Annotated in this window: 33 protein-coding genes, 2 pseudogenes and 1 riboswitch; of the genes and pseudogenes, 25 read left to right on the top strand and 10 right to left on the bottom strand. The window is 52.2% G+C overall.

The window, feature by feature from the left end; translation table 11 throughout:
• Nucleotides 1-457 precede the first annotated feature (457 nt).
• The 8 genes and pseudogenes from ALO_RS11105 to ALO_RS11075 form a co-directional block, all read right to left on the bottom strand.
• Complete coding sequence (locus tag ALO_RS11105; RefSeq protein ID WP_004095780.1) at nt 458-1,489, bottom strand: glycoside hydrolase family 18 protein; 1,032 nt, start codon at nt 1,487-1,489, stop codon at nt 458-460.
• Nucleotides 1,490-1,515: 26 nt separating this feature from the next.
• Nucleotides 1,516-3,387 (bottom strand): polysaccharide deacetylase family protein, encoded by a 1,872-nt coding sequence (locus ALO_RS11100; protein WP_004095778.1) that lies wholly within the window; start codon nt 3,385-3,387, stop codon nt 1,516-1,518.
• Between the two features lie 4 nt (nt 3,388-3,391).
• Nucleotides 3,392-5,047 (bottom strand): glycosyltransferase family 2 protein, encoded by a 1,656-nt coding sequence (locus ALO_RS11095; protein ID WP_004095776.1) that lies wholly within the window; start codon nt 5,045-5,047, stop codon nt 3,392-3,394.
• A 283-nt stretch (nt 5,048-5,330) separates the two neighbouring features.
• Nucleotides 5,331-5,945, bottom strand: coding sequence for a polysaccharide deacetylase family protein (locus ALO_RS23150; protein ID WP_238528259.1), 615 nt, complete (start codon nt 5,943-5,945; stop codon nt 5,331-5,333).
• Nucleotides 5,946-6,613: 668 nt separating this feature from the next.
• Nucleotides 6,614-6,853: pseudogene (locus ALO_RS23145) on the bottom strand (polysaccharide deacetylase family protein); the annotation flags it as partial.
• Nucleotides 6,854-7,106: 253 nt separating this feature from the next.
• Nucleotides 7,107-8,429: a nucleotide sugar dehydrogenase gene (locus tag ALO_RS11085; protein ID WP_004095763.1), complete on the bottom strand. Its 1,323-nt coding sequence runs from the start codon at nt 8,427-8,429 to the stop codon at nt 7,107-7,109.
• Nucleotides 8,430-8,456: 27 nt separating this feature from the next.
• A complete protein-coding gene (locus ALO_RS11080) occupies nt 8,457-9,494 on the bottom strand; it encodes a hypothetical protein (protein ID WP_004095761.1) in 1,038 nt (345 codons plus the stop codon).
• Entirely contained in the window at nt 9,469-9,954 is a 486-nt protein-coding gene (locus tag ALO_RS11075; RefSeq protein WP_004095758.1) for a hypothetical protein, read from the bottom strand. The genes ALO_RS11080 and ALO_RS11075 overlap by 26 nt, the downstream gene beginning before the upstream one ends.
• Before the next feature lie 97 nt (nt 9,955-10,051).
• Nucleotides 10,052-10,137, bottom strand: a riboswitch (cyclic di-GMP riboswitch).
• Nucleotides 10,138-10,654: 517 nt separating this feature from the next.
• Here ALO_RS11075 and ALO_RS11070 point away from each other — a divergent pair.
• From ALO_RS11070 to ALO_RS11040, 7 genes and pseudogenes are all read left to right on the top strand, one after another.
• Entirely contained in the window at nt 10,655-13,030 is a 2,376-nt protein-coding gene (locus tag ALO_RS11070) for a DMSO/selenate family reductase complex A subunit (RefSeq protein WP_004095753.1), read from the top strand.
• Nucleotides 13,031-13,051: 21 nt separating this feature from the next.
• Nucleotides 13,052-13,634 (top strand): annotated as a pseudogene (locus ALO_RS11065) (DMSO/selenate family reductase complex B subunit).
• A 12-nt stretch (nt 13,635-13,646) separates the two neighbouring features.
• Nucleotides 13,647-14,486 carry a dimethyl sulfoxide reductase anchor subunit family protein gene (locus tag ALO_RS11060; RefSeq protein WP_004095746.1) on the top strand — a complete coding sequence of 280 codons (840 nt, stop codon included), beginning with the start codon at nt 13,647-13,649 and terminating at the stop codon, nt 14,484-14,486.
• A gap of 180 nt (nt 14,487-14,666) precedes the next feature.
• Nucleotides 14,667-16,691 (top strand): molybdopterin-dependent oxidoreductase, encoded by a 2,025-nt coding sequence (locus ALO_RS11055; protein ID WP_004095745.1) that lies wholly within the window; start codon nt 14,667-14,669, stop codon nt 16,689-16,691.
• Nucleotides 16,692-16,712: 21 nt separating this feature from the next.
• A complete protein-coding gene (locus tag ALO_RS23785) occupies nt 16,713-17,252 on the top strand; it encodes a 4Fe-4S dicluster domain-containing protein (RefSeq protein ID WP_004095744.1) in 540 nt (179 codons plus the stop codon).
• 22 nt (nt 17,253-17,274) lie between these two features.
• The gene (locus ALO_RS20880; RefSeq protein ID WP_004095743.1) at nt 17,275-18,519 is read left to right on the top strand and encodes a PucR family transcriptional regulator; all 1,245 of its coding nucleotides are present in this window, start codon (nt 17,275-17,277) and stop codon (nt 18,517-18,519) included.
• 15 nt (nt 18,520-18,534) lie between these two features.
• Nucleotides 18,535-19,236 carry a TorD/DmsD family molecular chaperone gene (locus ALO_RS11040; RefSeq protein WP_004095741.1) on the top strand — a complete coding sequence of 234 codons (702 nt, stop codon included), beginning with the start codon at nt 18,535-18,537 and terminating at the stop codon, nt 19,234-19,236.
• A gap of 147 nt (nt 19,237-19,383) precedes the next feature.
• Here the strand turns inward: ALO_RS11040 and ALO_RS11035 are convergent, their stop codons facing one another.
• A complete protein-coding gene (locus tag ALO_RS11035; RefSeq protein WP_004095738.1) occupies nt 19,384-20,403 on the bottom strand; it encodes a FliG C-terminal domain-containing protein in 1,020 nt (339 codons plus the stop codon).
• Between the two features lie 181 nt (nt 20,404-20,584).
• On the opposite strand from ALO_RS11035, the gene ALO_RS11030 reads away from it, so the two are divergent.
• The 14 genes from ALO_RS11030 (at nt 20,585) to smpB (ending at nt 36,092) form a co-directional block, all read left to right on the top strand.
• Complete coding sequence (locus ALO_RS11030; protein ID WP_004095736.1) at nt 20,585-21,373, top strand: glucosaminidase domain-containing protein; 789 nt, start codon at nt 20,585-20,587, stop codon at nt 21,371-21,373.
• 144 nt (nt 21,374-21,517) lie between these two features.
• Nucleotides 21,518-22,552, top strand: a complete 1,035-nt coding sequence (locus ALO_RS11025; protein WP_040293211.1) for a sugar-binding transcriptional regulator — start codon at nt 21,518-21,520, stop codon at nt 22,550-22,552.
• Between the two features lie 42 nt (nt 22,553-22,594).
• Nucleotides 22,595-23,602: a type I glyceraldehyde-3-phosphate dehydrogenase gene (gene gap / locus ALO_RS11020; protein ID WP_004095732.1), complete on the top strand. Its 1,008-nt coding sequence runs from the start codon at nt 22,595-22,597 to the stop codon at nt 23,600-23,602.
• A 54-nt stretch (nt 23,603-23,656) separates the two neighbouring features.
• The gene (locus tag ALO_RS11015) at nt 23,657-24,850 is read left to right on the top strand and encodes a phosphoglycerate kinase (protein ID WP_004095726.1); all 1,194 of its coding nucleotides are present in this window, start codon (nt 23,657-23,659) and stop codon (nt 24,848-24,850) included.
• 4 nt (nt 24,851-24,854) lie between these two features.
• A complete protein-coding gene (tpiA, locus tag ALO_RS11010; protein WP_004095724.1) occupies nt 24,855-25,607 on the top strand; it encodes a triose-phosphate isomerase in 753 nt (250 codons plus the stop codon).
• 14 nt (nt 25,608-25,621) lie between these two features.
• Nucleotides 25,622-27,184: a 2,3-bisphosphoglycerate-independent phosphoglycerate mutase gene (gpmI, locus tag ALO_RS11005; protein WP_004095721.1), complete on the top strand. Its 1,563-nt coding sequence runs from the start codon at nt 25,622-25,624 to the stop codon at nt 27,182-27,184.
• Between the two features lie 133 nt (nt 27,185-27,317).
• Nucleotides 27,318-28,604 carry a phosphopyruvate hydratase gene (gene eno, locus ALO_RS11000; protein WP_004095719.1) on the top strand — a complete coding sequence of 429 codons (1,287 nt, stop codon included), beginning with the start codon at nt 27,318-27,320 and terminating at the stop codon, nt 28,602-28,604.
• 198 nt (nt 28,605-28,802) lie between these two features.
• Nucleotides 28,803-29,033: a preprotein translocase subunit SecG gene (gene secG, locus ALO_RS10995; RefSeq protein ID WP_004095716.1), complete on the top strand. Its 231-nt coding sequence runs from the start codon at nt 28,803-28,805 to the stop codon at nt 29,031-29,033.
• 231 nt (nt 29,034-29,264) lie between these two features.
• Nucleotides 29,265-30,032: an alpha/beta hydrolase gene (locus tag ALO_RS10985; protein WP_004095713.1), complete on the top strand. Its 768-nt coding sequence runs from the start codon at nt 29,265-29,267 to the stop codon at nt 30,030-30,032.
• 28 nt (nt 30,033-30,060) lie between these two features.
• Nucleotides 30,061-30,459, top strand: coding sequence for a PaaI family thioesterase (locus ALO_RS10980; RefSeq protein ID WP_004095712.1), 399 nt, complete (start codon nt 30,061-30,063; stop codon nt 30,457-30,459).
• 16 nt (nt 30,460-30,475) lie between these two features.
• Complete coding sequence (gene rnr / locus ALO_RS10975; protein WP_004095711.1) at nt 30,476-32,803, top strand: ribonuclease R; 2,328 nt, start codon at nt 30,476-30,478, stop codon at nt 32,801-32,803.
• A gap of 14 nt (nt 32,804-32,817) precedes the next feature.
• Nucleotides 32,818-33,720, top strand: a complete 903-nt coding sequence (locus ALO_RS10970) for a DUF4349 domain-containing protein (RefSeq protein ID WP_004095710.1) — start codon at nt 32,818-32,820, stop codon at nt 33,718-33,720.
• A 55-nt stretch (nt 33,721-33,775) separates the two neighbouring features.
• Nucleotides 33,776-35,491, top strand: a complete 1,716-nt coding sequence (gene ptsP, locus ALO_RS10965) for a phosphoenolpyruvate--protein phosphotransferase (protein ID WP_004095706.1) — start codon at nt 33,776-33,778, stop codon at nt 35,489-35,491.
• A 127-nt stretch (nt 35,492-35,618) separates the two neighbouring features.
• On the top strand, nt 35,619-36,092 hold the full coding sequence (smpB, locus tag ALO_RS10960; protein WP_004095705.1) for an SsrA-binding protein SmpB: 474 nt from the start codon (nt 35,619-35,621) through the stop codon (nt 36,090-36,092).
• Nucleotides 36,093-36,169: 77 nt separating this feature from the next.
• On the opposite strand, the gene ALO_RS10955 is transcribed toward smpB, so the two are convergent.
• Nucleotides 36,170-36,403 carry a hypothetical protein gene (locus tag ALO_RS10955; RefSeq protein ID WP_004095703.1) on the bottom strand — a complete coding sequence of 78 codons (234 nt, stop codon included), beginning with the start codon at nt 36,401-36,403 and terminating at the stop codon, nt 36,170-36,172.
• A gap of 51 nt (nt 36,404-36,454) precedes the next feature.
• Here ALO_RS10955 and ALO_RS10950 point away from each other — a divergent pair, with 51 nt between their 5' ends.
• From ALO_RS10950 to ALO_RS10935, 4 genes are all read left to right on the top strand, one after another.
• Nucleotides 36,455-36,916 carry a DUF2975 domain-containing protein gene (locus ALO_RS10950; RefSeq protein WP_004095700.1) on the top strand — a complete coding sequence of 154 codons (462 nt, stop codon included), beginning with the start codon at nt 36,455-36,457 and terminating at the stop codon, nt 36,914-36,916.
• 13 nt (nt 36,917-36,929) lie between these two features.
• Nucleotides 36,930-37,160, top strand: coding sequence for a helix-turn-helix domain-containing protein (locus tag ALO_RS10945; RefSeq protein WP_004095699.1), 231 nt, complete (start codon nt 36,930-36,932; stop codon nt 37,158-37,160).
• A 10-nt stretch (nt 37,161-37,170) separates the two neighbouring features.
• Nucleotides 37,171-38,664 (top strand): DUF4153 domain-containing protein, encoded by a 1,494-nt coding sequence (locus ALO_RS10940; protein ID WP_004095697.1) that lies wholly within the window; start codon nt 37,171-37,173, stop codon nt 38,662-38,664.
• Between the two features lie 248 nt (nt 38,665-38,912).
• Nucleotides 38,913-41,429 (top strand): DUF2339 domain-containing protein, encoded by a 2,517-nt coding sequence (locus tag ALO_RS10935; RefSeq protein ID WP_004095693.1) that lies wholly within the window; start codon nt 38,913-38,915, stop codon nt 41,427-41,429.
• Nucleotides 41,430-41,513: the final 84 nt, after the last annotated feature.

Here is a 41,513-nt window from a genome sequence, read left to right as displayed (position 1 = left end):
TTTTTTTGCCGTCTGTGTATCTAATTAGGAAGCGAGGGTACCGCTAGAATTATACAGCCGGGAACCAAAAGAAGAAGTATTGACCATATGTGTGACGGTCTTAGCAGGAATTATGATATCCCGGAAAATTTCTATGAAGCGGTGTTAGTGCGGGAGAAGTTGCGCGCACGGCTTTTGGCAACAGGGTGGCAAAAAGCCGTCTCTATAAAATAGTAAGCCGGGAAACCTTTGCCTGTATTGGAATTCTGGCCGAGCCGGTAATATGGGATGGGGTGGAAGTCCGGATTTTTCTGGTATCCATAGGCAGTAAGTCCAATAAAACCTGCAAAAATCCATGTTGATAAAGACAATGAAGGGAACGGCACCTTGCGGAGAAGTAAAAAAGCGTCGTTTGCATACTACAAAAAGATCATTCAAACAAACGGTACAGCGCTTGATGCGGCAATAAAATAAGGTCCTAGCGGATTTTTCCTATGTCGGCGTTGCCGCCCAGCCGCCACAGGCTGATATTTGCCGCTCCCTGCCTGGCGGCGATGCCGGTCCAATATTGCAGCGTTTTGGCGTCGGCATACCACACCTGGTAGGAAACGCCGTTCTCCCGGAAAGCGAATGCAACGCTCCGGCTCGCCGCATCCCGGGTGGCTGCCGCGCCATGAAGCGTGGCCAGTGTTCTCGCCTCCACCTCTGTCAGCAGGCGTTTTTCGCCGTTATCGCCCCAGAGGCAGCCGCCGGTGGCAAAGGCAACCGACCTGGCGCCGGGCAGGGACTGCATCCGCTGCAGCGTTTTTTCGATAAAGCTCCGGTCGGCCTTTGGGCCGGGGCCGCTGTGCAGGCCATGCAGGTTATACAGCATGACGACATATTCCGGCCCCTCGGTAAAAGTCGTGCCGGCAAACGGCGCACCCGGTTCCAGCACGATCCTGAGCTGCAGGTTGTTTTGCAGCGTCTTGCGGTAAAGCGAGCGGGTAAATCGCAGGAAAGACTGCCCCACAGCCTGGTCTTTCCATATTCGCTCATAATCAATTTCAATGCCGTCAAAGCCGCCCTGCAAAGCCAGCGCCAGGATTTCGTCAATGTGCTTTTCCATCGAAGCAGCATCGGCAAACAGCCTGCGGAGGACTGCCGTGTCTTTTATGGCCGCCGAGCCGTCGGGATTTTGCTTATCATTGACAAAGGTAAGATACGCTTCATGTTTTTTGCCGGTTTTTTGCAGTTCCTTTTTTTTGTCGATCAGCGCGGGAGGGATGAACAGGCGGTCGTCCTTGTCAAAATAGGCAGCGAAATAAGAGAGGCTGGTCAGTCTTTTTTCCAGCTTGTGCAAATCTTTTTCGCCGGCGGCCAAATCCCAGTAAGCCAGCCAGGCCGACCGCCTGGCTGGCTCTTTGGCGTCCGCTTTGCCGGCGGAGAGGCCGTAAAAGCAGCTGACCAGGCTGAAAACGGCAGAGGCAAATACAATTGCTTTGAGCATTTCACCCAATATCTTTCGCATGGACTTCCTCCCGCGGCTGTAAATGGTTAAAAATTGACAATAAACCAGTTGATGAGCGCCTGCCAATATTTCTTCACGGCGAATTTGACGGCATCCCAGCCTTGCAGCCCGCTGTCGAATAAAATCTTTTCCTCTGCCAGACGGCCCGTGGTTTCGGTGATCACCAGCTTTTCAAACACGCCGTCGTATACATCGTCGGCCGGATTTCTTTGACTCCAGCCATAGCCGCTCCAGGCCGATTCCAGATAAACGGAGCCTGCGGCCGTATTGGATAGTTGTAAATCGGTTACGGCAGCCTGGCCGTCCACTTGCACGCTGATTTTATCTCCCGCGAGAGACAGCGACAGCGTCCGGTCGCCTTTTTCATGCGCGCTGAGGTCAGGAATATAGGCCGCCGCGCCCTGGGCTACGGTGGGGACGTCTTCAAGGCTTTTAGCCTGCAGGCGCTTGGAGTAAAGCCCGGCTTGCCCGGCAGACCCGGCATACTGCAGGAAGGCTTCCAGAGCCCGCATTTCCGCCGCTTTTTTATCCTCCGGAACGGACTGGACGGTCTTGCCATCGTGTTGATCCAGGTTTAGCTTGCATAATTCCGTTTCGCTGCCGCCGGTTTTTTCGGTAATATAGAGGATATTATCCTGTATCGATACGGCCAGGAAGCGGCTGAATTTTTCGCCGGTTCTGAGATAGATTTTCTGCAGGCCCAGTTTGTTTCCCCTGAGCCGCACGGCCAGCTTCAGGTCGGCAAAGTCGTTGCTGTTTTTTAATCGCAGCAGCCCTTTATCGTTTGGCAACGAGGTTAAAATAATTGTTTCTTCTTTCAATTCCGCTGCTCCTTTTAGCGTTTCCCAGGCGTTTTGCTTATCCAGATCGCCTTTGATAAAATCCGCCGGCTGATGGATATCGTATTGGATCCGCATCAGCAAATGATTGGCAGACCAATAGGCCTGGGGCTGCATTCTGGTCAGGTCGTAAATGCTGCTGCTGCGCTGATTGAAACAGAATCCTTCCCAGTTGAAGTTCATCGTAAACAGCGCTTCTATCCAGTGTTTGTTCACAACGCTTACTGCAGCGTTATTGCCGAAGCTGCCGGTATTGGAATGCATTAAGATATGCGTTCCGGGTATATACCCTACCGACCTTGCGTAAATATTCCCCAGCGCTTCATAATCATAGGCAATCCGGTCTTTCATCCGGGTGTGGCTTTCTTTGGGAATACCGTATTCGTCGCGGATATAATCCATTAAATAGTGATTGTATTTGCGTCCTAAATATGGCGCAACTTTGGCATGCTGCAATGGGTTCAGTTCTCCCAGATAATTGCCGTACCGGTCGAATACGTTGATAAATGCCAGACGGTATCCATTGGTGCCCAGTTCCCAAAAACTTGTTTTCTCCAGATTTTTCAACTCGTCCGGCGTTAAAAATTTAGGATCCTGTTTTGCGAAATTTGCCGCATAGGTCAGCATGGTTGCTTTAAAGTTCAATTCTTCGAGGATTTTCTGGGCGAAAATGGCTGTATCCCGCCGGCCGTCTTCAAAGATCAGAAACAGTGATTTTTCCGGCAGTTCCTTGCCTGACCGGTAGTAGTCCGCAATATCCTGCTGGCTGATCGTGACATAGCCCAGCTTTTTCAGCGCCTGCAGATGTTCCCGCAAACGGTCTGTTCCGATCAACGCCTGGGTGCCGGTCCGTTCCACGCCGAAATAGGCCAGCGCGATAAAGCCCTTGTCCCCGGAAAATTTCACCGGCTGTCCGGTATAGGAAATATAGGGGGTTAAGGTAAATAAAGCGTTGGTGCAAAAGGCAGCCACTGCCAGGAGGAAGAGGATCTGCCCGGCTGTACGGATTCGTTTCTTTTTGTTTTTGCGGGCGGTAAATTTCTCATCGGCTGTTGTCATTGTCTTATGCCTTCTTTTGCTGCCGGCGGTTCTTTTTTAACCGCTCCATGATGTCGGCGGGCGTCATGCGCGTTCCCCAGGTAGTTTTCCAGAAGGTCACCCAGGCAACCGGCATCTGCCACAACAGCACGGCCTCGTAATACAGGCAGAACCACAGGCCGAAAATCCAGGTGGAGCTTTTCCGCAGCAGCAGTTGCGCCATGCTCATGAGCATGGCCATCAAAAGAAGGCCGGCCGCAAAGGTCAGCGGAAACACCCGGTGGACCAGGGGAATGTACACCAGGTTATACACAACGGTCACCGGCGCCAGGACCGGGATGAGCAGCCCTGCATAAAAGGATAGGGCCATAAACGGTTCTTTGCGCCACATGAAGCCGGCGGCAATCAGCGATTCCCTGAGCCAGGAGCGCTTCCAGCGCATCTGCTGTTTCAAAAAAACACGATAGGTGTTGGGGACGATGGTATGGCAGACGGCCGTATCCTGATAAACGGTCCGGTTGCCGCGCAAGATAAAATTGGTCATGCTGCGGTCATCGCCGAAGGTGGCTTTCTCGCCGAGAAATGTCTGCTGCAGCCAGCTGTCCAGATGCCTGACCACCAGAGCTTTTCTGTAACAGGAGAGAGGGCCGGATAAACAGGTGACGGCGTCAAAATAGCTTTCCGCCGCTTTCATGATGCGAAAGGCGATAAAATAGCGCACAGCCTGCATTTTCGTCAGGGCGTTGGTATAGGTGTTGGCCACGTCGGTCCGGCCGGTGACCCCGCCCGTTTTGGCGTCTTTGAACGGCTGGACGACGTTGCGGATGGCAAACGGTTCTAAAAAGCTGTCCGAATCCACAAACACCACCAGTTCATGCCTGGCCATCAACGTTCCCCGCGCCAGGGCCTCCCGTTTGCCGGCGTTCTTTTCCTGGCAGAGATAGTGCAGCCTGTCGCCGACCCGGTAATATGGCTCCTGGGTTTTCAGCTTTTCCACGATTTCTTTGATTCTCGCAACCGATTGGTCGTCGGAGTGGTCGTCGACGATGATCACTTCCAGCTTATCGCTGGGATAATCCTGATTCAGGCAGCCTGCAATCGTTTTTTGTATCCAGGTTTCCTCATTGAAACAGGGCACGATGATGGAAACTCCGGGCGTAAAGTCTTTGTCGATGGGAACAGGGCGGTAAAAGGAGGCGAACAGGTAACGGGTCAGCAAAAAAGTAGCCGCAATGATGCTGTACAGATACAGGGTTTGATTAAATTTAAAATACAGTACGCTTTCCGCCCGCAGCAGCAGGATGCAGGCGGTAATCACAAACAGCAGGAAAGCGGCCGCCGGCAGCAGATAGCGGCTTTTCCTCCTGGCCGCATACTGAGCCAGCGATTGGGCAAATTCCACGCCGCACCGCGTTTTCCCGTCCGGGCTTTCACTCAGGCGGATAAATTTAGCCGCCATACGGACTTTCATTTCATATCCTTCCGGCATGGTGCCGGGCGCGATGACAAACTTCAGGCTGATTTTCTCCGCCTGCCGCAAGTCTTGCCCGACTTCCGGGGGGACTTCCAGCAGCATGCCGGTCGTGGAAATATCGATTCCTTTTACCGGACAGGCAACACTCTTGCCGGCGGCAAGATAACGGAGGGAAACGTCATAATCAATCAGATATCTTCTGCCCATCGTTTGGCTGACGATCAAGCCTGCCGCATCGTCCGGGGCGGTGTCTGTTTTCAGACGGCGCCTGTCGGCGTTTGTCCGCAGTCCTTCCCGGTCGGGAACTTTGGCGAGCCGTCTGCGGTCCGGCCTGTCGAGCAGCAGGACATCGGTTTCTTTTTTTATTTTTTTGCCGGAATACTTTGTTTCTTATCCGCATGATCCACATTCCCGCCATTTTCCAGCTGCCTGCTGCAGCTTATTCAACCAGGCACCCGCGACTGGACCGGTAGAACAGGCCAAACCCTGTTCACAGCCTGTTTAATTGCAGCGATTGCTTCCGGCTGATCTGCGAATACCCGGCGGATAAATAATCAGATAACCGGCCGGCTTTGAATTTGGCAGGATCGGAATCCGTCCTGGCGGCATTGGCGGTCAGCAGAATGTCCAAAGCCATTGCCGTGTATGCCGAACTGTCGCTCATATGCATGATTAAAACCGCGCCTCTTTTTAGTTCCCCTTTTTCCGTATAAACCACGTCTTTCATTGTTCTCACAAGCTGCGGCGCATTTTCCGCCGTATAGTCGTAGGTGTTGCCCGAGCCGGCGACAATGTATTCGCAGCCGGCGTCAAAGGCTGCTTCCAGCCCCGTTTTGCTGATCGCCAGCGTCGGTGGGCGGAAAAAACGGGTCAGGGCCGGCCGGCCGTTCACAAGAACATCTCCGGTGACAGCCCGCAATTTTCGGTAGGCTGCGGCAAGGTCGGCGCGATATTCGTCTTTATCCTGGGTTTGTACCAGCCGGCCGGTTCGCGGATCGCGAATGACCAGCGGCAGATGCTGATCGGAATGGCTGGCGATTTCATGGCCTTCCATGGCAATCGCCCGGAGCAGGTTCGGATTATATAATACGTTATTGGTCGTAATGAAAAACGTCGCCGTAACCCGGTGCTTGCGCAGAACATACAGCAGCTTATTGATCGCGGCGTCTGTTCCCAGTCGTCAAAAGTGAGAAAAATAACCCTGTCCTCCGTATGGATCAAGCCGCTGGTATCGAGGCGGCGGGTCTCCATTTTCGAGAAGCCTAGCATACGGTCTTCGTAATTGACATCTTTATGGCCGATATACCGCTTGGCGGCTTCGGCCATTACATTGCGCCCTGTGATTCTTACACTGGGACCGTCGTAGCGTAAGCCGCCCGGAATGGTCGCCGGATCGGCCGGATATTGATAGATAAACCGGCTGTGCCTGAGCAGCTCGCCGACCGGCTTTATCGCATACTGCGAATCATTGGCCGGGTTATTGGCGGGATTGTCGTAGGAGGGTGCATAGGCAATGTTATCCACTTTGCGCCATTTAATGGTTTCGACCAGATCGCCAGCCAGACGCTCATTGCTATAATAGTCCATTCTGAAATGGACGATCTGCCCCCGGGATAAAGACAGGGCAAATTTGCCGAAAATCTCGGCCATCACCTGGTCGGCGGCCGTATAGTCCTTATGCCTGCTTTGCACCACATTGACGGATTGGCCAATCAGCCTATATCCCAGACCGGCAACCGCTTCTTTTGTCGTGTCCGACACGGCTCCCCAGGGCTGTTTTACCAGGCCGGTGGTCACCCCGAACTGCTCCTGCAGCAGCCTGCCGGTAGCTAAAATCATCCGGCGGGTTTCGTCCGGCGCTTCCCCGTCTTTCGGCCGTATGGCAATGCCGATTTCGTGCCCGTCGGCGATAATTTTCCGCAGCGTTGCCGGATGCCGCCGGATTTCCGGTTCCATGACGAAAAACGTCGCCCTGATGCCCAGACCGCGGAGCCGCCGGAGCACATCGCTCACTGCCGCCTCCCTGCTTAAGCCGCCGAAGGTAAAGGAGAGCGCCGGCTCGGTAGTAGGAATCACCCTGATTTCCTGTGCCTGGTTATCGGCAGCTGTCGCCTGAACTGTACGGATGGAAAATAAAGCGGCAGCCTGTTCTGGCAGAAGTGAAAATAGTCCGATAAACGGGATTCCGGTCAGATAAACGCCCAACAGCAGCAGAACCGGCACCAGCAGTATTGTTTTATATTTCACGCATATCACCGCCTTGTACTTAAAGGCTCCAGTAGGAATAACCGCTTTCTTCCATTACTTTACGCTCAAATATATGCTTGATATCAATAATGACATGACGGGTTTGCCGCCCTGGCTGCTTGAACATGCCGGCCAGATTCGCCGGCTGTAGTTCCCGGAAGTGTTGATGGGCAACTAAAAATACCAGGCAATCGGCATTTTTGACCTCTTCCAGCCTGACAAGCGGCAGGCAGTATTCTTTTTTAAATTCTGCGGGATCAACAACCGGGTCAGCCACTTTTACCTGAATTCCATATCCGGCAAGGTGCCTGCAGACGTCGACGGCCTTTGAATTGCGCATATCCGGGCAATTTTCTTTAAAGGTAATTCCCATAATATAAATGTTGGCTCTTTTTAGATTTTTATTGGCTTGAATCACTTTTTTTATAATGTTGTCAGCGACAAAGCCGGCCATGGCATCGTTAATTTTTCTGCCGGCGGCAATAAGCTGCGAGTGATACCCCAGCATCTGGAACTGATAAATGAAGTAATACGGGTCCACGCCGATGCAATGCCCGCCTACCAGGCCGGGTTGAAACCGCAGGGCATTCCATTTGGTGTTCATGGCGTCGATTACATCTTTGGTGTTGATTTTCATGCGGTCGAATGCCAGGGCCAGTTCATTCATAAAAGCAATGTTAATGTCTCTCTGGGCATTTTCAGCCAGCTTTGCCGCTTCCGCCACCTTAATGCCGGCTGCTTTATATACTCCCGCCTGAATAATCAGTTCATAAATCGCCGCAACCGTTTCCAATGTTTCCTCATCTGTCGCGGCAACAATCTTCCGGATATTTTCCAGTCTTTGCACTTTATCGCCGGGATTGATTCTTTCCGGTGAATAGGCTACCCTGAAATCTTTGCCGCATGCCAGGCCTGATTTCGACTCTAACACCGGAATGCAAATATCCTCGGTAACCCCGGGATACACCGTCGATTCAAAAACGACAATACTGCCCGGCGTCAGATTTTCCCCGATCAGTGCACTGGCGCTGACAACGGACGTTAAATCCGGGGTTTTATCTCCATTGACCGGCGTCGGCACTGCAACAATGATCACGCGGGCTTCTTTCAGCCGGGCTGGATCAGTAGTAAATTCCAGTGTCGTGCTTTGGAGCTTCGCCGTTTCGACTTCATGGGTAGGATCAATTCCCTGCTGATAAACAGCCACTTTTTCCGGATTAATATCAAAGCCAAGGGTCCGGACTTTTCCGGCAAACGCAACCGCCAGCGGCAACCCTACATAGCCAAGGCCTACAACTGCCAGCAAAGCTTCTTTTGCCTGTAATTTTAATAAAATTTCCATATATTCCGATTTCACCTGCTAATGTATTTAAAAATATTGCATGAGGTAACTCCACCAGGTTCTGGCGCTATCGCCGGAGGCTTTTTCTGACAGGTCGTAATATTCGAGGCCTGCCACAAAATTCGCCGCCACCGTATAGCCCATTCCTAAGCCGTAGCCCTTAAATCCTTGCATCCGGCTGCCGGGGCCGTTCATTCCATGCATAATATAGGTTCCCTGCGGCTGATTGTAATATTTGGCAAACAGGCTGTAGGTGCCCGGACGCCAGGTTTTTAAACCGCCGTAGTTAAAACTCAACACATAGCCGTCATGATCTCCCTGGCTGTCTTGCAGCGTTGCGCTCAAAATCGTGGCTCCTACGCCAAAATTGCTGAAATTGTAATTTCCGCCCAGAGACCGGATCGTATTTTTCTGATCTGTGTCTGTCCGATAGTGATAGACGCCGGCTTCCAGGTTGTAATCAAAATCCTCGTAGCGTGCCGTGGCTATCGCCGTTTCCTTTGAATGCCCGGTTTCCCCGTAACTCAGCCTGTATTTCACCGGTTCGCCGAAATTAAGCTGAATGCCGTCAAAACCGCTGTCGTAAATATTTCCTTCAGCCATAAGGTGGCTGAAAGACCCTGCCCGCAGCAGCGACCGGCCTAATTTCCCTTCCAGGAAAAGATAAGGCAGGCCGGCATGGTTATCATAATTGAGGATATTTCTTTTGCCCTCCAGCATGCCGTGGATGCGCCAATCCGGGCGGGTCTCAGCATCAAAGGCCAGGCGGGCGCGGAAGCCGGATATATCCTGACCCCAAAGGCCGGCGCCGCTGTTCAGGGCATAATGATAGCGGACTTCGCCGGCGGTATTGATTTTATCGCCGGCCCGGCGGCTGTCCTGGCCAGTCTGCATTAATTCATGGATCAGAGCCGCGTGGGTTTCCGGGTCGATGTCCCCTGAGCTTGTTGCGGGGGGAGCGCCGGCATCGGCTGCCTGGCGCGGCGTTTTGCCATTACGTCGAGGCTGCGGTGCCGCCGGAGCAGCACCGCTGTTGCCTTTACCGGCATTTGCCTTTACCGGCATTGGTGATGATTTTTGTTGTCAGCAGGGCAATTTTATAGGTTAATTCCGTTTTGGCTATTTCGACATCCGGATTCGGGTCATTCATGATCGCCGTGGTAAGCTGGGCCATTTCATTGGCAAAATCCTTTTTCTGACTGTCGGGCAGCAGCGGCATCACTGTTGCTGTAATCCGGGCATTGGCGTAAGCAACTGTCCTTTTGAAATTTTCCGTATCGGCGGTCGGGACGGATACGATATCGGCCGTAATTTTCGCCAGCTCGTAAGAAATCCTGGCTTTGTTTTCTTCCATATTCTCCCGGGATGCAACCGCAGGGTCGCCGGCGTCCGAAAAACCGCTTGCATATGCTATGTTCCCCGTCCACGGCTCAGCCCCGGCCAGTTCGTCACGGCATGGATTCCCTGCGGGCAGACTGCTGATTACCGTTGCCATGGCAAACGGTAATAGTAAAAACTTTTTCACCAGAACCCTCCCTGCCTGACAAAGTTCGCCTGTGGTAAATTTACCGTCGCATCAGACTGACCGTATGATTTAAGCTAACAAAAAAGCCAGGTTGCAGTTTTGCAACCTGGCAGCCATATACTTAAAGTACGTAGACCCATAGCTTTGCGTCCTTATTTTTCAATAAGTTTGCCGTGTTTATTAAGTTCTCTCATAAGAGATCATGCACTTTATTATGTAGATGGTATTATGGTGACTATTATGACATATTTTTTTATCAAATGCATTAATTTTTTTGACTATTTAGATGCTTTCCGTCTATCGCCGGCGGAAGGCCATGATCAATTAGCTGCATGATCCTGCCGTTTTCGCCGTTTTTGGCAATGCCTGCAATAAAATTCCTGTTAAATATTAACAATCTATCAGATGAACGTGTGTGATTCCAGGCCATTAATCCAGAAGCGGGTTTGGTTGAAAAGCAGCGCCCGGTCCCTTTTTCGTATAAGAAGATCATGTAGCCGTGACAGAAAAAGAAATCATCACTGCATGCTTCCGTTCCTGCGCAGCGCTTTCAGCGCGCGATTGTTCATTTCTACAATCAAGGCGGGGATATTTCTGCATTTTATCCAAGAGGACTTGCGTCCGGCAAATAAAATATTCTTTATATATGAATAGTTGCTTGAATCTTAGAAAAATACGAAGCGGAAAGGATGTGGCTCATGTGGGAGATAAAACAGATTTTTGGGTCCAACGGATTTCACGGCGCAAATTTTTTACATGCAGTGCAGCAACAGTCGGGGGGCTCAGTGCTTTAGGAATGCTTTCCGAAGATATTTTTACCGGGATGGCGAAAATGTCGGAAGCAAGAGTGCCGGAAATGGTTGTACTGACTGCCGGCTCCCATAATTGCGGGGGAAGGTGCCGCATCAAGGCGCATGTCAGCGATGGGATCATTACCCGTATATCCACGGACGACGATATCCCGGATACGCCTCAGATGCCGCAGCTCAGAGGATGTTTGCGATGCCGCTCTTACCGTGACCGGCTTTATCATCCGGATCGGTTGAAATATCCGATGAAACGGGTAGGCAAGCGCGGCGAAGGCAAATTTGAACGCATCACCTGGGATGAAGCATTAACGATCATTGCCGGCCACACTCAGCGTATTATGCAGCAATATGGACCGGAAGCGATCTATATGCAATACGGCAGCGGCATTGCCGGCAAAGTGGCTGAGAGAGTATGGATGTCCCGTCTGCTGGGCATGTACGGCGGGTATTTAAACTACTATGGGACTTACAGCACTGCCTGCACGTCCATGGCCACTCCCTATACCTATGGAACGACGGCTACCGGCAGCAGCCGCGAGACCTGGGCCGATTCCAAGCTGATTATTCTTCTGGGATGGAACCCGGCGGAAACGATCCATGGGACAAACACCGCCTATTACTTAAAACAGGCGAAGGAAGCCGGGGCAAAGATCGTGGTCATCGATCCGATGTATTCCAATACCGCCATAGGGCTGGCCGATGAATGGATTCCCATCCGGCCTACAACCGACAGTGCGCTGCTGGATGCCATGGCGTATGTCATGATCAGTGAAAATCTGCAGGATCAGCCTTTTCTCGACAGATACTGCCTGGGCTTTGATGAAGAACATATGCCTGATCATATTCCGCCGGGGAATTCTTACCGGAGCTATGTAATGGGATCAGGCGACGATAAGACTGCCAAAACGCCTGAATGGGCAGAAACGATCACCGGAATCCCGCGCCATAAAATTATACAGCTGACGCGGGAGTATGCCACGATGAAACCGGGGGCCCTGATTCAGGGATATGGTCCCCAAAGGCATGCTTACGGCGAGCAGGTTGTCCGGAGCGGCACTGTTTTAGCGGCCATGACCGGGAATGTCGGCATAAAAGGCGGCTGGGCGTCAGGAAACGCTTCCCAGGCCCGCAGCCAAAAGATTGGCGCCATCCCTGTCAATAATCCTTGCAAGGCTTCGATCTCCTGCTATATTTGGCCGGATGCGATTCAGCATGGCAAAGACATGGGAACGGAACAAGGGGTAAAAGGCGTTAAAAAATTATCAACCAACATTAAGATGATTTATAACCTCGCCGGAAATTGTCTCATTAACCAGCATTCGGATTGCGGCGGAACCGCCAAGATATTGGAAGATGAAAGCCTGGTGGAATGTATTGTGGCCAGCGAGCATTTCATGACAGCCAGCGCTAAATTCGCCGATATTTTACTGCCGTCTGACAATATGATGGAGCGGGAAGACATTGTTACGCCCTGGGGCTACGGCGACTATATCCTGTATATGAATAAAGCGGTGGATACGGTATTTGAATGCCGCAATGGGTATGACTGGATCTCCGATCTCGCCGAAAAATTAGGTCTGAGAGAAAAATTTACGGAAGGCAAAACATTAGAGCAATGGCTGCGTAAAATAGTGGACGACACGCGCAAGGCAAACCCGGGTTTCCCGTCTTATGAGGAGTTCAAGGCGAAAGGCGTATACCGCTGGCAATATCAAGAGCCCAGCATTGCCTTTCAAAAACAAATTGAAGACCCGGAACATAATCCCTTTCCTACGCCGTCGGGCAAAATTGAGATTTTTTCACCTCGCTTGTGGGCCATGAACAAACCCAAAGAGATTCCTGCCATTCCGAAATATATCGCTGCCTGGGAAGGACCGGCGGACCCGCTGCGCGGCAAGTATCCGCTGCAGTGCATAGGCCATCACTTCAAACGCCGCGTTCATTCGACCTTTGATAATGTTCGCTGGATGGAAGAGGCGGCTCCGCAGGAAGTCTGGGTCAATACCCGGGACGCGGCGGACAGAGGGCTGCAAAACGGTGAGAAAGTAAAGGTTTACAATGATCGCGGCAGTATGATGCTGCCGGTAAAAATTACTCCTCGCATGATGCCGGGTGTGATATCGGTACCGCAGGGAGCGTGGTGGAATCCGGATGCCCAGGGCGTTGACCAGCGGGGATGCACCAATGCCATCACAAAATATCATCCTACTCCGCTGGCATTCGGCAATCCGCAGCACACGAATCTTGTTCAGATTACCAAGGCGTAAGGATGGGGAGGAGTGAGTAAAATGGCCCAGCTTGGCTTCTATTTTCAACAAGAGAATTGTGTGGGATGTTCAACTTGCCAAATCGCTTGTAAAGAATAAAAATAACCTGAAGGTTGGACAACTGTTCCGGAAAGTGACCGAGTACGCCGGAGGGGGATACATAGAAAGCAATGCGGTAGTGACCGGTGATATCTACGCTTATTGGATTTCAATGAGCTGTAATCACTGCGCTGAACCGGCATGCGTCAAAAATTGTCCCACGGGCGCTATGCAAAAACGTAAGGAAGACGGGATTGTGTTTGTCGATCCCAAGAAGTGCATCGGCTGCCGCTATTGCATTATGAGCTGCCCTTACGGCGCACCGCAATACAATCCTGATACGGGAAAAACGGGAAAATGCGATTTGTGCCGGGACCTTCTGGCGGAAGGCAAGAAGCCTGCCTGCGTGACGGCTTGTCCCATGCGGGTGCTGGATGTGGGACCCGTGGAGGAATTGCGTCAAAAATACGGCGGCACAAATTATATCAAAGGCATGCCCAAACCTTCCACAAAGCCGTCGTTAATTATGAAGCCGCATAAAAACGCGATAGCGGATAAGAGCTAAGGAGGCGGGAGCATGAAACACGAATGGCCTTTAGTAGTCTTTACACTGCTTTCCCAGGCGAGTATCGGACTGTTTCTCGCCCATCAGATTTTAAACGGGGAAAGGCGCTTGGCAATAACAAGTATTTTACGCTGGGTCATCGTTTTAATGGGAATTGCGATGGGGACATCGCTGATGCACCTGGGCAGTCCGCTGGCTGCTTATGGAGCGGTTGCCAATATAGGGACGTCATGGCTGAGCCGGGAAATTTTCTTCAGCGGCGGATTCTTCGGGCTGGTTATTGTATGTTACTTTTTGGAAAAACAGGGGCTGGCAAGTGCAGGAATGAACCGGCTGGCAGGATGGGCGGCAGCGCTTGCCGGGGCCCTCTGCCTGATCAGTACGGCGTGTACTTATATCTACACGGCAGTGGCCGCCTGGAGTACGTTCTATACCCACATTGCCTTTTATACCACGGCTGCCATCCTCGGCTTAATAGGCTATGCGGTTCTGCTGTGGCAATTGCCGCAAGAGCAGGAGCAGCCGACTGTGCCTGCGGCCCTGGCCGGCATTTCCGCGTCTGTCGTGCTGCAGTTAACCGGCATGGCGGCATATCTGGTTTTTGTGAACGGGGCAGGTCTGGCGCAGCAAAGCATAAAACTGCTTTATGATCAAATGTCTCTGTTTATAGCAGGACAACTATTGGCAGTGGGCAGCATTGCCTCGATGTTCCGGTTTCACAAAAAATACAGGATGGGGTCTGCGGATGCAAAGACCTGGCTGCAGGGAACCTTTGCGATGATACTGCTGTCGGCCATTATCGGACGATATCTGTTTTATGGGATCGGCGTACCCTTTATCGGGAAATTTTAACTCTTTTATGACAGTGAAATCCTTATATATGCTTATAAAAGTGTTTGCGTAACAGGCAAACACTTTTATATTGATGATGGATGATTGTTGTGCGGGGAGATTTATGTAAGAAGGTACTGTGTAAATAGTGTATAATTTATACAGGAGATGCTGTAATACAGGAATTAACGCGGAGGAACTATGCGGACGGAAGTGTTTCGGCATGTATGCCCGAGTAATTGCTATAGCACGTGCGGGCTTATCTCCCGGGTGGAAAACGGTAAAGTCCGGCAGATTCAGGGAGACCGGCAGCACGGGTATACCAAAGGGTATATATGTGCCCGGGGGCAGAGTTATATACGGTCTTTGTATCATAAGGAACGTATTTTATATCCCATGCTGCAGCAGCCGCGGCGTTCGGGAAGATGGATCCGCATTGACTGGCCTGTGGCAGTTGACATCATGGCGGAAAAAATACTGAGTCTTTCTGCGCAATTCGGCTCTTTTGAGCCCATTTGCTGTTATAGCAACTCGGGAAACATCAGCCTGCTGCATCGGGCATGGAGCTGGCTGGCCAATAGCCTGGGGGCGACAAACACCGCGGGATCCATATGCTGGGGTGCGGGGCTGGACGCTTTGCACTTCGATGTCGGGGATTATATGCAGCTGGACCCGTCGGCTATGGGGCAAACGAAACATATCATTTGCTGGGGAAGCAATCCTGCCTGGACCGCCATTCACCAGATGGATTATATCAATCAGGCGCGGGAACTGGGGGCAAAGCTTGTTGTTATTGATCCGGTCTACACGGCTACTGCGGCGCAGGCGGATTTGTATGTGCAGATACGGCCGGGGTCCGACGGGGCTTTGGCATTGGGAATGGCAAAGCATCTTTATGAAAACAACCTGGTCAACCATGGCTTTGTTGAAAGCTATACGGTGGGCGGAGCTGATTTTTTTCAATATTTAGATACTATAGACCTGCAAAAGATGTCGGATATCACCGGGGTACCCTCAATGCTGATGCGAAGGCTGGCCGAAGAATATGCCGCCCAACCGGCAGCGCTTTGGATTGGACTGGGAGTGCAACGCCATATCAATGGCGGGCAAAACGTGAGATGCATTAACGCCTTGTCTGCCATTACGGGGCATATTGGGGAAAAGGGAGGGGGTGTCTACTTTGCCAATCCGTCCATCAGCCGGCTTCTCATGAAGCATGTGAAGGAGTGCGAGGGACTGACAGATCCCGGACGGGTCATTTTTGCCCATGACTTGGCCGCCGGTTTGGCAAAAATAGAGAATCCTCCGATCAAAATGCTGATATTGGCGAATGCCAATCCGCTGACCCAAAACGCGGAAGTCGATATGATCCGCAAACATATAAAACAGTTGGATATGGTTGTCGCAGCGGATTTATTTCTCACGGCTACGGCCCGGGAAGCGGACCTGTTTCTGCCGGTGACCACTTTTCTGGAGCACTGGGACCTCACCCCCAGCTACTGGCATAACTGGCTGGGCATTAATCAGCCTGCGATTTCACCGGTTGGGGAGTGCAAGTCCGATATTGACATCGTTAATCTTCTGGTTCAAAAACTGAATGAGCGTAAGCCCGGATCGAATTCATTTCCTGCCGGCAAAACGGAGAAAGAGTGGCTTGCGGATATTATGGCGCCTGAAATGTGCAAACTGCTGGGGATTTCCGACGTATGGGAATTGCTGGACGGACCCCGCCCTTTCAAGTTTCCGGGAAATCCATGGGAACAGGGCGCTTTTTCTACTCCCTCGGGAAAATATGAGCTGTTTTCACTGCAGGCGCAAAAAGCGGGGCTGCCGCCATTGCCGGTATACACGCAGGCTGCCTGTGGAACGCATAAATATCCCTATCGGCTTTTAACACCGCACAGCCGGGATGGGATCAATTCCCAGCCGCATGAGCGTGAACCCCGGGAGCGAATTTTCGCCTATCTTCATCCTGAAACCGCCAGGAAAAGCAAAATCGTTGAGGGAAAAACCGGCCGCCTGATGAACGACCGGGGCGAAATAGCCGTGACCTGCAGGATCACTTCATTTGTACCGGAGGGAACGGTTGTTATCTATCAGCCGCCGGCAGTTGAAATTGCTTTAAATTGCCTGGTTCCTCCCTTGAGAACCGATATGGGGGGAGCGGCCGCCGGTGGTCCCGCCATAGCCTACTATGATACATTTGTCAATATTATGCCTGTGTAACAAGGAGGGATAAAGGATATCATGCAATTTGGCTTTATTATCGATCCCAGCCGCTGCATCGGCTGCCGGGCCTGTGAAAAAGCGTGCCGGAAGGAAAAAGACGAACCGTTTCCGTTGCGTACGGTACAATTGGTTGTGGATAAGGGCAAAAAGCATCATTATTTTATATCCATGTCCTGCAATCATTGTGAAAATCCCGAATGTTTCAGGGTCTGTCCCGAGAAAAGCTATACTAAAAGAAGGGACGGAGTCGTCGTGCATCAGACGGGGCGCTGTACGGGATGCAGCCGGTGTGTTAAGGCCTGTCCCTTTGGCGCACCCCGTTTTAACCCGCAGACGGGAAAGGTAGATAAATGCGATTTATGTATAGAACATATTAGTATGGGGCGCCAGCCGCTTTGTGTTCTCAGCTGTCCGACAAAGGCCCTGCAGGTAGTGTCTGATATTACAGACCATGGATTGCCTGGGAAAATACAGTTTCCCGGGGCAGAAGGCATAAACTTAACGCATCCCAGTCTGCGTATACGGGAGATAAAAAGAGGAGAAGCGTATTTTCTTTGATAAAACAAAGGTTGGAGCTACTATGACGGAAATGACAGAAAGCAATGTTTGGCAGCTTTTTTTGGACTTAGCCGCGCAAGGGAAAGGAATTTCCGCCATTGCGCATTTACTTGCAGAGATCGTGGGCCGGGAAGCGGTCATTTGCGATGTGCATCTCAATAGCCTGACCGGCTTTATTGCCGGGGACGCCAGCGTGGAGCAGCCGGAAGGTTTTATAGCCGGAGATGCCGTCGGGAGGCTGCTCAGCGACGGAGAGTTTTTTTACGGAGATATCGAGTGCGGCAAGGCTCCCAGATCATGTCTCATGAAACCCATAGGAGATTCCTTGCTCTACGGGTATTGCTTCATTCTTGACAGCGGGCAGGAGCGGGAAAGGTTTAAAGAGCCTCTGAGAGCGGCGGCGCTGGGGGCGTTGGCTGAGTTGTCACGCATGAAACGTGAGCGGGATATTGAGAGAAAATATCATAATGATTTTATCCAGGACATTTTATACAATAATTTGCCAAACCGGGAAGCCATATACGATAAAGCGGGCATTTGGGGGTGGGATCTGGCCAAACCCCATAGTGTCGTTATTGTCGGCGCCGATCCGGGTGAATTGCCGGAAAGGGCTAATTTGCCGGTAGAGCGGATGTATCATTGGAGCAGGGAATATGTGCGGGAGAATAACTCCCAAACGATAATCGCCGATCGGAACAGCCAAATCATTTTGCTCGTCCCGCAGGAAATTCCCGATAAAGGTTCCTATAAGCACAGGCTTCAGCCATGGGTCACAGGATTATGTCAGTACATAAGCAAGCATACTGATGATTATTCTTTTTCGGCGGGAATAGGGCGTCTGTACCCTGGCGTAACAGACTTGTACCGGGCTTATCAGGAGGCTAAGATTGCACTGGATATCCATCGTTTGTTAAAACGAAAGGCCAGCATAAGCTTTTTCGATGAACTGGGAGTATTGCGGCTTGTTTATAATCAGGGCGAACAGGAGCTAAAGGAATATTGCCAGGAGACTTTAGGCTTGCTGGAAGAATATGACCGGATTTATGGCGCCGATTTATTGCAAACTCTAATCGCCTTTATTTATACCTCCGCCGATTTCGGCAAGACCGCGGAGGCGCTGTTTGTCCATGTAAATACCTTGCGATATCGTTTGAAAAAGATCGAAGAAATAACGGGCAAAGATTTAAAGAATCTGAGCGTGCTGGCTAATTTCCATGTAGCGCTGCAGATAAAAACGATGCTAAGCAATATGGACCGCGGAGACTAGGGGAGTGGGATGAATATGAAGAAAAACGCTGATTGGATAAAAGACTGGCTGCGGTGGAGAGGGGCCATTTATCGTTTTATTGCGCAATTCTATTTAGAAGGCCCCACAGATGCTTTTTTAGACAATACAAGAGAAGCGAATCTGATGAGCGTGTTAGCCGAAGATCTCAGCAAAGAGGAATTCCTGCGAGGCTGCAGGCTGATCGCACAAGACTTGACCCGGTCTCAGGAACCGGAATATAAAAGAGCGCTGCGGGAAGATTTTAAGCGGCTGTTTGTGGGGCCGGGACATTTAGAGGCGCCTCTTTGGGAGTCCGTCTATCGCACGGAAGAAAAAATCCTTTTTGGCGAGCCGACAATGGCCGTGAGACGGTTTTATCAATCGTCCGGGGCAGCTATTGCGAAGCAAAATAATGAACCCGAGGATCATATCGGCATTGAGCTTAATTTTATGGCCCGGCTGTGCGAGGAGGCCATAAAGTTTGAAAACTTAGATGAGATGATAGAAGGACTGGACTGCCAAAAGCGTTTCTTGCAGGAACATCTTTGGCAATGGGTGCCTGCGTTTTGCCGAGTGGTTTTGGGTGCAGCGAATACTGATATGCTGCGCGGTCTTTCCATCATTACCCGGGAATGGGTGCAGCATGAGGCTGGGGAGCTTGCGGCAATGCTGCAAACCATTCAGGAGTCGGAATTTCGGGACTCAGAGTCCTCCTGAATCCCAAAGTTTCTGAAATGAGTTTTAATCAGCGAAGCATTCTCTGGAAAAAACAAAAATAAAAGACCACGTTATTCCGCGCTGATGCGCGGGGAAACGCGGCCTTTTTTAAGCCGGGAAACTATAGTTAAAACATGATGGAAGCAATCATGAGCTGAGTTTTCGCCCGTGGACCTGTTTGACGGTTTCGCTCAGCTTGTGTACAGAGGCTTCCACTTCTTTGGCGGACAGGTTGGGGTTAGCCAGGTAGGAATTTTCTTCCTCAGTCAGATCATACCAGCGATTCCCCAGCAGGGAGAAGCAGCGGGTCTTGAGATCCTGGCTGACCCAGAGCAGGGCCCGGAAAATATCCTGGGCCGGCAGGGAGTCAAATACCTCCTGCAGCAGGGCATCGTCCAGCATCTGCAGCACATTCACCGGGCGAGTCACGATTTTGCGGGTCTCTTCCGGCACAGAGGCGTAATCCTCCGGCTTGATCAAGGACACGTGCCGGCGGCGGGGCAGTCTGATTTCGCCGGCATCGCTCAAATCCTGGATGGCGTTCATAATCCGGCGGCGGGTCTCCCAGACCTCTTTAGGGTCGATTTCCTTGTCGCTGAGATATTCGCACTCTTCCAGCAGATGCTGTCCGGAGCGGGTGGAAATGTTTTTCAGTATTTTATTTTTCAATTCCTCCCCGGCGCCGGTCAAGGCCAGCGGGAATTTGCTCAGGTCCAGTTTTCTCAGGATCGCTTGCAGCTCCAGGTCTTGTATACGGTTCAGGTCTTCAAAGAAAAACAGGCGGTCTTCCAGCTGGGACGCCAGATCCGGGTCCAGCTTATGCAAGGACTGCAGGATGTCTTTCACAGCTTCCGGCTGTATGCCCTGCAGGATCCGGGCGACAGTTTCCGGCTGGCAGTGGACCAGGGATTGTGTGGCGGCGGCTGTTTCCGCCCCAAAGGCGCTTCCCAGAAGGGATATGAGCGCCGGAGGATTTTTTTGCGCCTGCAGCAGCCACAGAATGATTTCAGGCTGCGCCTGGCCTGGCAGAGAGGACAGCAGAGAGGCGGCCCCCTGCGCATCGGAGCAGGCGAGCAGCAAGGCTATGATTTGTTTAGCCAGTTCCGGTTCATGACCGGCCGGGCGGATGTTTTTCGTGGTATCAATACCGGTTGGAGTGTAGTTCATTTCGTTGCACCTCCTCGATACCATTATTCGCGACGATTTTGGCTATTCCTGCCGAATTTTTTCTTGCCTGACGCTGTACGGAAAAACATCTCTTTGGTACAATATAAATATACTGTATAAAGAGTTTCCAAATAATGGACGGGATTGTCCCATACAATTGTTTAAACTGAAGGAGAAAATAATGGTTAAAACCCGGGATTTATGGCGGGGTATTGCCAGGCGATGCTCGGCGGCAGTCTGTTTGCTGCTTGCCGTTGCGGCGACGGGCCTGGCGGCTTCCCTGACGGATACGGAAAAAGACATGACGGATAGAGATGTACATATTGATCATATGGATGAAGGGAGTACCGAATTCTATTTTTCGCTGGAACAGGGTTTCCTGCGGCCGGAGGAACAAGCAGGATGGTATTATCCTCTGACAGTCGGCAAGGTAAAAACTTGGGGCACGCCCATTCTGGGAGAGCCGGAATTATCGGCGGAGCAGATGGAGAACTATCTCCGCCGCAAAAATCCTCATGCGCCGAATGTGGCCAGACTTTATATCGATATTGGCCGGGATATGGGGATTCGCGGCGATATCGCCTTTGCTCAGACATTGCTGGAAACCGGATTTTTCCGCTACGGCGGCGATGTGGTGCCGGAGCAGAACAATTTTTCCGGTCTGGGCACAACCGGCCGGGGCGTCAGAGGCTATTACTTCGCGACACCCCAGGATGGTGTGCGGGCTCAGCTGGAACACCTGTGGGCTTATGCCACGACTCGGCCGGCGCCCCGCAAGCCGATTGACCCCCGGTTTAACTATGTCACCCGGGGAAGCTGCCCTACCTGGGAAGAGCTGGGCGGCAGGTGGGCGTATCCCGGCTATGCGGCCTGGAAATACGCCTCGTTCGAGGAAGCCTTTGCCGCCGGGGAGACCTATGGCCAACTGATTTTACGTATTTACGAGGACATAAAGAATTTTAACGGCTAGAGCCATGTGCAGTAAAATTTTCCTGAAAACCGGCAGGAGTTCTATTCCTGCCGGCGAAGTTATAAAACAAATAATTCGTTTTTTCTAATATTTACGGGACAAAATATGTACCGGCGGGACAAAAAACATCCCTGGGAGAAAAGCATGGAAATGATCATCCGGCTGCATCGGAAGATTGCGCCTGAACTCATTGCGATATTTGAAGAAAGATACAATATTCTGCGGCATATTTACCATGCCCAGCCCGTAGGACGCCGGTCTCTCTCCGCTACTCTGGATACCGGTGAAAGAGTGGTCAGGGCCCAGGTGGATTTCCTGAAAAATGCCGGACTGGTGGATTTCTCGCCGCTGGGCATGACAATAACCGAATCGGGGCAGGCTATTCTTGCCGAGCTGGCGGAATACATCCGCCAGCTTCATGGACTGACCGTGTTGGAGCAGGAGATCGCGCAGGCGCTGTCAGTCGGAACGGTGGTCATTATCCCCGGCGACAGTGAGACCAACAACATGGTGGCCAAAGAGCTGGGCCGGGCGGCGGCCTCGGTGCTGAGCCAACAACTGGGCAGACCTTTGACCATCGCCGTCAGCGGCGGCTCTACCATGGCTAATGTGGCCGAGGCCCTGACGGTATCGGCGCCTCAAACCCTGGTGGTGCCGGCCCGGGGGGGCTTAGGCGAACAGGTAGAGTATCAGGCCAATACCGTTGCGGCGGTGATGGCCAATAATCTGGGCGGTAAATACCGCCTGCTGCACATTCACGACGGATTGAGCGAAGAAGCCCTGGAAACCGTCCTTACCGGCGATTCTCCCATGCGTGCCGTGGTGGACCGGATCAAACGCGCCGATATCCTGATCTATAGTATCGGCCAGGCCGGTCGCATGGCCGAAAGACGGGGAATCAGGAAGGAACTCAGGCGGCAGATTCTGGAGCAGGGTGCCGCCGGGGAAGCTCTGGGGCATTATTGCACCCTGGACGGAAAAATCGTCCATGTGACCAGCAGTTTAGGGTTGAAACTGAATGATCTGGCTGAAATCGGCATGGTGATCGCCGTGGCCGGAGGGGCTGCCAAAGCCGCCGCCATCGTGGCCGTAGCCCATGCCGGCAGCCAGGATGTTCTGGTGGTCGATGAAGCGGCTGCCAGAGCCATTCAGATGATTATACATCCGACATCAGCGTAACCATTAAGAAAAATACAATCAGAAAATTTGGGAGGGTTTATTATGTCGACAAAAGTAGGTATTAACGGGTTTGGCCGCATTGGCCGCAATGTATTCAGGGCGGCTCTCAACAATCCGGCGGTGGAAATCGTGGCTGTGAATGATCTGACCGATGCTGAAACGCTGGCGCATCTGTTAAAGTATGACTCGATTCATGGCACCCTGGACGCCGAGGTAAAAGCCGAAGGCGGCAATATCCTGGTCAACGGCAAGGTTATTAAGGTATTGGCGGAAAAAGATCCCGCCAGCCTTCCCTGGAAAGACCTGGGCATCCAGGTCGTAATCGAATCCACCGGCCGCTTCACCGATGCTGACAAGGCCGCCGCCCACATCAAGGCCGGCGCGAAAAAGGTGATTATCTCAGCCCCGGCCAAAGGGGAAGACATTACGATCGTACTGGGCGTCAACGAGAAAAAATACGAGCCGGCCAAGCATCACATCATTTCCAATGCTTCCTGCACCACCAACTGCCTGGCTCCCTTCACCAAAATACTCCATGAGAAATTCGGCATTAAACATGGTTTGATGACCACTGTTCACTCCTACACCAATGACCAGCAGATCCTGGATCTGCCCCATAAGGATCTGCGCCGGGCCCGGGCCGCCGCTCTCTCCATTATCCCGACCACTACCGGCGCCGCCAAAGCGGTTTCGCTGGTTCTGCCCGAGCTCAAGGGCAAACTCAACGGCTTTGCCATGCGGGTGCCGACTCCCAACGTATCTATTACCGACCTGACGGTGGAACTGGAGAAACCCGCTACGGCCGAAGAAATCAATAAAGCCATGAAAGACGCCGCAAACGGCGAACTGAAAGGCATTCTGGCTTATACCGACGAACCCTTGGTTTCCAAGGATTTCAACGGCAATCCCCACTCTTCCATTGTTGACGGACAGTCCACCATGGTGGTGGAAGGCACCATGGCCAAGGTGGTGTCCTGGTATGATAACGAATGGGGCTATTCCAACCGGGTAGTGGACCTGGTAACCTTTATGGCAAGCAAAGGGTTATAAAAGACCATATCGAGAAGATGGGGCCCGGTTGGGCCCCCTTTAGGAGGATTATCCGTGCATAAGAAAACATTGAAAGATGTATGGGTTGGCGGTAAAAAGGTTCTGGTGCGGGTGGACTACAACGTACCGATGGACAAAGAAGGCAAAATCACCGATGATACCCGAATCCGGGCTACATTGAATACCCTGGAGTTTTTATTGGAGAAAAATGCCGCCGTCATTCTGGCCAGTCACATGGGGCGACCCAAAGGCAAGCCCAATGCGGAATTTTCCCTGGAGGCGCTGGTGCCCAGGCTGTCTCAGCTGTTAGGCCGTCAGGTTTTATTTGTCTCCGAGTGTGTGGGACCGCTGGTGGAAGATGCCGCTAAAGCGCTCCGGCCTGGTCAGGTCCTCTTATTAGAGAATCTGCGGTTTCATAAAGAAGAGGAAGAGAACGACGCCGAGTTTGCCAAAAAACTGGCCGGCTTGGCCGATATTCTGGTGAACGATGCCTTTGGCGTATCCCACCGGGCCCATGCTTCGGTGGAAGGCATTACCCAATATATCCCGGCCGTGGCCGGCTTCCTGATGGAAAAAGAACTGATGTACCTGAACGATGTGCTGAACGCGCCGAAGCATCCCTTTGCCGCCATTATCGGAGGGGCAAAGGTATCCGACAAGATCGGCGTCATCGAAAATCTGCTGACCAAAGTAGACACATTGATCATCGGCGGCGGCATGGCTAATACCTTTTTAGCCGCCAAGGGCTATGCTATGGGCAAGTCCCTGGTGGAAGAGGATAAGCTTGATCTGGCTAAATCCCTGCTGGAAAAAGCCAATGCCTGCGGCGTGAAGCTGCTGCTGCCCAGTGATGTGACGGCGGCCGAGAAGTTTGCGGCCGATGCCCAGCATAAAGTTGTAGCGGTAGACAGCATCCCGGCGGAATGGATGGCCCTGGATATCGGGCCTGCCAGCCAGGAGGCTTTCGCCAGAACTTTGGCCGAGGTGAAAACAGTCGTTTGGAACGGTCCCATGGGTGTATTTGAATTCGATGCCTTCGCCAAGGGCACCGAGGCAGTGGCCAAGGCAGTGGCGGCTTCCGGCGCTACCAGCGTGGTAGGCGGCGGAGACTCCATCGCTGCTTTGGAAAAAACTAAGCTGGCCGGCAAGATCAGCCATATTTCCACCGGCGGCGGCGCTTCCTTAGAATTTCTTGAAGGACGGGTGCTTCCCGGGGTGGCGGCTTTAGCCGACCAAGAACAGGGGTGATTTCATGCGTAAACCAATCATTGCCGGGAATTGGAAGATGCACAAAACAGTTCGGGAATCCCTGGATTTTATCCGGGAATTGCGTGAGATAAAATTCGACACTTCGAAAGCGGAGGTTGTCGTTTGCCCCAACTTTACCGCCCTGCACGAGGCCGGCCAGGCTCTTGCCGGCAGCGGGATCGGGCTGGGGGCCCAGAATATGCACTGGGAAAAGCAGGGGGCTTATACCGGTGAGGTGTCACCGGCCATGCTGCAGGACGCGGGATGCCGTTATGTGATTATCGGCCATTCCGAACGGCGGCAGTATTTCGCCGAGACGGATCAGGGAGTGAATCATAAGGCGAAAGCTGCTCTGCAGCAAGGTCTGACGCCGATTCTGTGCGTAGGGGAAACCCTGGAGGAACGGGAAGCCGGTCAGACCGAAGCGGTAGTGGGCCGGCAGGTGAAAGGCGGCTTAGAGGGCCTGGAGTCCGGGCAGGTCACCCAACTGGTCATCGCCTATGAGCCGGTTTGGGCCATCGGTACCGGACGGACGGCCTCGGCCCAGGACGCCAACGGCGTCTGCGCTTTTATCCGCCGCACGGTGGCCGGAATATTCGGGCAGGACAGCGCCGCGAAAGTACGCATTCAATACGGGGGCAGCGTGAAAGCCGACAATATTGCCGAGCTCATGGACCAGCCCGATATCGACGGCGCACTGGTAGGCGGCGCCAGTTTGGACGCAGCAGCTTTCGCCAAAATTATAAATTATCGTTAGGAGTCTGTTGCAAAATGAGTACACTACAGCATCCCATTGCGCTGGTGATTATGGACGGATGGGGCATTGGCAGAAAGGATGATCCCAGCAATGCTATCGTCCACGCCGGTACGCCCCATGTGACTCTGTTGTCCGAACTCTATCCTTCGGCCTCCCTGGCCTGCTCCGGCGAGGCGGTAGGCCTGCCTGCCGGCCAGATGGGAAACTCCGAGGTGGGACACCTGAATATCGGCGCCGGGCGCATTGTATATCAGGAGCTGACCCGGATCTCAAAAGCCATCCGGGACGGCGATTTCTTTGCCAATCCGGTGCTGTGCGGCACTATGGACCAGACCCAAGCCGGTCATGGCGCTTTGCACCTGATGGGTCTGCTGTCTGACGGAGGCGTTCACAGCCATATCGAGCACCTGATCGCTTTGCTGGAACTGGCCAAACAAAAAGGCCTGAAGCAAGTGTATGTCCATGCTTTCCTCGACGGCCGGGATGTGCCGCCGTCTGTGGCACAGACATATACCGGCCGCCTGGAAACGGCCATGGCCCGGATCGGCCTGGGGCGTATCGCTACCATTTCCGGCCGCTATTATGCTATGGACCGGGACAAACGCTGGGAGCGAGTGGAAAAAGCCTATGATGCCCTGGTATGCCGGGAAGGCTTGCATGCCGGCAGCGCTGTCGAGGCCATCCAACAGGCCTACCAGCGGGGCGAAACCGATGAGTTTGTCCTGCCTACGGTGATTGACGGCTGCGGCGACTGCCAAATCAAGGCCGGCGACGGCGTCATCTTTTTCAACTTCCGGCCTGACCGGGCCCGGCAGCTGACCAGAGTGTTTGTGGACGAAGGATTTGACGGGTTCAAACGCCGTCAGGGCTTTTTCCCGGTCCATTTCGCCACCATGACCCAGTATGACGAGACCCTGGATGTGCCGGTAGCCTATAAGCCGCAGCTTTTAAAAAATACCCTGGGAGAAATCTTCAGCCGTCAGGGCCTGCGGCAGCTGCGCATCGCTGAGACTGAGAAATACGCCCATGTGACCTATTTTTTCAACGGCGGCGAAGAACAGCCGTTTGAAGGGGAAGACCGGCAGCTGATTCCATCGCCCAAGGTGGCCACTTACGACCTTCAGCCGGAAATGAGCGCCTCCGAGGTGACGGAAAAGGTCCTGGAGGATATTCGCGCCGGCAAATATGATCTTATTATCCTAAACTTCGCCAACTGCGATATGGTGGGCCATACCGGCAAGCTGGAGGCTGCTGTCAAAGCGGTGGCCACAGTGGACCTTTGCGTAGGCAAGGTGGTGGACGCCATGCGGGACAGGGGCGGAATCACCCTGATTACCGCTGACCACGGCAATGCCGAAATGATGACGGATCCTGAAACCGGCGAGCCCTATACGGCTCATACCACCAATGCAGTGCCCGTGATCCTGGTTTCGGAGATGCACCGGGGCCGCAAGCTGCGTCCTGACGGCATGTTGGCCGACATCGCGCCTACGATCCTGGAATTGGCCGGCATCGCAGAGCCGGCGGACATGAGCGGCACGAGCCTAATCGTGCAGGGTAACACCCCACAGAAATGATAGAGGCAGTATCGCATCAAAAGAACCGTCCCCTTGATGCATCTGGACCTTTTGAACGGTCACGGTTTCGAGGCTGCAGATGGGTTTTGCACCAGAACCCAGGTTGAAAAATTACATATCAGGAGGAGATACAATGACAACGATTACTGATATTTTTGCCCGTGAAATCATGGATTCCCGCGGCAATCCTACCGTAGAAGTGGATGTGTTGCTGGAAGACGGCACCATGGGACGGGCGGCCGTTCCCTCCGGCGCCTCTACCGGCGCTTACGAGGCCATAGAACTGCGGGATGATGACAAAAGCCGCTACCTGGGCAAAGGCGTACTGAAAGCCGTAGACAATGTGAATAGCCTCATTGCTCCGGAAATCGTCGGCATGGATGCTCTGGATCAGATCGGGGTGGACCAGGCCATGCTGGAACTGGACGGCACTCCCAATAAGGCCAAACTGGGGGCTAACGCCATCCTGGGAGTATCCATGGCAGTGGCTAAGGCTGCCGCTGGCTCTTTAGGCATGTCCCTGTACCAGTACCTGGGCGGCATTAACGCCAAACAGCTGCCGGTGCCGATGATGAACATCCTCAATGGCGGCAAGCATGCCGACAATAATGTGGATATCCAGGAATTCATGATCATGCCGGTGGGAGCTAAGTCTTTCGCCGAAGCTTTGCGCATGAACGCCGAAATTTATCATTCCCTGAAAAAAGTATTAAAGGACCGGGGACTGGCCACCGCTATTGGCGATGAAGGCGGCTTTGCCCCGAATCTGGCCTCCAACGAGGAAGCCATTCAGGTAATCCTGAGCGCCGTGGAAAAAGCCGGCTATAAGCCGGGCGAGCAGATATTCCTGGCCATTGACGCCGCCAGCACCGAATTCTATCAGGACGGCAAGTATAATCTGGCCGGCGAAGGAGTGGTCAAGACTCCGGAGCAGATGGTAGAATACTATGCCCAACTGGCCGAAAAATACCCGATCATTTCCCTGGAAGACGGTCTGGCCGAAGACGACTGGGAAGGCTGGGCCCTGTTGACCAAGCGGCTGGGCGGCAAGATCCAGCTGGTAGGCGACGACCTGTTTGTCACCAATACCACCCGTCTAAGCCGGGGTATCAAGGAGGGCATTGCTAACTCCATTCTGGTCAAAGTCAACCAGATCGGGAGCCTGACCGAGACCTTCGATGCCATTGAAATGGCCAAACGGGCCGGCTATACCTGCGTCATCTCCCACCGGTCGGGGGAAACCGAAGACGCCACCATTGCCGACATTGCCGTGGCTGTCAATGCCGGACAAATCAAAACCGGGGCGCCGGCCCGCACCGACCGGGTCGCCAAATACAACCAGCTCCTGCGCATTGAGGAAGAACTGGGGCCCTTGGCCCAATACCGGGGACGGGAAGTTTTCTACAATCTCAAAAAATAATCCGCATATCCCGTTATTAGCGGACAGACAAGCCGGGCAACTCAAGGATTGCCCGGCTTGTTTATGTAAAACCGGATGTGGGCATAATTTTTTTTGAAGACTGAAACAATACTATCAGTATATAATGAAAATAATTGCTCATTTATGGTATGCTGTGATACAATGTTATGGTACAAGTGGGTGGGGGTGTTAGGTAAAGTGGTTACAGCATTGATGATCCTTGATGCCATTCTGGCGATTGCCCTGATTGGCGTAGTCGTGCTCCAGTCCGGCAAAAGCGCCGGCATGTCCGGCTCCATCGCCGGCGGCGCTGAAACGCTGTTTGGCGGTAAGCGCAAAGGGCTTGACGAATTGTTAGCCAAGGCGACAATGGTGATTGGTATTTTGTTTGCTGCGGTTACCCTGGTTTTAGTCAGGATGACCCAATAGATTTATGCGGAGATGAGATTCTCCAGTTTCAGATTCGCAAAATCGGCGATTTTTCGCCGATTTTTCCATATATACGGGCTGCGAAAATCATCTCCCCCAAAATCTTACCTTCATTAACATAACATTTGAAAAGCGCCGGGGAAGCCCGGCGTTTTTTGACTTTACAGCCGATAACCGCTATAATGAAGCCATAAAAGCTAAAAATAACCATAGCGGGTAGGAGGGACAAGCTTGGCCATCTTAAAAGGCGCAGAGCCTTTCCTGCTGCCGGGAGGCGAGCATGGCATCCTGCTGGTGCATGGTTTCACCGGTTCTCCCTCGGAAATGCGCTTGTTGGGAGAAAGCCTGCAGAAAGAAGGCTATACGGTATTGGCCCCGCGGTTGCCTGGTCATGGAACCAGCCCGTCTCACATGGCCCAGACCCGCTGGATGGATTGGTACGGAGCGGTAGAAGACGCCTATCATGTCTTACGGGGTCTATGCCGGGAGGTTTCGGTGGCGGGCCTTTCCATGGGAGGGCTCCTGGCTCTTAAACTGGCGGCGGAATATCCGGTGAAAACCGTGACTGCCCTGAGCGCGCCGATCTATATTGCCGACAAACGCCTGAAATGGCTGCCCCTGTACCGGGTGGTGCGGCAGTATGTTCCCAAACGCCGCCGCCCTCTGAACGTGGATCCTATTTATAGCGTGGGCTATGACCGGACGCCTTTGACCAGCCTGGCCAGCCTTCTGGATCTTATTGGGCAGGTGGATACTGTGCTGCCCCGGTTAACAGCCCCTTTGCTGATTGTGCAGTCTAAAGCGGAACATACGGTATGCCCCCGCAGCGCCGTCCATATCCTGGAGCGGGCTGGCAGCAGAGAAAAAAAGATTGTCTGGCTGACCCGTTCCGGCCATATCGTGACGCTGGACAATGAACGCCATACCGTTTTTACGGCAATAGCCTCTTTCTTATCCGAACCGGAACCCGGAATGAATTCAATCCAATTCAATGACTGAGATGATCTGCCAGAGGAGAAAATAAACAATGAATACAAATACAGAAGATCGCAACCAACATTGTTTTGCCTGCGGACCGAAAAATCCGATCGGGTTAAAACTGACTTTCCGGGAGGAGAATGATACATATGTAGCCAGATTTACCCCCGGGCCGGAGCATCAAAGCTATGACGGCGTCATGCATGGCGGTTTGGTCAGCACCCTGTTGGATGAAATTATGGGCGGTTATCTTTACTCCAAGGGGCTTTATGCCGTTACCGCCAAGCTGGAAGTGCGTTTCCGGGCGCCTACTCCCATTGGCCGGGAATTAAAGATCCAGGGACGGATCGTGGGCCAGAAAAGAACGATGTACGAGATGGCCGGCGAAATTTCCCTGCCCGATGGAACCGTCACTGCCGAAGGCAAGGCGATACTTGCGATTGTTTGAGGATGTGAATTAATTTATGGATTTAAAGGAAAAAATATTGACCTTTATGCGGCACGAGGCTTACCGACCGCTGCTGGCCGACGATCTGGCGGCCCAGATGCAGGTTAGCGGCAAAGAACTCAATGCGTTCTTTGCCGAGCTTGGCCGGCTGGAAGCCGATGCCGGTGTCATCAAGACCCGCTACGGCAAATACGGTCTGCCGGAAAAGATGAACCTGGTGGTAGGCAGGCTGGCGATTAATCACAAGGGGTTTGGCTTTGTCATTTCGGAAAATCCCGATGAGCCGGATGTATTTATTTCATCCGGTTCACTGGCTTCCGCCATGCACAATGACCGGGTCGTCGCCCGGGTTCACACCCATAAAACCGGGCCGGATAAAAAGCGGGAAGGGGAAGTCATCCGCATTGTAGAACGGGCCAATCAGCGAATTGTCGGAACCTTTGAATCCAGCCGGAATTTTGGTTTCGTGATCCCTGATGACATCCGCATTACCAACGACATTTTTATTCCTAAAGACGAGGCCGGCAGCGCCAAAAGCGGCATGAAAGTGGTTGCCGAGATTGTCAAGTGGCCGGAAAAACACAAAAGCGCCGAGGGGAAAATCGTCGAAATCCTTGGCAAGTCCGGCGATCCCGGTATTGAAGTCCTGTCCATTTTAAAGCGGCACAATCTGTCCGAGGATTTCCCCAAACCGGTATTACGGGCAGCTTCTGAGGCGCCGGAAACAATCAGCCCGGAAGAAATTTCCGGAAGGCGGGACCTGCGGCATTTACCCATTGTTACCATTGACGGTGAGGATGCCAAGGATTTGGATGATGCCGTATATGTGGAACGGCAGTCCAATGGCAACTACCTTCTGGGCGTATACATTGCCGATGTCAGCCATTACGTCCGGGAAGGCCTGGCGCTGGACAAGGAGGCCCGCCAACGGGGCACCAGCGTTTATATGGTGGACCGGGTCCTGCCCATGCTGCCGCCCCGTCTCTCCAACGGCATCTGCAGCCTGAATGCCGGTCAGGACCGGTTGGGCCTGTCAATTCATATGGAGATCAATGAACGGGGACAAGTGGTGCACTATGAGTTGTTTCCCGCCGTTATCCGGGTCAAGGACCGCCTGACCTACACCGTCGTCCGGAGTATTCTGACCGAACCGGAAAGCGAACTGAGGAACCAATACCGGCATCAGGTGGCTCATCTGGAGGAGATGGAACGCTTGTGCCGCATTTTGCGTGATAAACGGATGCGCCGCGGCGCCATTGACTTTGATTTTCCCGAGATCAAGGTTAAGCTGGATGAGAAGGGAAAACCCCTGGAACTGGTGAAGCGGGTTCGTACTATTGCCGAGTCAATTATTGAGGAATTTATGCTGGCCGCCAATGAAGCGGTAGCCGAGCACTTGTCGAATCTGAAAATTCCTTCTCTTTACCGTATTCACGAGGAACCGGAAAGTGAGAAAATAACCAGGCTGAACGTGCTGCTTCACAACTTTGACCTGAAGCTGGTCAATACCGAAGAAGTGGAGCCTATGGCCCTGCAAAAAGTCTTGCAAAAAATTGCCGGCACCCCTGAGGAAAAGATTATTTCTACCATTGTGCTGCGGTCTATGAAACAGGCTCGCTATGAAGCCGACAACTTAGGCCATTTTGGGCTGGCTGCCGAGTATTACACTCATTTTACTTCGCCGATCCGCCGTTATCCGGATTTAATCGTGCATCGACTGGTGCATGAAACCCTGAAAACCGGAGGCCTGACTCCTAAGCGCCGCAAAAAGCTGGAGGAAATCCTGCCGGAAATCGCCTTTCATTCCTCGGAGCGGGAGAGGGCGGCGGCTGAAGCCGAACGGGAATCGGTGGATTTAAAGAAAGTCGAATACATGGAACAGTTTGTGGGCGAGGAATATCCCGGCATTATCAGCGGGGTTACAGCCTTCGGCCTGTTTATCGAACTGGAAAATGGCGTGGAGGGACTGGTCCACGTATCTTCCATGGATGATGACTATTATCAATATATAGAGGATCAATATGCCCTGATCGGTGAACGCAGCCGAAAAATATACCGTTTGGGCGATCCGGTTCAGATTAAGGTAATCAAAGTCAACCAGGAAACCCGCACCATTGATTTTGCCCTGACATCTGAAACGGCGCGCAACCAGCGCAGTCTGCCGGCGGAGAAAAAAACCAGAGGCAGAGGCGAAAAAAGTAAAAAAGGTAAAATAGGAAAAACAGGTCAAACCGGCAAATCAGATAAACAGGCCAATCAGAGCCATAAGACCGAGTCTGCGCCGGTTAAAGCCGATAAAGCAAAAAAAGCCAAAAGCAAAGCGGGGCGTAAACCGAAAAAATAACAGGGGGTTGCAGCATGAATATTCGTTTGCGCACGGGAATCGCCGGTGCGGCAATCATGCTCCTGATGGCAATCTTGTTGGGCTGCAGTGCGAATCCCGGCATAAAAGATGAAAGTGCTCCTGCTCGTCCGGTGGATCAGAAGATAGACCAGAAGAAAATTGCGGCAACCGCGGCGGATAACCGGGGAGGGGTCTCCCCGCAGGCTGAAGTGGAGAAAAAAATCATCGAATCAGCCACCCTTGGTCTTGAGACCAGTAAGCCGGAAGATCTGGAAAAGATGGTTCTGGCTCTGATCGCCGAACGCCAGGGGGATGTTAACAATATCAACATCAGCCTGACCGGCAGCGGCTTGCGCCACGGCGCGTACACCCTGCGGATCCCCCAGGGAAAACTGAAGGAAACAGTGGATGCTGTCAGCAGCCTGCCTAATTGCGTTGTGCGGCATAAAAATATTTCGGCCCAGGATGTTACAGAAGAATATATTGATGTTAATGCCCGCCTGGAGAATATGCGACGTCAGGAAGTCCGCCTGCGGGAGATTTTAAACCGGGCCGCCACTGTGGATGAGATCCTCAAGGTGGAGAATGAACTGACCCGGGTCCGCACTCAGCTGGAGTCGGCCCAGGCTAAGCTGAAGGCTATGAATAATCGGATTGAAATGTCGACCATCCATCTTACCATTCGTGAAGTAAGCCTGACGGCTGCCCCCGGTTTTGGCGGCAAGCTCATCGGCGCATTGAATGAGGGAATGGAAATGGCCGGAGAGACTGTGCTGGGCACGATCGTTTTCGCTATCGGGCTGTTGCCTCTGATCGTGCTTGGGGCTCTGGTATGGCTGGGACGGCATAAAATAAAAGCCCTGATTCAGGGCAAAAAGGCGGCAAAGCAGGATCAGATCAAGCCGCCGTCTTTGTAAATTCCGGATGATGACCGGAAAGACCTGAAATAGAACCGGAGGGAGAAGAGAAAATATGGCAGTAGCCGCTATCAAAAACCGTTGGCAGGGAATCGGCGCATCAGCCGGCCTGGCCTTGGCCAAAGTATGGGTCATGGAGCCACCGGCATCCCAGAACGAATTCAGCATTGAAGCAGAAGGCCCGGTTGACTTTACCGCTGAACAACACCGCCTGGCCGAGGCGGTAGAAAAAACCCGGCAGGCGTTGCTGGCCTTAGAGGCCCAGGTAAAAAACGAACAGGGAGAAAAGGTTGCCCAGATTTTTGCCGCTCATGCCGCCCTGCTGGATGATCCGGCTTTCATCGGGGAAGCCCGGTCCCGGATCGCTTCCTTCAGCATTACGGCCCGGAAGGCTGTAACGGATGTAACGGCAGAATCGGTGGCCATGCTGGAAAGCCTGGATGACGAGTATTTCCGGGAACGGGCTACCGATGTCAAAGACGTGGCCCGGCAGATCCTGGAACATTTGACAGGCAGCAAGGGTCAGGCCCATTTCCCGGCAATAGGTGACTATATTGTTGTTGCTCCGGAATTGACTCCGGCCCAGACCATCGCCTTGCCCAAAGACCGGGTGGCGGGTTTCATTGTGCAAAAAGGGGGGAAGACTTCCCATGCCGCCATTCTGGCCCGCACCTACGGCATTCCGGCTGTAATTGGCCTGTCCCAATCATGGCAGGAACTAGCCGGTCTTTTTGCCGCCCGCCTGGACGGCGAAGAAGGCTGGGTAGAACCTGTCGAAGCGGCGGAATACGCCCTGCAGGCTGGAAAAAATGAAGGCCTGCAGGCTGTGGAAGACAAAGCGGGTGAGGATTCCCCCTGGCTGAAGCAGTTTGTTTTGGCGGCCAATATCGGCAGTCCGACAGACCTGCCTTTTGTCGAGAAATTTCAGGGTCAGGGAATCGGACTCTACCGCACGGAATTTTTATTTATGGGTAATACACTGCCCAGTGAAGAAGAACAAACTGAGGCCTATCGACAAGTCATCGCCGCCTGTTCCCCCCATCTTACGATCATCCGCACCCTGGACATCGGCGGCGACAAACAGGCGCCGGCTTTGAACCTGCCCAGGGAATCCAATCCTTTTCTGGGGGTACGGGCTCTCAGGCTTTGTTTTGAACGGCCGGAGTTGCTTATGACCCAGCTCCGGGCTATCTGGAGGGCTTCGGCGGCTGGTCCTGCAGCGGTTATGTTTCCGATGATTGCCGCCCGGGAAGAACTGCGTCAGGCCAAAGATTATCTGGAGCAAGCCCGGCAGGCGGTACTGACTAACGGTTATCCGGTGGGCAGCCTGCAGGTGGGAATAATGATCGAAATCCCTTCGGCCGCCTGGATAGCGGACAAACTGGCGGAGGAAGTGGACTTTTTCAGCATTGGCACCAATGACCTGACTCAGTATACCCTGGCGGTAGACCGGGAGAATAGTGCCTTGGCCTCTCTGAATCAACCCTATCATCCGGCGGTGCTGGGACTGATCGCCCGCGTCAGTCAAGCCGCTAAAGCCAGGGGAGTCTGGACCGGCATCTGCGGCGAGGCCGGCGGTGATCCGCTGCTGCCCCCATTTTTCGCGGCCTTAGGCATTGACGAACTCAGCATGGCTCCCGGACAACTGCCCAAAGTCCGCCGCAAACTGGCCGGGTTGCCCTTTGCCCCCGGCGAGGCTGACTCCCTGGTATCTCGCATTTTAGACTGCGCCACTCATGACGAAGTCAAAGCCATCCTGCAAAATTATTAAAAATTGACGGATTGCCAAAGTTTCGCTATCATATACAGTACAATGTTGTTGCGGGAAAGATGCTTTCAGAGCTGATTGCGCACAATTAGAGAAGTGACGCAGAGGAGTCCCCGAGGAGGTGAGAGCGGTGGATAAAGCCCCTAAAGCAATCAAAATCGCGGCGGAAAACCGCAAAGCCAGACACGACTACCATATCCATGAAACCTATGAGGCCGGTATCGTACTGACCGGCACGGAAGTAAAATCACTGAGGGCCGGCAAGGCCAACTTAAAAGACAGTTATGCCAGGGTGGAGAATAGCGAAGTGTTTCTCCACAATCTGCATATCAGTCCTTATGAACAGGGCAACCGCTTCAACCATGAGCCGCTGCGCACCCGCAAACTGCTCCTGCACCGGTTTGAAATCAACAAGCTCATCGGCAAGGTACGGGAAAAAGGCTATGCCCTGGTTCCCCTTAAGCTATATTTCAGCCGGGGCAAGGTCAAGGTGGACCTGGCCCTGGCTACCGGCAAAAAACTTTACGACAAGCGGGACGATATCGCCGAACGGGATGCTAAGCGGGAGATGGACCGGGCGTTCCGGGAAAGGCAAAAAGAGTAGAAAACCCTCAAAGCCGAGGCGGCGATACATCAGCTAAAGTACTGGTGTATCGCCGCCTTTTCATTTTAAGCGCCCGCCTATTGCCGCAGGTCTACGCCTTCAAGATGTACTGTGACTGTCTTGCAATCGAAATCGTGGCGCTGTGCTATCGATATGCGTACGAATTCAAAAAAAGGTTTGGTTCCCTGCACTGCCGGGATCTGCGTCCCGGCGGCTTCAACGCGGATGATCCGCCTCGCCGCTGTCTTTTTCGATATAATGAATTTCAATATATTTTTATCGATTAACAATAAAAATATATTGAAATTCATAATTCTCCTGGTGTAAAATAAAGACATGAACAAAGCGGGGAGGTTACTATCGTGCAAATTGTTAGCGAAAAAGGCGTTTCCGGCGCCGTAAAATATCTGCTGGATATCGTTCTTGCCGTTGGGGCGGCTTCTGTTGCCGGCTTGCCGTTCGCCCTTAAGCGGGGTTTCGAAAACACAATATGGACGTCGGGTGAAAACTATTGGTTTTTGCTCGTTTTTTTGTTCGGGACTGGCCTGCTGGGGCTGGGCATGGTTTTCGAACTGCGGCAAATCTTTCTCAGAATCAACGAACACAATCCCTTTCAGCGGCCAAACGTGATCAGCCTTAAGCGGATAGCCGTATTGGCGCTTTTAATATCGGCGGCTTATATCATCAAGATCTTCTTTTATATCAGCTTTCTGACCATTATCGTCGCAGTTGCTTTTTTGGTATTCGGCCTCGCCGGTCTGGTTTTTTCCGAGCTTTTCAGGCAGGCGGTCGACGTCAAAGAAGAATACGACCTTACGATATAGCGAGGCAATGAAGATGGCAATAGTAGTGAATCTGGATGTTATGATGGCTAAACGAAAAATAGGGCTCTCGGATCTTGCCGGCAAGGTGGACCTGACTTTGGCGAACCTTTCCATTCTCAAAAACAACAAGGCTAAAGCGATCCGGTTTTCCACCCTGGAAGCCATCTGCCGCGCGCTGCATTGTCAGCCCGGTGACATACTGGAATATGTTGAGGATGAGCAACAAGGGACAGATCAAGGTTAGGAGGGGTCGTATGTTTACGGGTAAACAAGAACAAGACACTGGCCGCCTGGTAACTGGCGAAAATCTTGCTATACTGGCTGGCTCGGCGATTCTGGCAATAGGCTACGATATTTTAATAGCTCAGCCCTATGTCGGCGTATCTTATCCTGTCTTTATCTTCATTATGCTGTCTGTTGTCTATGGCAATGCAAGGAAGATGCTGGTTAAGGAATGGAGCTTCGGCTGGTTTTTGCTTTTTCCGCTTATCGCCCTTGCCTTGACCCGGTTATTTTTCACCAATGAAGTTTTTCGCTGCATCAATTCTATCGCCGTGCCAATCCTGCTTGTGGCGCACATACTGCTGGTCACCGGGAATAACAGCCGCGAATGGTTTTGTTTCGGTTTCCTGAAAGAGATCTGCGGCCATTTGATTGTCAGTCCCCTTCGGCATGTCAGGAAGCCATTCGTCCTGATAGGGGCTCTGGCGCGCCGGGAAAACGATATTGGCAGCCGCTCAGTTTGGCGCAAAGTGATCCTGGGGATTATTTTTTCCTTCCCTTTTCTTATTGTCGTGCTGGTTCTGCTTGCTTCGGCGGACCCTGTGTTCAGTTTTTACATCAGTTATTTTCTGCAAGAAATAAGCATTGAAGAAGTTGTTAAACATGCTTTGCTGATCGGGTTGATTACACCTATGGCCTTCAGCTTTATCTGGCAGCTTAGCCTTGGGACCGAGCCGGCGCCTGATACAGCCGGGACAAGAAAGTTGGATGCGATTGTCGTTATAAGCGGCCTCTGCGTTCTTTCCTCGGTGTACCTTATATTCTGCAGCATCCAGTTTTCCTACTTATTTGGCAGCTTTTCCAATGTTTTGCCATCCGGACTAAGTTATGCGGATTATGCCAGAAGAGGTTTTTTTGAACTCGTCGCCGTAGCTCTGATCAATGCGGGCATTGTCCTGGGAGTCATTCGCTTTACGGTGACGCCGGGTCACAGAGCGGCTTTAACTTTGCAGTGGCTAAACAGCCTTCTTATATTCAGCACTTTTGTCATGCTGTTTTCAGCTCATTTCAGGATGACGCTGTATGAAGAGAGCTATGGCTATACTTACCTGAGGTTTTTTACTCACAGTTTCATGGCAATGATATTTGTAATGTTATGCGTAACCGGCTATAAGGTCTGGCGGGCTGGAATCAATCTTGCCAAATGGTATATTGTGATTGGTCTGGCTGCCTATGTGCTGATAAACTATGTCAATGTGGACACACTCATAGCCAGAAAAAATATGGAACGCTTTTACCGGACAGGTGTGATAGACGTCTGCTATATGGCCGGATTATCCTATGACGCTTTACCTTATTTGGCGGAGTTGACCAAAGCATCGGACCCGCTCATACAGCAAACGGCCAGAGAGCAAATCATCCTAAAAAGCTTAAAGACTTTCGACAGCAGCAATTGGCAGGGTTATAACTTGTCTGAACAGCGTGCACGCGATACTTTGCAAGGATTAAGCGCTCAGCAGTTCTAAGGCATAATGCTGTGTAACGGCCCATTTTCCGTCCTTTCAGCCGGAAGAGGGGCTTATTCTTTTCATAAAAAAGTTGTTGCTAAATCGCTGGGTTGCAATGTCATTTTTTATAGCGCCGCTTGACAATTATATGAAAAGATACTACACTATGGTTAACAAATGTTAACCAACTGCTTCCGGGGCTTGAAGAATTAAGGGTTCAAATCAAAGCGTTAGTCTGAAAACTATTTGGTTGAGGAGGGATCAGGATGAAAACGGAAATTGGAATCTCGCTGGAAATTCTGCGGCAGCGCCAGCAAGAATTACTCCGGGAATATGAACGTTTATTACAGCAAGTAAAAGATATGGATGCTATGCAGGAAAACGAGTCGCTCCGCAGTGAGCTGACAGAGGCTAAGGAACGTTTTGAAGCGCTGGAAAAACGCTATGGCAAGGTGGCTCAGGAGAACCGCCAATTGCGGTTAAGCCTTCAGGAACAGATTCTTGACGAAAAGCTGAACATCCTCAAGGTTTCCCGGGAAAAACTGCAGACTTACTTCGCCGGCGCAGAAAAAAGCTTTGATAATCGTTTGACCGCCGCCGAAAAGCAGGCTATGGCGGAGATTGACGCACTCAAGGTGAAGGCGCTGAATAACCTCAATGATGATTTGGCGGCCGTTGCCACAGATTTAGCCGGTTGCGCCGAGCGGGTGCAGGAGGCGGTTCACAGGCGGCGTGAAGGATTCGGCGCCGCGATGGCCAAGAGAGCGGAGAATTATTATCAGCGGCTGGACGAGCTTGGCGCTGAGGCGGTCAGCCCGGAAATAATCGAAAAGCGGATCAAGCAGAACGAAATTGAGATGAAAATCGGCCTCAACTGGGTCAACAAGCTTGGGATTCTCCTGATATTGTTCGGCGTTGGCGCAGCGGCAAAATATAGTTTTACCGCCTGGCTCAACGCATATATGAAGGGCGCCATGATCTTTCTTCTTGGCGGGGGACTGTCGGCCGCCGGTGAATGGACTTGGCGAAAGGGCAAGGATATCTTTGCCGCCGGACTTCTGGGGGGCGGCGTCGCGGTCTTGTATTGCGGTATTTTTTATAGTTATTTCTTATTGAAAATAATCGGCCTGTATACCGGGATAGGGTTGTCTGTCCTCGTTACCGCAACGGCAGTGGCACTGGCGGTTAGATACAGGTCGCAAACGATCTGCGCTTTGGGTCTGATCGGCGGTTACCTGCCCTTTTTCTCCTACCTGCTTGCGTTCGGCTTCCAGGGGGACACCTACTATGCAGCAATGGGATATCTCTTCTTGCTTAATTTGTCTGTAATGCTTGTTTCCTTCCGGCAGAAATGGATCACTGTCAATTACGTGAGCATGCTGTTTCACTTACCGTCGCTGCTCTATCTCGTGCATGGCGCCGTCAGCGCGCACGTCGGTATTTTGTATGCGACGGCTTCGTTTGCAACCTATCTGGGGATTACGCTTGCTTATCCGCTTACATACCGGCAGGGCCTGAGGCGGGCTGACGTAATCCTTCTGGGCATAAACACGATGACAAGCTGCACGGTTCTGTATGGTTTATTCAAAACCGCCGGCTGGTCGGGGTATAATGGTCTGTTGGCCCTTGGATTTTGCCTGATCTATGCCGGCCTGGCCAGACTGGTAGACCGAAAGATGCCAGCCGAGCAATATACGCGGGTGCTCTTTTATGCTACCGCCGTAACCTTTGCGGTATTAATGGTCCCGTTCCAGTTTGGCGTACGCTGGCTGTCGCTTGGCTGGCTGGTGGAAGGCATAGTGCTCATAATTTATGGCCGGAAAAATAATCAGGATCGTCTGGAAAGATCAGGATGGCTTCTATTCGGATTATGTTTGGTAGCCTTTTATCTGTTCGACTGGTGCTTCGGCCGAAACGGTCACTACTTTGATCTAAAGTATTTTGCGGTAATCACCGGCATGGTGGCGGTGACAGGCGTATACCTCGTTGACCTGAAGCGCGGGATAAGTCTCTATGGCCGCTATTGGGAGAAAATTCACTGGTTCAAATACTTCACCATCGTTAATGTATGGTTTTACCTGATTTACCTCAGCTCACGACTCTTCGATTTTGTGGCGCCTGCCGGTTATCAAGCCTATTTCTACAGGCATATTCTCGTGGCGGCGGTCACGTTGGCAATGGCTTATATTCTGCCCCGGCTGCCGCTGGTAATGGATAAGGTTGTGTACTATTTCAGTTTGGGGCAGTATGGGCTGGCTGTCCTGCTGTGTGGCTACATCAACCTGACCATCCCTGTAATGAAGAGGCTGTCGGACGGCGACGCCTCTGAATATTGCGCCCTGGCGGCGCTTGTCTTCTATAATTTGCTGGTCCTTCTCATCGTGCGGGAAGTTGTGCCCCTGGTGCTTAAACAGCACTACCTGAACCTGGAAATCTATCCTTTGGCGATGCTGCTTGTTCTCCTCGGTAATATTACGGCTTTCCTGACTACACAATTTAACTTAGGCAGTACCAACCTGGCTTTTAGTCTAATCTATTTGTTCGCCGCTTTAGCGGCTATTCACTACGGTTTTCACCGTAAATACGCCTATGTGCGGAGGGTGGGGCTGGGATTGGCGCTGCTATCCACCACTAAATTGTTTATTTTTGATTTGGCCTTCCTGACTTCATTCAATCAGATACTGGCTTACTTTTGCTTTGGCTTCGTTCTTCTGGGAATATCCTATCTCTACCAGCGGTTGAAAAGCGGCAGGGGAGATAATGGCCATGGCAAAAACATGTAGGGTATTTCTGTAAAAAAATAATTAATGTAATTTAAAAGCCTTCATAAAATTTTATGCTAGGAATCCCAATCAACTTACAGCCTC

It is taken from the genome of Acetonema longum DSM 6540, from assembly GCF_000219125.1.
GTDB classification, from domain to species: domain Bacteria; phylum Bacillota; class Negativicutes; order Sporomusales; family Acetonemataceae; genus Acetonema; species Acetonema longum.
This window is presented reverse-complemented; position numbering and strand designations above follow the sequence as displayed.

Excerpts from the sequence above, each read along its gene's own strand:
- ALO_RS11100 (WP_004095778.1), bottom strand. The coding sequence starts at position 3,387 with ATGACAACAGCCGATGAGAAATTTACCGCCCGCAAAAACAAAAAGAAA.
- gap (WP_004095732.1), top strand. The coding sequence starts at position 22,595 with ATGTCGACAAAAGTAGGTATTAACGGGTTTGGCCGCATTGGCCGCAAT.
- ALO_RS11085 (WP_004095763.1), bottom strand. The coding sequence starts at position 8,429 with ATGGAAATTTTATTAAAATTACAGGCAAAAGAAGCTTTGCTGGCAGTT.
- ALO_RS11105 (WP_004095780.1), bottom strand. The coding sequence starts at position 1,489 with ATGCGAAAGATATTGGGTGAAATGCTCAAAGCAATTGTATTTGCCTCT.
- ptsP (WP_004095706.1), top strand. The coding sequence starts at position 33,776 with ATGGCAGTAGCCGCTATCAAAAACCGTTGGCAGGGAATCGGCGCATCA.
- tpiA (WP_004095724.1), top strand. The coding sequence starts at position 24,855 with ATGCGTAAACCAATCATTGCCGGGAATTGGAAGATGCACAAAACAGTT.
- ALO_RS11060 (WP_004095746.1), top strand. The coding sequence starts at position 13,647 with ATGAAACACGAATGGCCTTTAGTAGTCTTTACACTGCTTTCCCAGGCG.
- ALO_RS11095 (WP_004095776.1), bottom strand. The coding sequence starts at position 5,047 with ATGGGCAGAAGATATCTGATTGATTATGACGTTTCCCTCCGTTATCTT.
- ALO_RS20880 (WP_004095743.1), top strand. The coding sequence starts at position 17,275 with ATGACGGAAATGACAGAAAGCAATGTTTGGCAGCTTTTTTTGGACTTA.
- ALO_RS11035 (WP_004095738.1), bottom strand. The coding sequence starts at position 20,403 with ATGAACTACACTCCAACCGGTATTGATACCACGAAAAACATCCGCCCG.
- ALO_RS23785 (WP_004095744.1), top strand. The coding sequence starts at position 16,713 with ATGCAATTTGGCTTTATTATCGATCCCAGCCGCTGCATCGGCTGCCGG.
- rnr (WP_004095711.1), top strand. The coding sequence starts at position 30,476 with ATGGATTTAAAGGAAAAAATATTGACCTTTATGCGGCACGAGGCTTAC.
- eno (WP_004095719.1), top strand. The coding sequence starts at position 27,318 with ATGACAACGATTACTGATATTTTTGCCCGTGAAATCATGGATTCCCGC.
- ALO_RS10955 (WP_004095703.1), bottom strand. The coding sequence starts at position 36,403 with ATGAATTTCAATATATTTTTATTGTTAATCGATAAAAATATATTGAAA.
- ALO_RS10945 (WP_004095699.1), top strand. The coding sequence starts at position 36,930 with ATGGCAATAGTAGTGAATCTGGATGTTATGATGGCTAAACGAAAAATA.
- ALO_RS11080 (WP_004095761.1), bottom strand. The coding sequence starts at position 9,494 with ATGCCGGTAAAGGCAAATGCCGGTAAAGGCAACAGCGGTGCTGCTCCG.
- ALO_RS11025 (WP_040293211.1), top strand. The coding sequence starts at position 21,518 with ATGGAAATGATCATCCGGCTGCATCGGAAGATTGCGCCTGAACTCATT.
- ALO_RS10980 (WP_004095712.1), top strand. The coding sequence starts at position 30,061 with ATGAATACAAATACAGAAGATCGCAACCAACATTGTTTTGCCTGCGGA.
- ALO_RS11030 (WP_004095736.1), top strand. The coding sequence starts at position 20,585 with ATGGTTAAAACCCGGGATTTATGGCGGGGTATTGCCAGGCGATGCTCG.
- ALO_RS11040 (WP_004095741.1), top strand. The coding sequence starts at position 18,535 with ATGAAGAAAAACGCTGATTGGATAAAAGACTGGCTGCGGTGGAGAGGG.
- ALO_RS10970 (WP_004095710.1), top strand. The coding sequence starts at position 32,818 with ATGAATATTCGTTTGCGCACGGGAATCGCCGGTGCGGCAATCATGCTC.
- gpmI (WP_004095721.1), top strand. The coding sequence starts at position 25,622 with ATGAGTACACTACAGCATCCCATTGCGCTGGTGATTATGGACGGATGG.
- ALO_RS11055 (WP_004095745.1), top strand. The coding sequence starts at position 14,667 with ATGCGGACGGAAGTGTTTCGGCATGTATGCCCGAGTAATTGCTATAGC.
- ALO_RS10940 (WP_004095697.1), top strand. The coding sequence starts at position 37,171 with ATGTTTACGGGTAAACAAGAACAAGACACTGGCCGCCTGGTAACTGGC.
- ALO_RS10935 (WP_004095693.1), top strand. The coding sequence starts at position 38,913 with ATGAAAACGGAAATTGGAATCTCGCTGGAAATTCTGCGGCAGCGCCAG.